Origin of the sequence: Brucella pseudogrignonensis, assembly GCF_031454375.1 — a bacterium.
Classification (GTDB): Bacteria; Pseudomonadota; Alphaproteobacteria; order Rhizobiales; family Rhizobiaceae; genus Brucella; species Brucella pseudogrignonensis_A.
The window spans coordinates 1-57,671 of record NZ_JAVDQT010000010.1; the positions used below are offsets into that span (position 1 = coordinate 1).

A 57,671-nucleotide genomic window follows, 5' to 3' on the forward strand; every position below is an offset into this window, starting at 1 on the left:
GGATGCTAGCCTTCGGTCTCTATGTTCTCGAATATGGCCCAATGCTCTCATGCAAACGAAAAACGTGAATATAAAACTGGATTGAAGAACGACTGTATTATGAAACTGTCGCTTCTGCATCACTATTATGTTCGGTGCATCAATTTGAGAATGATCGAGTTTAGCGATAACTTATCGTCTGCTCGTTTCAAATCACGAACCAGTAAGCAGCTTTGCTGCTTTAGTGTCCTGGCGGCTTTGAGCAATCACATGAAACAATTATGCGTTCTGATCAATTGAGTGGCATGACCATCATTTTTACGCTTTGTGCCGACGGAGGTTAGAAAGAAACTATCTTTGCACATCGGGACTTGCTTATTCATTATCGTCAACTATCAAGATCACCTTGTGCAATATGAATGTGACTGAACCAGCACATTGCTAATTATAAAATAGTACTGCCTCCAAATCAGGTCCGCTTAAGATTTATGAGCAGCTGGGCAGATTTAGATTCCAAGTCAAAAATATTGCACGAAGCTGGATCGGAGAAAATCCTCGACCGTTAAGATTTAAAAGGCAATCGCGCCTTCACTGCGGACCACGCCTGTAACGCCGCCTTGCCAGTCGCTTGCGATTTTGAAGGTTCGGACCCTAGAATTTTCAATATTTCTGTTAATTCCGTCTCAACCGCCAGAGGATGCACCTTTGCAGCATCCATCGCCGAGAGACAGGCACGTGCTTTCTCTGGTTGATCCAAAGTTGGAATGAGCTCTTCCAAATCGCAGATGACTTCTCCAAGCGAAACGATATCGTCAGTAAAACGCGACTGAATCCAATCGTCGATTTCTGATTTACTTTTGGGAACCGATGCCTTCTTGTCTTTAAGCATTCCCACCTTCGCCCGTATTGCCATCAAAACTGCAATTCGAAACCGCTCTGTCGAGGCGTCGAGTTCAGAAAGCCATTCTGAAAACAGTAGTCTGGTCACTTGTCCCTTTGTCCAACTGGCACCTATCAGTGCGCCGATACCACCGACACTACCCAGGACCAGAGCTCCAGCTGGCCCGAACGCAAGAAGACCAAGAGCCTTACCTGAAAGTGCGCCGACGGCGGAGAGACTTCCTTTAACGCTTGCATCCATCACGACAGAAATTGGAAGGTCGGATAACGGTATATCACCGCTCCACACACGGTGAAGATTACGAACAGAAGACACGGCCACCGCAAAATACGGTACATTCAAATCACCAAGCGCTTCGCCGGCTTCCAAAGACGCGTTCATTATCATATTCGCAATGTCGCGATCAAATCCATCTACGTAGAAAACAAGCTGGGACCATGAAGCACCGCTTGCTATGACCGCATCTGCCAACTCAGCATTGGCGTATACGGGCATATCTGGATATTTCAAAAAGTGTTCTCGCAATCCTTCAAGGCTCTGCAGACATTTTACCTGGAATGGGACACCATCCACCAGAAGATCGAATCCCGCATTATTTGATGTCTCGGGAAAACTGACCACGTGACCAATTTCCACCAAGCGCGCTGCGACCAGTTGTTCCGAGACATATCCCCGAAGATTATTCTCTGCTCCTGCGGCTGCAGCCTCGCTCATAGAGCTGATATGGCTCGCGAAAGCGCCGAACTTGAAAATGTCGCTAATGTCCTGTGCGCGAGAAAAATCTGCCGCAGCAAGAACCATTGGATCGATGGATACTGCATTGTAGAGAATGTCGCATGCCGAAAGACCTGCGGTTACTCCCATCTCTACCACATCTCCTCTGCTCTTTGACAATATCTCATCCAACAGGTTGCTCTGGCGATTAGATACAAGCGAAGATGACCTGAGTTTGCCTACCGATTTAGGTAAATCATTTCCCGACAATAGGGACACTCTCTCGATACGTGAGAGCATCGAAGTTCTGATATTTAATGGAAGCGGGATAAGATCAGTTTGGCTCGCATTTCTAAAGTCATTGAGGATGACTGCCAAGCCATCTCTATCGGCTGAGAGCCCACGCAGCGCAAGTTGGACACAAACGCTGGCAGCAAGTTTTGCAGCCTGACCACTGTTCACATAGCGGTTAGCGAAATATCCGGCTCCAAGAACTACTGGAATACTGAAGAGTGGATTAGCAAACACAAACAATGTGGATACGACAGCGGGGCCACTCATAAACGGAATGAAGGCCGAGGCTTGAGCTGCGAGAATATAAGCACTGAAACCGGCTAAATTTACACCTACTCCAATCGAAAACGCTGTTGTACCGGTAGCGATCAGAGCCAATGCGGCCTTGTCTCCGGAAGCCAGGGCATTACGCATTGCGTCGTCGCGCATTTCGGGCGGTATATCTTTAATATAATCGCGGATGCGTTCACTGAACTCTTGTTGGTCATCTTCAGACAACTCCCCAGATTGAGCAGCAGCAGCTACCGTCGTCGCGACAAGCCGCGCCCGATCGGCAACCAAACAAGAAAAATCCTGATGAGGTTTAACGAAAATTGATGTCAGCGCTTGTCTCACTTTTTGAATCCCCGTCTCCGGGACTGGCTCATCCTCGCTTACGGCCGGCATGTCTAAAATTGCTGCTGCCTTCAAGCTTATTCCTGCGCCAACGGAGTTAGCTTGTTTGGAAGATAACGCCAGCGTTGCGTCGATACCAAAGGCTTCAGCAATTCTAGCCCAGAGGCGAATTCGTAATGCAGGCGTATCTACCTTCGACACAAAAAGGGTATCCGCGGCATCCTTCAAGCGATTTGCGAAAGCGGTGACATACGAAGACTGCCCAGCCTTTTGAAGGCGCAAAAGTAGATCGCTGACCCGGTCCATAGACATTGATAAAAGAGTTGTGGTCTCGAAACTCGCAATAAGATTGCAAAGATCGCGGCGATCGATTGCTCCAAGCCCAGAAAAAATCGTCCACGGCGGTACGTACATAACATCACCATATTAGCGCTATGCTGTTCATGCAGAACCCACCCACGATTGTCGACTGTTTTCTACTCTGTTTGCTATGTTCTCGTCGATCAAAGGCACGAGCTTGTAATCCCTCACTACCAGCTGCAACATAGCTATGCTTTAGGTTTAACGCCTTTAAAAACGAACTGATGGTTTTCTAGGGAGCATAAAAGAAAGCATCCTCTTCTGGGAGGATACTTTCATATTGTCATTTCGCCACAAATATATACATCAGCGGGCTTTGTCGCAAACTTTTTACATTTGCTACGTCATGTGCCGAGCATTACGAATAGTAGCGTGAGGTAAAGAAGAATGGCAGTTGATTTCAAAGGGGCTCATTTTCCCGAAAGCGCTATCCTTTATGCTATATTCTTCTACCTTCGTTAACCTGGCTCCTATCCCGACCTTCAGGAAATTATGGCTGAGCGAGGCGTAGATGTTGATCGTGATGGCCAAATCCTTGATTTCATGCTCTTCGAGCGCTGCGATCTTGCGGCTGCGAGGCGTTTCCTCAAGAAGGTCGTTGCAAGTCATGGTGTTCCGCACCAGGTTGTCATTGATAAAAGCGGGGCCACCCTGGCTGGTGCACAGGCTGTAAACTGCATCCTGAAATTGACAGGTGCTGGCAAGATGATTGAAATCCTGCAAGTCACATATCTCAACAACATCCCTGAGCAGGATCATCGATTCATTAAGCGGATAACAAAACACATGTTATGCTTTAAAGCATTCCATTTAGCCAAAGCGACTATTGCTGGAATTGAAGTGGCGCACATGATCCGCAAATACCAATTCGCAAATGATGGCTGCTCTTAACCTGCTAAAACATTTTCGAAAAATCCATAACTCTCGCAGCTTAATTGGAGATTAAATATGATTAATTTAAAAAATTATTTCAAATCTCTAAATTAGATGAAATAATTATATTTCAGCACGAAAGGATAAATTAGAATTATGCCGGGAATTTTTTATTATTATCTTGAGAAACAAAAAGGGCAATCAGGAATGGATCTTCTGGAGCATAATCATTCAGAAAGTGATAAGGTTGTTGTAATATCGCATCCACCAGCATCTGAAAATGGTGCATTTGATATCAAAATGAATGAAAGTGGAATCTATGTAGCAACTGTTATATCAAAAAATACTGAGGATAATAAAGAATAGATCTCACAATAATTATTCACCTTCAGATTTGATGTCATAATAGATGTTAATTGGCCTGAGCCCAGGTTCCTTCCAGTTTTTGGTAGCAAAATAGCACCAGAAGAAGGTGCCCCCGCCATGCCATATGCCTGCGGGGGTATAAGTAGCGATCAGAACCTATAATTTAATCCTACTTTAAACGTATGCATATCAAGCGAATTGGCCGCCTTGCGCCCATTCGTAACACTTGAGGTCCCTTCATGATCAACCGGCTTATATACTGTCTGCGTATACGGATTGCAGAAGAAATCGTCTGGATTCGAGACGCATATCTCATGTTCTGGAGGCAGGGCCGGAGGGATAATCGTTTCACCATCCGGGATATAAGTTACGTAGTCTTTGCTCGTTCCTGCTTTTGCTGTGTCGAATTTAATATTTGTTTTGCCAAAACGACTATAGGAGTAATCTCCACGGATAGACCAATGCTCATTTAGGGCGTATTCCAAACCGCTACCGAGCGTATAACCAATCCTTGTTTTGGAAGCGCTTTCAACGCCAGACGCTTCTGTTTCATAACCAAAAGGCTGATCCGATGAGTAAGCATTGGATTTGTACTGCGTCCGATACTGGGACTCTTTCAAAAGTGCCAGACCACCTGAAGCGTATGCCATAAATCTGTCATTGAACGCATACCCCACCTTCGGCTGCAAAGTCGCCATCCAGTCGATATCGTATTTTATGCTAGCATCTCGATAGTTGTCCTTAGCAAGTGCTGGATCCAGCGAGAACACATCCTCTTTGGTTGGTTTGCCATAAAACTTGCTGGCATTCGCTTCAAGGCCAAGAATAATTCCATTTTTGAACTGCCAGTTATACCCAGCCTGCAATCCAAACATTGCGCCATTCAATGCCACGTCATCAGCGGACTCCCGCAAAGCATTCTCGGCATAGGATCCATCGAAACTCGTGGTTTTACCCCATGTCGTACCAAAGCCACCACCCGCGTGGCCCCCAACATACAGACCTGTCCAGTCAATCTGTTTGGATTCAGAGTTCCTATTGCCACCAAGGTTCGGCAGGAACGAAAGAGCGGGCATAAAGTTTGTCTCACCGCCGAACGATCCGGTTAGGCCCGCATAGAATGTGCGCCCAGGCCCTGGCTGTGTGACAAGACCAAGCGGATCAACATAAAAGCGATCGAACAGGTTCTCGACGCGGAAGTCAGCAGTCAGGCTATCGCTCACCTTATACTGAGCAAAAAGGTCAACGAGTGTGTAAGGCTCCCAGCGGGTCTGTGCAATAAATTCCATTGCTCCCGTTGCGGTTACATCACCATGACCTACGGCGCGCGGCCCAATGTGCGTCACACGTCCACCAAGTGTTAACCGCTCCTCTAGCAACTTCTGCGACAGCGAGAGGTTAACCATGTACTTTGGCTGCACATGATTTGTGGCGTAATCAGCATACGTTGTTTTGTTAACGCAGCTATTCGCGGTCTTACAGTATTCTACGCCGAGAAAATAATTAGCTGATAGGTCAGCCGTAAATCCGTCGTTCTCATATCGGCTCGAAAACTCCAGGCCGGAAAAACGGGCACGGTCGAAGTTTGAAATCTTCAATATGGAAGCACCACCATCGGCCTCACGACCAATATAATCTTTAACATCCCAGTTAAAGTAGCCAAGTTTGACCATTGCACGATCGGAAAAAGTAACGACGTCCTCGCCGGTCAGATTCACGCCTAGCTCCCAGTTATTGGAGCGTTCTGGGCGAACATCCAAGTTTGCTGGCGTGCTGAACGCTGCCACAGTTTCCATAATACTTGGCGCGCGCATTGTGCTCGAATAGGTCGTGTAGAGCTGCACACCTTCCAGTGGATCAAGTGTCACGCCCACGGAAGGACTAAAGCCACCATCGCTAAAACGTGAGCCCAGTCCACCCAGTGCGATCCCGACCTTTTGTTCAGGATCAATTCTATCCTCGGTCCAGAAATGCGAATAGCGCAGGCCACTGTTCACCTTTAGCCAATCGGTGGGTGACCAGACAGACTTTATATATGCGGCTGCTTCATGCCGGATAGCATCTCTGGCGGGTGACAACTTGTCCAGAACATCTGAGTATTTGCTGCCGCGTGTATTTTCTCCACGATAAGAAACGCCGTAAGTCAGATCAATATCGCCGTATGCGCTGTAGAATTTCGACAGGTTATTGATATCAGCGCCCCAGAGGTCGCTATCGGAACCCACGCGGAATGTTGAGGGTAACCCCAGGGCTTCAGGCTTCAGAGCCGTAAATTCCACTCGGATTGGATTGCGTAATGTCAGATGCGTCCAATATGCATTGGCGTTCAGATGAATGAGATCGTTGTCTTCAGGATCCCAGTTATATCGCGCTGTAAAACTGTCAACACTGGTCCCGGCGGTCTGCGATTGCTGTGTCGCCTGGCCCTTTTCTCCCGTCAAACGAGATGCGGTGCGGTCGCCAGCTTCGCTGCGAAAGTTCGTATATCCCAGTTGAAGCTTCTGGCTTTCAGTCAACTGCGTTGAAATCTTTGCAAGCCAAGAACGCGTTTCAAGCTGCGTGTTGAGGACTTCTTCACCGCCGCGATAGTTCACAAGGCCTTTATTAATGTAGTAATTGTCCCACTGATACCAACTAACCTTCTGCGGACCAGTTCCAAATGGCTCTACACTCGGACCATATTTTCCAGCATGATAATTGCCTTGCTTGCGCTGAGCATAACCCACCAGAAGCTCAAGACGGTCATCATCCTTGTAAGCGGCAATCATACTTCCCGATCCACGTGTCGGCGAGAGCGCTGACGGCCTGTCCATTCCGCTTGCAGATAGGATAGGGATCTTACCCAATGGATCATAAGGCGTCGCGGGCCAATAATATCCAGCTTTATCACCAGCATGGGGTGTGGAGCTATTCGTTCCAACTTCACCTTTTACTCTAACACCCCAATTATTGCCCGGTTTGATAATGTCGTCAGCATTGACAGTGCGCATGGCGACTGAACCTGCATTCCCCCAGTTCTGCGTATCCGAACCCTTGGTAATATCAATGCCACCAATAAAATCAGGATCTACATATGTTCTGTTCGATACACCCTGATAACCTTGATAAACACTCAGCGAGTTTTCAGCGCCGTCGACCGTTGTCGTCACGCGCCCCATCCCTTGCATGCCGCGAATGTTAACGTCGATAGCACCGGCACCATTTCGCGCCTCGCCCGACATGACGCTCGGCGTGCCACGAAAAATATCTGCAGGGCTCGAACCGCGATAGCGCTCAATCGTTTCGGAAGAAATGTAATCTGCCGGTGCAGCCGTATAATATGGCTCCTCACTCGGTGTTACGCCCGCTCCACCAGTAACCGTAATCGTGTCGAGGATTGTGCCGCCGCCATCATCAAGCTGTGCATCATTCTTCTGCCCCGTTGTAGATGTAACCAAGGCTGCGGTGGAGGCACCAGAGATGCTTGCACTAACACCCGTGCCTTGAAGCAATCTATGCAAAGCTTGTGCTGGAGCCATTGAACCGTTAACGGCAGCCGATCGTTTTCCCTTCACTGCTTGAGAAGTGAAACCTACCTCCCATCCAGAAATACAAATGAAAGTTGCTATCGCTGAAGACAACGGCTGAGCTGGAATATCGTAATTAACCGGAACGGTCGCGTGCTGCTGCGTATAGCCTGCGGTTGGTACTATCAGACCCAAGCTCGCGAGGCACGAGGACGCGATTAATAGCCCGACAAAACGTTTTCCCGTAGAGTATTTGGCTGAACTATTTGAAACTTTTGTGCTCAGTAGGAACGCCTTATGCCTCATCGCAAGCCCTCATGCATGAATTAATTGACCAATCTGCTTTGCAGAATTTTGGCCTCTAATCCTTTGACAAACGAGCTCAGCAAATCTTGCAAAAAAAGTTGAATATTTAATGCAAGATTATAATTCCACCCGGAATTTGCGTTATATAGGCCCCGGCAGCCTCTGCTAGAGACTGAATCACACGCACCGGATCATCGATGCGATAAGTACCATTGATCTTCAAACTACGAAGGTCTGAGTTAGCGATTATGATCGTGTGCGCGTAGTATCGAGCGATTTCATCGATCACATCGCCAAAGGGTTGATCGTCAAACACAAACCGTCCCTGTTGCCAGGCAAGAGCAGTTGTTAGATCAACTTTCTCCACTGACGAAAGCTGTGTTACCGACGCAGTGATAGTCTCACCAGCTTCCAGATTTGCCGTATCGCTCACTGTTCCACGATGGGTTACACTGACATGCCCATGCTCAAGCACAATAGTATCGTGGTCTGATTGCTTGCGCACCGAAAATGCTGTGCCCTTAACTTCAACGTCAGAGAATGCAGAAGCAACTTTAAAGGGCCTTGATGCATCGGGAACAACGTCAAAATACGCCTCACCTTGGAGCAAACGAACCCCGCGCTTACCTTCTTCAAAGTCAAGAGCGACTGCTGAGCCGGTGTTCAATGTCATGCGCGAACCATCAGGCAATGTCACTTCTTCACGGGTACCGACTGCTGTTAGATAATCAGCCTGCCATCGCAGCATCATCTCTGGATATTTTTGCACGCCAATGGCTATGAGTATGACGGCAGCAGCGGCAATGGATGCTTGAAAAAACCTATTTCGATTGGCTTTTTTGAGACGGGCGGGCGCGATTGAAATAATCGGATTTTGCTTTAGGTAGCCTGAGGCAAGCGCGATATCTTGTGCGATGATCTCCATTTCAGGCAGCTTCCAAGCCTCCGCAACAACTTCGAAAGCTTTTGCGTGTGCAGGATCAGCTTTTTTCCAGTTTTCGAATTCTTCCAATACCACATGATCATCGCTGGAAGCCTGAAGACTAAAAAACCAATGAAGGGCTTCCTCCGTCGCTTGATCGCTATGATCGGAGCCATTTTGGTTAGAACGGTCTTCTTTTTTCTCTTCTGTCACTCAGTCGGTCCGGTCCAAAAACACGCCAGTTGATGCCTATAATTTATAAGACAATTGAGGGTGTTAAATCTTACAAAAATAAATTCTCAGCCGAGTTAATTTAGAAATCCAATAAAGCTTCATCGAACTCGGCGCATTACCGATCAACTTTTGCCAAAGCCTCCAAACAAACTGCATGCGCCTTTTTCAGATCGTTGAACACAGTATGTGCAGAGACTCCGAGATGCTCGGCAATTTTTGTATGGGTCCACTTCTCAATATGGCTCAGCATCCATGCAGTCTGTGTCCGTTGAGGAAGCTTGGCAATGGCATCACTTATACTTTGCAATGTCTGCCGTTGAATTAAATTCGCTTCCTGAGAAGGTACAGCGGAGGGAACTTGAGCGAGCTCCGCATCATCAATATTCTCAAGTTCAAATCTACCCCGCATCTTTTGGCGACGCTTGTGATTAAACGCAAGATTTCGCGCCGTCACATAAAGGAATGCCTCAAGGTGCTGAATGGATCCTCCCTCTAGCGCCTTTTTTACTTGAACATATGATTCTTGAATGATGTCTTCAGCCGTCTGTGGATCGCCAACAATACTCATGACGCGCCACATTAATGGCTTGCGATTTGTCATAAAAATATCAGTTAGACTCTGGCGCACAGCTATAACAAAAGACCTAAAAGCTCGCTTCGTGACGCGAACGGACATCGATGGCTTGGCAAGCCAATAACTGAATTGACAGATTGTCGCAACCAAAAAGTGTCATTGTCCCACGGCGAGCCGCAAGCGCTTCTTTCAAGATTTAGGCCTGTGAAAGAGGGAGGGACGTCTAACAATGTGCACAGCAGTGGACACCATGTCATTGAGTGGCGAGTTTATTATTTAAACGCAGAAAGTATCGACTGCCTTTAAACAGAACGACGCCTTATTGTCATTAAGTGTCGGACGATACGGATCTGGAGCGTGTCGCGCCTATTTATATTCACTACACTCACTCTAACTCTTTATTGTTGGGTATGTCGTTGTCGGTAAGCTGTTTCCTACTTTTCCGTGACTTGCTTTAGATTTCAAGTCAAGAACATGATGTTCGGCACCATGCCGGGAGAACGCCGATGCCTTTTGCACAGATTGCAAGTCAAGAAAATACAACTGCAAAACTGAACTCTCTGTCGTCTTAGATGACACACTCTATAGACCTTTTCCAACTGTACGCTTTAAGCGTGCCCTTGGGGCTAGCCGTCCATTGGTATTGCCATCACGCCCTAATGCGCAGTGGAGCCTGGATTCCGTCAGCGGCGCTTTCTCCGATGGCAACAGTTTCCGCATGCTGACGGTCGTTGATGATTTCACACAAGTGTGCATGGCATTGTTTGCGGAGACATTTCCGTCGCGTCGGAGGTTTACCAGGAATTGGGATGCAATCATCACAAGAAGGGGCTGGCCTCGAACGACTATTTCGGACAAGGGCACGGACATGACAAGCTCGGACAGCTTGAAAGGGTGTAAGGATATTCATGTCCAATGGCACTAAATCGCACCCGACAGGCCGATGCAAAACGAAATTGTGGCAAGCTTCAACGGCAGTTTTTACGATGCATACCTCAATGAGATTCAGTTCTTGATACGGGTATTGAGATCGCCGCATTGAAGGAGGATTACAAACCCAAGACTCTCCCCAAAAACTGGAGAGAGCCTGGGACTGGGGTCAAGGTTTGAGAACACTATTTTCCGAACGACAAGGCTAAAAAAAGCCATAGCATGAAATGTCAAATCCGAGCTTTGCCCGAACCCGGATTAAGTGTTAGAATTTTGCTGTCAAACTGGCCCGCACGGTTCTGCCCGGCGACGGCATTAGACCAAGCGTCAATGCATCCATGTAATAGACATCGGTTGCGTTATCGATCGCAATAGTCCCGGCCATCCTGCCGCCATTCTATGTCAGCAATCCAATGAAGCACATCTATAGATCGAATAATTCAAGTTGGAAAGAACTCGAGAAATAGATGTAAGAGAAATTGAAGTGGCGCTATACGTGATGCGTTAAAATAAAAAATATATCAATAAACTAGCTTTATCGACATCTCCGATCAATAATTACTTCATTTTAGTTTAATTATTCTTGCTATTTTGTTAATTGACCCAAATTCTAGCCGATAATGGGCAGTTCGAGGAATGTTGTCACAGGTCACAATGACCGCGACCAGACTTTTGACTTTCGCTTGGATCGCTTCTCATGTCACTTAACTTGTCACACCAATAACCAGATGGACGGATATGATGTCAGACTATCCAATCGAGCATGTCGGAAAAGGCAATGCCAAGTGTGACAATTAATAAGGGACAATCGACACAGTGCCAATATGACTGGAGTTTTGGACATTGAGCGGACTCGCATGGTCAATGAGAACCAATTGCAAATCATAATCGCTATTAAAAGTGTGTGGGGCTATCAGTATAATTGTAGTGTGCAACAAGGCGGCTATTAGAAGCATAAATTTTTGCGATAGAGCCACGCAAACGCATTAAATAAGCCCCGGATTTCCGGGGCTTTTTTCTTAGAGTTTTGCCACTTTTTTCAAATCGTCCACCGCGCCGGGTGCAGCAACGAAAACCTTGCTACCCTTGGTCAGTTGCTCGCCTTCCGTTGGAAATGGGTGCGTATAGCCGCCTGCTTCGCGGACCAGGCAAAAACCTGCCATGCAATCCCAAGCGTGCATATATGGCTCGTAATAGCCCACTAGACGCCCTGCTGCCACATAGGCAATCATCAGCGCGCCAGAGCCATTGCGAATGAATGTGCCGCCTGCTTCAAGCAAATCTTCAACGATCTTCGCAACCACCTGCGGCGTTACGTAATTATTGGCACCAATGCCCGTCACCGCGTTGCGAATTGTGCGCGTTTCATCAAGCACAAGCTTTTTGCCATTAAGCGTTGCGCCCTGCCCCTTGGCGGATGCGTAAAGTTCATCAAAGCAAGGTGCCTGAATAACACCGATCACTGGCTCGCCATCTTTCAGCACGGCAATGGAAACGCACCAGTTCGGCATTCCGTTCACAAAAGGGCTGGTGCCATCAATGGGATCAACCACCCATGTATAACCTGAGCTACCCGCATTCAGTCCATATTCTTCACCCAGAAAGCCATCGTCGCTGAAAGCTGCTGATACACGTTCATTGATCAGCTGTTCGACATTGCGGTCAGCAATGGACACCACATCTTGCGGATCGCGTTTGGTTTCAATGACAAGCGTCTCGCGGCGATTGAAGTAATCGAGTGCCAGCGCACCAGCTTCGCGCGCAATGTCCTGCGCAAGCTCAAACCGTGCTTCAAGCTCTTTTGAAATGTCTGAGGTCATGCCTGGTTTCCAGTCAGAGGGAATGAAGATGCATGGTTCATGTGCTCAATTGTTGATGATGGCAAGGCCGCGCGGCTTGAAATGTATAGCCACATCCGTTTGTGGCGGAAGCGCTTCTTCCACGGCCGGATCGACAATGAAAAGCTTGCCGTGTTCAGTGTCGATTTCATATTCGATATGATCACCGAGATAAGCGGAATGGGCCACGCGTCCCGGGAAGTCTCCGCCTATCTGGGCTTTCAAGCTCACCGCATTTGGTCGGATCGCAAGCTGTGCGGGTCCCAGCCTTACATGTGACGATGCCAGTCGATGACTGAGTTTTCCAATACGAATGACAGCTTCTCCATTTTCTGCGCTGACGACTTCACAGGGCACGACATTGGCCTCACCCATGAAGTCTGCAATGAAGGCAGATGCGGGACACTCATAAAGGTCACGCGGACTGCCTTGTTGCGCTATATCGCCGTCTTTCATGACAATAATTGTATCAGACACAGCCAAAGCTTCGTCCTGATCGTGTGTGACATAAACTGCAGTAAAACCGAGCCTTTGCTGGAGTTCCCTGATTTCCGTTCTCACACGGCGGCGCAGACGCGCATCAAGATTGGAAAGTGGCTCATCAAGCAGCAGTACCTGTGGTTCCAGCACCAATGCGCGTGCAACTGCAACGCGTTGTTGCTGTCCACCTGAAAGCTCTGCAGGCAGGCGATGCCCCATGCCAGCGAGGCCAACGAGCTTGAGTCCGTCCTCGGCCCGCTCGCGCGCTTCTTTCTTCTTTAACCCGGAAGATTCAAGCCCGTACGCAACATTGTCGAGTGAAGTCATATGTGGAAACAGCGCATAAGATTGAAACACCATGGACACGTCGCGCTCATTGGCAGGAAGCATGGTCACATCCTTTCCACCGATCAGAATACGACCCGATGTCGGATGTTCAAGCCCTGCCAGAAGGCGCAGGGTCGTGGTCTTGCCACAACCCGACGGACCAAGCAGCGTAACAAGCGTTCCGGGTTCGACTGTCAGCGACAAATCCGGCAGAGCGGTGAAATTGCCAAATTTCTTGGTAACATTTTGAAAGGTAACGGAGCCGGGACGTATCTTGGTCATACGGCTTTCTCCTGTTGAACAGTTTTGATCGGCGTGAGCGTGGCAACGCGGTTTTCACGTCGTAACCGCCGTTCGCCGACAAGAAGCTGGAAGCCGGCAATTACGACCACCATCACCAGAATGAGTGCAGAGGAGTAAGCAATCGCCACCCCGAATTCGCCGTTCTCAACGAGGCCAACGATGTAAGAAGTTGCCATATTATACTCCGCCGAAACAAGGAAGATCACGGCGCTGATTGATGTAATGGCACGCACGAAAGAGTAGACGAGCGCGGCTGTAATGGCAGGCCGCAACAGCGGAAGAATGACTTTGCGGATCGTGCGGAAACTGCCTGCACGCAGCGTAAGCGATGCTTCATCAAGGCTTTTATCGAGCTGGCTCATGGCAGCGATACCTCCGCGCACGCCAACCGGCATATTGCGGAACACGAAGCAGGCAATCAGGATCAGCGCCGTGCCGGTCATTTCAAGCGGTGGCAGGTTGAATGCCATGATGTAGCTGACGCCAATCACCGTACCAGGAATGGCAAAGCTCAGCATCAGTGCAAACTCAAACACGTTGCGTCCGAAGAAGCGCTGCCGTACGATCAGATAGGCGGTGAGCAATCCTACTCCAGCAGTGAGAGGTGCCGAGATCAGCGATATCTCCATTGTCGTCCAGAACGAGTTCCAGGCAACACCGGTCCATGCAAAACCACTATCGGTCCATGCCACCGAGAAAGCACGGCGATAATGATCGAACGTCAGCGAATTATCGAGACCCCAAGTGCGCACAAAACCACCGACAAGGATCATGAGATAAACGACCACGGTGAAGATCATCCATGGAATGACAAGGGCATAAACGCCGATCTTCAATTGTTTTGGCAAACCGGCATGCATACCTGAATCGCCTTTACCGGTGACCGTCGCAAAGTTCTTGCCCGATAGCCAGAGCCGCTGAATAAGGAATGCCGACAGTGTGAAACTGAGCAAAACAATCGCGAGAACAGCAGCACGCGATGGATCGTTTTGTGCACCGACCACGGCAAAGAATATCTCTGTTGAGAGCACTCCATGACTGCCACCCAGCACCATCGGATTGCCGAAATCGGCCATGCTTTCAATAAAAGCGATCAGGAATGCATTGGCCAGTCCCGGTGCCATCAACGGCAGTGAAACACGGTTGAAAGTACGCCAGCGGTCAGCACGCAAAGTTTGTGATGCTTCTTCCATGGAAGGCGATACACCTTCTACGACGCCGATTAGAACGAGAAATGTGATGGGCGTGAATGACAACACCTGTGCAATCCAGATGCCTGTGAGACCATAAAGCCAGCGGCCCGGCTCGACGCCAAAAATATTTGAAATCTGCTCTGTCACTACCCCAGCGCGACCAAACAGCAAAATTAGCGCCAGACCGATAACGAATGGCGGCGTGATGATCGGCAGCACCGTAAGAATACGCAGCCCTTTTTTAAAGGGAAAGCCCGTCCGCGTCGCAACAAGTGCAAATGAAAGCCCAAGCACGGTTGAGCCAGCTGCGGTCATCAGAGCGAGCCAAAGTGTGCGCCATGCCACACCACAACGCCCATCCCCGATCACACAAGCAAGGCTCCAGATCGAAGAATCCTGTATATTTCCAATGAAACCATCCGGCTTGAAGGAACCGTCAAAATCCTGAACGGAAGCGCCAAACATGCTGAAAATCGGATAGAACACAAAGACGCTGACAAGTGCTACCAAGAGGGTGATGGAGGAAACGACAAAAGCATCACCTTTCATCACACCACGTTCGGCAAGAGCGAACGAGAATATCAGCAGAAAACAAAGGCCTGTCAGGACAGCGCCTGCGCCAAAAGCCGGTTGTCCGACGGCTAGCTGACCAAATAATATTTCGCTAAAGGCCCAGTTCCAGCCTGTGAAACCAATGGCCAATCCTTGCAATGCGAGAAGTCCAGCGCCGAGAAGACTTGCACCGATCAAAACGGACGTGCGTTTTTCGGCAGACATTGCAAAGCGAGCAAAGCCACAAACGAGCATCAGCACCGCAATAACAGCAAGCCAAGGTCGGCCATAAACGAATATTTGCAGAATACCCGGAGCATCTTCCGACTGACTGAAAATCCCTTGCAGCCAGTCGAAATTGAAGAACCCTTGCTCAATGCGATACCAAGGCAGGATAAAGAACGCAGCAAAAGCAAGCGCCAAAACTACATCAAGCCGTCGATTATGTTGTTTCATATTCTATCCGCTTTTCTGCTCAGTTTTTGCTCTTAGCCTGCAAAGTGGATGCAATTAAATGTCTTCCGCCAAACAACCGGCGGAAGCTCGATAAAAATGAAGGCTTGCTTACCGCGAATGCGGCTATGTTTTAGTTGGCCTTTGCACCGATTTCCTTATCCCAACGCTCAAGGATTTCCTTGCGCTTGGTCGGTTCGCCATAGGTCTTGAAGTCGTAGTCGATCAGCTTGATGTCTTCAAAGCGTGGTGACTCTTTCGGCACTTCAGCGTTCTTGTTGGAAGGAAGCTGAAAGGATTTCGCATCTTTCATCTTTGACTGCACATCTGCTGTCAGAGCCCAGTCATACCATTTCTTGGCGTTATCGAGGTTGCGAGCGCCCTTGATGATTGACATAGAGCCGATTTCATAACCCGTGCCTTCACAAGGTGCGACGGATTTAATGGGGAAGCCTTCGGCAGTCATCGCAACCGCATCATGCATAAACACAATACCGATGCCGTTTTCGCCACGCGCAGCAGACTTTACGGGGGCAGATCCCGACTTGGTGTATTGCGAAACATTGGAGTTGAGCTTCGACATATAATCAAAAGCCTTATCCTCACCCATCAACTGAACCAGAGTGGCCAGCGCAGTGTAGGCCGTACCAGATGAGTTCGGATTGGCCATCTGGATTTCGCCCTTATAGGACGGGTCGAGTAAATCAGCCCAACAGAGTGGTTCTTTCAGGTTTTTTTTCTTTAAAAGATCGGTGTTATAACCCCAGCCAAGCGCGCCGGCATAGACACCCACGGTGCGAAACTCTGAGCTTTCGGCCTGCTTCTTCGCCCAATCCTGCAGCTGGTCAAGCATCGGTGATTTATATTCAAGTGTCAGACCTTCTGAAGCGGCTTGCAGGTGTGGATCACCCGTACCCGCCCACCAAATATCAGTCTTCGGATTGCGTGCTTCAGCGCGAACCTTTGCATAGGTTTCGCCAGACGACAGTCGCACCATATTGACCTTGATATTGGTTTCCTTCTCAAAATTATTCTTCATCTGCTCGCAAATTACGACATCTGCCGAACAGATAAGATTGAGATTACCAGAAGCTTGTGCCGAAACCGCAAATGATGAAACGCCAGCGGCAAAAACCGCGGCCATAAGTGCTGAACGCATCATTATTCCTCCCTTTAGAGCAACTTGGATCTGTTTGAACCCAATCCGCGCTCTAACTCATTTGTTTTACAGCGCCTCCACGCTGCGGCTTCTTGCAAGCCTCTGCACAATCTTTGCCTTTTAAGCTTATGTGTCAACGTCTGATGTAAATTTTATTCTGAAAATTATAAAATTAAACCAATAATTCCATATCTCAGTTTCTTATGAAAATTTGATGCGCTCGGGCATGCCTACAAAGCGAAAAATAAAAGCTGAGAAAAGTTCTCTAGCCACCAAAAATCGCAGCACAGCACTGTTTTCGATAACGATTAAAAAGTAATTGAAAGTAAGAACATCTCACCACAATGGCCCTGTGCCCAGTCATCAAATTGTCGAGGGGGGTGCGGATAAAAACCTGGACTGGTTTTACGTCACAATGCCAGGACTGTTTCGATATTCGATTGGGCTTCGTGCGCCAAGTGACATTTTGATCCGTTTCTCGTTGTACCATCGAATGTAGTCATCAACTTCCTTGATAAACTGCTCAAGTGTGGTGGTCTTCCAATCACGCGGGTAAAAGAGCTCCGTTTTCAGTCTGCCGAAGAAGCCTTCGCATGCTGCGTTATCTGGAGAACACGCCTTGCGGGACATTGAGCGCACCAGCTTCGCATCACTAATCCTCGATAGCCAACGCGGCCAGCGATAGTGTACACCCCGATCAGAATGCACTATTGGCCGCTTATCTGCGTCCGTCACAGTTTCTATGGCGGCATCAAGCATCATATTGACCAATTCCGCATCTGGTCTCGTTCCGATAGACCAGCTGATAACCAAACCATCGAAACAGTCGATGATGGGTGAGAGATACACTTTGCCAGCCGGGATATGGAATTCAGTGATATCGGTCAGCCATTTCTCGTTTGGGGCTGAGGCCTGGAAGTCGCGATTAATAAGGTTCTCGGGTGCCGGACTGATTTCTCCAAGATAAGAGCGATATCGCCGCCGCTTTGGCGTGGCAACGATCAAGTTCTCCTGCTTCATCAAGCGCTGCACAACCTTCTCTGAGATTGTAACGCATTGTTTGGCCAATGACGCCTGTAGCCTGCGGTAGCCATAGCATCGACGGTTGGCTTCGAAGATTTCGATGATGTTCTGACGTATAGTGAGGTACTTGTCGGTCACCCTCATACGGGCTCGATGATAAAAATATGAACTGCGCGCCAGTCGCAACTGAGAAAGCAGATCCGGGAATTGGTAAAGATTTTTTAGGATGTCAACCAACAGCGTTTTCTCCCGATTACTCAGAAGTTGCAGATCGACGCCCAGGTCTGCATACGCCGAGCTTTTCGGCCAGAGCAAAAGAGCGCAAAATTTTAGTTCATTTCGCCAAGTGAGGACGTGCGGTCAAAGGCTGCGTGCTATCAGTCCGCGTGGCATTTCAACGCCACGCGAAAAGGCCGGAGATATCATAATTATGAAAACCTTAATCGACGGTCTTCCCCAAGGTGTCGGCCACGAACGCGCCGCGGTCTCCCATAGGCTGCGGCGCCCCCGTGGTAGAGTCGCAAGCGGTTTGGTGCTCCAGCTCTGCGTTAAGTTCAGCACCGACAATCAATATAATCACTGAGATCCAGATCCACACCATCATGCCTATAAGTGCGCCGAGCGCGCCGTAGGTCGCGTTGTAATTCGCGAAGTTTTCAATGTAAAATGAGAACAGGATTGATGCAGACATCCAGAGCAGTGTGCTAAACACCACGCCCCAGTTTAACCACCTGAATTTTGCCTGTTCGCGGCTGGGACCAAAGCGGTAGATTACGGCAATACCACAGCCGACCAAAACAAGGACGAGAGGCCAGCGCGCGAACCGCGCCAGGAGCTCCTGCCATCGATCCAGCCAAAGATAAGACAAAGCGGCTGGAAGCACTCCGATGGCCACGATAAGAACGATGGCGATAATAAGCCCACCGAATGTAAATGTCAGAGATAGGAAGTTCAGGCGCACAAAGCTCCGTTTCTCCTTTTCTTGATATGCTACGTTCATAGCATCGAATATCGCCTTCATGCCACTGTTGGCACTCCAGATCGCTACAACAAGGCCAGTAAGGAACGCAAAGCTCAGCGTAGATGTTTTTTGATGTGTGAGAGCAGTCAACTGATTGAGTATGACGTCGAACGATCCAGGTGGAAAGACACTTGCCAGGAAGCCAATGTGTCCCATAATTGTTAAGGGGTCGGCGACGAATCCGTAAAGAGCAACAAGTGCAGCCAGCGCCGGAAATAGTGAGAGCAACAGATAGTAGGTCACACCTGCCGCGATAAGCGTTACGCGATCGACCATGACAGCCTCAATGACGCGCCAAAAGACGTCCCTAAGGCCCCTTGGCGGTATATCTCCAGGTGATTTGGCGTCCCGACCACGATCAGAACCCACACTTTCTGGTAAGATACGCTTCTGGCTATATTTCATTCTTAAGGATCCTGTTTTAGCTGAACCCTTAACGTGCAAAACCGCATGATGTTTCCGTCTATCTTCAGTAGAAGGTTTTTATTTGAGCACCGATTGGCGGGGATGTCAGAGGGTGTTGCTGTCGTGGCATAAGCCGACCATGTTGAGTTTTTACTAGTCGTCGTTCACACCCCCACTGGGTCGTTTCTCAGCGGCAATCAACACGCGAGGCCTGTAAAGACCACTTATGCATTCTCGAAGCCACCGAGAAAAAAGATTTCGAATTCGCGTCAGCTTTACTCAGACCGCCATATCAGCCGCTCGGGCGCTGAGGACGTTTAACGTTTATGGTTGGCAGGAATGCCTATTTTAAGCATTTTCTATGAAATTCAATCACCAGGCATCTGGTGTGAGAGGTAAATCGCAAAGTTGAAACACCGCCACTTCGATTTACGCAGATACCAATCGGCTATCACTCAATAGCCCCGCCTCTTCGAGTATTGGATGTGCGACTGAAACAATATGAGCATTAATACGCTTTAGATCGCGTAGCATATCGAGATGGATTGAACTTGTTCGAAGGCTTTCGATCCTTCCGTCACGAAGTCTCGCAAGATGTTGTTCAGAAGATAGTTTTTCCATACGACGAACTTCAATTTTAATCTCCATAAGTCGCTTAGCGAGATGAAAATCTCTCGTCGCAAAAATAGTCTGAGCCGTACGTATATTGTCTACGGTCAAATCGAATAAACGCTCGAGTTCACCAAAGCCATCGTCAGAAAAATGCAAGCCAAGTGCTGCTTTCTTCGCTAACGAAGGCACCAAACCTTTCTCTACTATGTCGCCTATATGTTCAAGATTGACGGCATAGTCGATGATTTCCAATGATCGACGGCCATTTTCTTCAGTCAAGCTTTGGCGACCAAGATTGGACAAATAGACTTTCACTTCCTGCTGGAGAAAGTCGACACGCTTTTCAAGTAAGGAAATATCAGTTGAGGCGGAAGGATCGTTTTTCTGGAAAGCTGATGACATCCGCATCAGCATGCGCTCCACGAGATCACCTATACTCAAAACTTCGCGCGTTGCTCCAGCCAATGCCATAACGGGCGTTGAAAGTTGCTGAACATCAAGAAATTTCGGGCCCATATCTGACTTCTGCGGGTCAGGAAGCAATCGGATCATCATATCGGATAACAAACGCGAGAATGGCCACGCCACGACCGCCAATATTATATTGAACGCAAGATGTGCATCAACGGGCAGTTTACTCGCCGGAAGTGATAATGCCGCCGCCAAATCAGCTCCATATTGGGCGAATGGGAGTGCAATCAAACATCCAATTCCACGAACAACTAGATTGCCCAATGTAACTCTTTTTGCTGCAACGTCTCCTCCCATAGAAGCGATCACCGGTGGAATTGCTCCGCCAAGGTTCGCGCCAAGGACAAGGACGATGAGGAGTGCCGAAGGTAATACACCGGTGGCACCAAGAGAGAGGATCAGGACGACCGCTGCCAAACTTGACGATGAAATAAATGCAATCCCAGCCGAAAAAAGCAATGCCACGGGCCAGGCATTATTCAGCATACTCACGAAGCTTGCTATTGCGGGTGAGTGGCGGATCGGCTCTGTGGCCAAACCAAGAAGGTGCAGCGAAAGCAGCATCAGCCCTATGCCTATAAGCATAGTCCCAATACCACGCCGATTGCTGGTTCCTTTTTTCAGAAAAACTATGCCAGACAATATCAATAGCGGTGACAACCACTCTATTCCGGTAGCAACAATCCAGGCGGTTACTGCGGTGCCAACATTTGCGCCCAAAAGCACAATTTGAGCCATACGTTGTTGAATGAAATCACGTTCAACAAATGATGCTACCATCAAAGCAGTTGCAGTCGAACTTTGGAGACCAATTGTAGCCACAAAGCCAGAAACAAAGGAACGGGCACCATTGCTCGTGCCACGCGCAAGCCCCGATCGAAGGCTGGCGCCAAATGCTCGCTGAACGCCATCCTTGACCTGTGCAAGCCCAAATAACAGCAGAGCCACGGCACCGCACAGATTGATTATGACGATTGTGGATTCCATCATAAGGCTCCGTTGGTCTTATCTGCAAACAATTGGCACTTATTTCATCAGACGGAGCCAAAACCTCCGTGGCGTTGCGCCTCTATTCAAACTTTAAGGCGAAGAAGCTTTCATCGTCTAAAGGCGTCTGGCCGAACCAATTCAACCGGCTGACACAAACATTGCCACGATCCAGCAGATCATTATCATCTCCATCGGAAGCGCTGTGTGCACGGCCACGAGGGATTATGATCTCAGTGCTTTGCCCGTCAGACGACAACACTTCAGCTCGGATGCCAATCTTGTCACGACCGATCCGCGGTTGCGCAATCGCAGCTGGCAGACGCTCAGGTAAATTGACACTGAGCCAGTGCCCGTCCAGAAATATGGTGTCGCGCTTGTTGAGTATCTGTCTGACGAAGTTTGCAAGCCAGTCAATATCACTGTCAGCTTCTGCGACTTGCTTAACGCGCGAAAATCCAATCGCCGGAACACCCCAAAACGTTGCCTCTCTGGCAATTCCGAGTGTGCCAGAGTACGCAAGGTCTTCAGCGACATTACGACCATCATTGATGCCCGACAACACAAGGTCTGGCTTCTTCTGACCATCGAAGAGCCATGTCATCGCAGTGACCACGCAATCCGCAGGCGTACCTGAACAAGAATAGCGACGGCGCCCCTTTTCCACCATCGTAAGCGAGCGGGCGATCGTGATGGATCCACTCGCTGCTGTGCGCTTGCCATCGGGTGCAACAACCCAGACATCATCGCTAAGCCGTTCCGCAACTTGAGTTAGTCGCGCAAGTCCAGGGGCATCAATGCCATCATCGTTTGCCACGAGTATTCTCATTTCATCTCCATTCAGATTGAAAACTGCAAACCAGTTAAAGCTGTCGTATTGAGAGTTGTCAGATAAGGTTTGAGTTCTTCAAGCTTATCGAGTGCGCAAGAATGACCGAGTGCGGCGGGCTTTCCCGCCTCTTGCCAGAGTTCTAAATTCTCCGGCCGGGTGGGATGGGTTGGAAGTCGTATCCAATTCGCCAGACCTTGTTCCAACAGAGAGTGCGCCGGTGTGTTTTCTGGTACGTGTCCCGTCAGCAGCACAGGCACATTTTGCTCTGCCGCTTGTTGCAATGCTTGTATAGAGGGGCCCGCACTCCCCATGCCGTCGAAAGTCAATAAAGGACAATCAGGCAAATCAGAGTCCTCGCTCCAATCAATTGCCCCTTTGAGTTTTGATCGCAATGAACGGGCAACTTGTGAAGAAAATGCATTTGGAACATCAAGCTGAGCTTCCAGTGAACGACGCATCGCGTGATGGATCGCAAAACGGTCTGGGAGAATAGTCATCAATTCAAGTGGTTTCCCGGAAACAGGCACTGGGATCACCAGTTTACCATTATGCGCGTCAATAAAGCTCTCGATCTGGCGAACACGGTCCTTCGCAGAAACCGGATCACCACCATAGGACGCATCGAGGATGACAAGATCACAATGCGGTAGCGGGTCCATCAGAAAAACATCGCTTTTGGGGACTACATCCGCACAATAAACAACGCGTTTCGACTGCGTTGTTACCGAAAACCAAACACCTCCCGCTACATGCCCCGATCGCCCTGACGCAACCTCTGTCTGACCGACACGAATGGTTTCGCCCGGGACGAACACTTTGATTGAAATGTCGGCCAACGAGTTGGTTTGCTTATGCAATGGGTCAGCATATTGACAAAGCATAGATCCTGCATCGTCAAGGGTCTCCTGCGTCATATAAAATGTGCCTTTGAACCCATTGGCATTCAGCCAATACAGCGCACCAATATGGTCTTCATGTGCGTGGGAAATAAAGACTGCATCAAGTGCTGAGACAGCGTGTTCCGCAATGGCCGGATAATAGTCACGCCCTTTCGCACCTACTTTAATGCCAGCATCGAATAAGAGTCTGCTATCAGTGCTTATGCCAACACTGGTTCGGCCTTTTTCTCCAAAGCCACCGTAGAGATCGATCAACATTTCTCTACTGCTCCTTCTGGAATGACCCAACCGGAGTTAATGGCTATGTTAATCGTATCGCCTTCCTGTCCACCGGCCATATCCGGCAAATCAAAAGTGAGTTCGACGGAAGGATGATTTACCGGGTGCGCCTCAATACGAGCCCCACCGCCACGATAGATGCGACGCTTGACTGTGAGTGCTATGCCATCACCATCCCGCAACTCTATGTTCTGAGATCGCATGCATATCTTTGCATCAACATTTGACCTCTGTCCCGGAGCGCAGCGCAACACCGCTTTTTGCCCGAACACTTCAACTTCGCAGTGCCCATTATTTTCAGCGCTCAGTACGCGTGCAGGCAGAACCATTCCATTTGCTATGAATGACGCCACCATCTCGCTCTGAGGCCGTTCATAGAGCTCCCGCGGAGTGGCGAACTGGATCAGCTTTCCTTTATCCATCACCGCTATGCGATCAGCCAGAGCCATCGCTTCGGCCTGATCATGCGTAATATAGACAATCGTGGTGCCCGTACGTTTGTGGAAAGAAGCAAATTCGTCTTCCATCGAAGCGCGCAAGTGCACGTCCAGATTGGCCAGCGGCTCATCAAACAAAACCAGTGATGGCGTAGCGACCAGACATCGCGCAAGCGCCACACGCTGACGCTGACCGCCCGATAAATTAGCAGGTCTTCGGTCTCCAAGTCCCGTCAGGTCAACAAGCGCAAGCGCCTCTTTTACCCGTCGATCAAGTTCAGGTTTCGCAACTTTCGCCACACGAAGACTGTAACCGACGTTCTCAGCAACAGTCATATGGGGCCAAAGCGCATAGTTCTGAAAGACAATACCAACACGGCGCTTCTCAGGTTCAACGTGACTATCGTTAGCTGACATCACCTTGTCACCAACACAAATTGTGCCGTTGGTAATTTTCTCAAAGCCAGCAATTGCGCGGAGCAGAGTTGTTTTTCCGCAGCCGGATGGCCCAAGGACAGCTACAAACTCTCCATTCTTGATATCAAGCGTGACATCAGAAAGGGCGTCGAAATTGCCGAAGTTTTTAGTGACATTTTTAATGTTTAATCCCGCCATGGGAGCACTCCATCAGGCAGACGCCGCGCGAAAAGGTTCGTCGACAGCATGAGAAAAATCGTTACCAGTATCGTTACAATCGACGTGGCAGCGGCATATGTGGAATCCCCTCCCTGCTCGAAGGAGAAAATCACGACACCAATGGTTTCAGATCCTGACGCCCAAAGAAGAGCCGAGACCGTCAGTTCACTAAATGCCGTCAAGAAGATCAGCACTCCGCCAGCAAGTGTAGCTGGCGCGACCAATGGAAAGATTATAGTGCGCAAGCGCATGAACAGGCTGGCACCAGCCACCTGTGCAGCTTCTTCAAGCGAGCGATCAATCTGGTGAAGTCCACTAACGGTCGGCCGTAATGCGAGAACAAAGAACCGAGCCAGATAGGCATACAAGATGATCCAAATCGTATTGTAGATGTGTAAGCCAAATATCGGCATCGGCTTTAGAAATAGCAGCAAAGAGGCGATGGCCATGACGACACCCGGCAGGGCGTAAGGGAGTTCGGCGGTGAGATTGAACAGCCTCGTCCACCAACGTTTACGCCATGTTGTGATATAAGCCAAAGGCACAGCAATCACGACAGCGAAGAAGGAGGCCGCCAGCGACAACCCAAAGCTATTCAGGAAAGCGCGTTCGGTGGCTGCGTGTTCAAAGAGAATGAAACTGTAATTGGCAAGCGTCGCAGTCTCCCATGTCAATGGCGTGCCATAGGCGCTAACCAAAGACGTCAATGCAAGACCTAAAATAGGTAGCCCCAATACCGCAACAACAATCAGCAACATGACGGCTTCTATCCAGATCCGCCAACGCCCAAGTTCAAAAGGACTTGCGGGGAGCGAAGTTGATGCAATTCTGTAATCACGCCAGCGCGAGACATATTCTTGAGCGACAATGCCAACGATTGCGATCACGCCGATCAAAGTGGACAAGGCTGCAACATCCGTGAGGACTGCGGGACCACCACCGCTCAGACGCTGGTAAATCAATGTCGGTAAAACAAGATAGTTTGCCGGGATACCGAGGAACGCTGGGATACCGAAATTACCAACACAAGAGACAAATGTGAGTGCGGTCGCTCCAATGATTGAGGGCGCCATCAGTGGAACGATGATGGTGCGCAAAACCGTCAATTTTTTCGCGCCACTGCTTAGAGCTGCCTCTATGAGTTCGCGTGGCAGTTTGCGCAGTCCCGCACGCACAATGAGAAACACGAGTGGCCCGTATTGCACTCCAAGAAGCAAAATAATCCCCGTGCTGGAATAAAGCGGGTTACGCGACCCCAATGGCGGCGCCATTCCAAGCATTTTCAGGAACGGGCTCGCAGGGCCAAACAACTGTAACCATGCGAGCGCTGTCACCTGCGGCGCAATCAGCAGTGGTGTTACATAGAGAAATATAAAAACAGACCGCCCGCGAATATCCGTGAGGCTAACCAGCAAGGCCACACCTGTTCCCAGAATAACAGCGAAAATTGTCCCGAAAACCCCGACATATAGTGAATGCCACGTCGCGGTCCAAGTCGCTGACGAAGAAAAGACGCGCCCAATGGCCTCGACCGCTGTACCTTTAGCGGGCAGGACGACTTCAAGGAGGAGCCGTCCCATTGGGAGAAGCGACAGCAGAGAAACGATAATAATCGTCCCTGCAATCAGAGCCTTATCCCGGCTCTGATTGTTTGTCTCAGATACTTTTTGCATAGGTTTTCTAAGCCCTAACCGCCAAACATTTCTGTAAATCGCGACTTATCTTGATCGGTCTTTTCCAGAACCTTTTGCGTATCTATCGGCATAATTTTAACGGACAGCCCCTCAGGCATCCAAGCAGGCTTCCCCACAGATGACTTAGCAGGCAAATAGCCCTGCTTTAGAGCAAGGTTTTGGCCTTCATCCGAAATGATGAAGTCAATGAACTTCTTCGCGTCATCAGCGTTTTTGGTCGTTGACATGATAGCGACCGGCTCAGTCACAGCAGGTACGCCTTCTTCAGGAAAGACGAACTCTACAGGTGAGCCTTTTGCTTTAGCGTTTAGCGCCATAAAGTCGACAAGGACACCATAAGGTTTCTCGCCGCTGGCAATAGATTTAAGAACTGCACCATTGCCTCTGACGCTCACGACCTCATTCTCTTTGAGAGCGTCAAAAAACTTCCAGCCGAGACTATCATTAGCCACAAATCCACTCAGGAGATATGCTGCGGCACCCGAATAAAGGGGACTAGGCATAACAATCATGCCTTTATAGTCTGACTTTTCAAGGTCCGACCAGTGCTGTGGTTTTTGTTCGGCCGCAGAATTGTAAGCGATACCAGTCGTAATCAGCTTGCTGCCAAAATAGTATTTGTCCGGATCAATTGTGCCGGCCTCAAAACCTTCAACGTTTGCACCCGAATACTGCATCAGTCGGTTATCGGCTTTTAAGCTCTCCATGCTGACAGCATCAGCAATGAGCAGCACATCAGCCTGTGGTGCGCCAGCTGAGAATTCTGCGGCTAGTTTGCTCATGATATCGCTCGTGCCCGAACGGTATACCTGAACATCTACGTCCGGATTGAGTTTGCGGAACTCTTCAACGGTCCTGGCCGCATCAGCGTCGGGCTGCGACGTGTAAAGCGTAAGTGTTCCAGCCAGAGCTGTTCCGGCAAACATAATGCTCGCGAAGCAGGCCGTGATGACACCTATCCTCCGGGTCAAATTCGTCATTTATTCCTCCCATAGGAACGCCATCGCGGGCTGTTCCCGTTCCTCCCAGTAGTCGGACAGTTTGATGCCCTTAAATGTTATAATAATGTTCATTTGTTCTTTGTCAAATACATTTGAACAGTTGACGCAACGGGCACTTTTTTTGCTATAGCTTATGCAGGTTTAGAAATTCGTGGGGGATCGAGACAAAAATGACAAGCAAAAGCTGGCCGTTGAGATCATCAGACCTCAAGGTGAAGACAGTCTGGCTGTACTATGTAGAGGGCATGACGCAGGAGCAGATTGCCGAACAGCTGGGTGTTAGTCGCGTCAAGATAATGCGTACACTCGCCGCCGCAACTGCCGAAGGAATTGTCGTTACACGTATTAATGCAGCCACGACCGCCCAGATCGAGCTTGAGCGCCGTCTTGAAGAAAAATGGGGGCTGGCATCTGCAATTGTCGTCCCTACTCCCGAAAACAGCGAGAACCTTGAGAAAGCGCTCGGTAATGCCATTGCCGCATATCTGGATCAGGAAATGCAAGATGGAATGACGCTTGCGATCGGAGGAGGTGCAACACTCTATGCCAGCGTGCAGTTCTTGGAGCATCGTAAGCTACAAGATGCATCCGTTGTCGCCCTTGTAGGAAGCCTTCCACACTCACGCTGGATCAACCCTTCTGTTGTTGCCGCGCGAGTAGCGGAGGTCTACGAAGTGGATAGCTATCAGATTACAGCGCCGGTCGTTCTCGATGAACAAGGGTTACGGGAGACTTTATGGCGCCAATCGGAACTGCGTAATCTCCAGCAACGTGCAGCTCAGGCAGATATTGCATTACTGACAGTAGGTGCAGTTTCGGAAGACGCCACGATCTTTCGGCATGGGATCGTTTCGTCTGATCTCATAAAGCCGTTAGATGATTGCGGAGCGGTCGCCAACATACTCTGCTATTTCGTGGACAAGCACGGAAAACTGGTTGATCACGAGATCAATCAACGTGTGATGTCGATCGACCTGCACACGGTAGCAGCAATCAGCCGCGTCGTATTAGCAGCCGGCGGCACCTCTAAAGTTACGGCAATCCGCGCCGCACTTAAAATTGTTCCGGCAAGCGTCCTCATTACCGATAGTCAAACGGCAATAGCCCTCCTTGAGGACTGACGGTCCTCGAGGGGAAATTCTGTAGCTCTTAATTCAAATGTCAGGCTTTACGGCTACGCAAGAAATCTAACAGGCCTACATGTGTAATTGCCTCGAACTCACTGGTGACGTGCTCAAAATGTCGTTTCTGAGCTTGCATCATCAACAAGACGGCACGCATTTCTGCAGAAACGCCGAAGCGCTCCCAGCGTTTGGCGACATGCACAGGAATATCGGCGGCCTCACAAAAATTCGATATATCGCTGTACCCAAGCTCATTCAGCACCACGCCTAGATCGGTCGCAGACATACGCTCTTCTACAGCATGATCATGAAGGCGCTCAGCAACAAGCTGAATATCGCGTGGCGAAGATTCAGCAAGTCGCGTTAAAATCCCTCCAACTTCAGTCAAAAGTTTTGACACTTCAGATTCTCCTCAGCATGCCGGCGAGCCTTATCGGCTCTTATTATCGCGTGCTAAACATTGATTGATTGATAATTTTAATCAAGCGCCTTTCGAAAATCCAAGCCAAAACGTCACCCTTACAAGGTTGCGTCATAAGATTTTCATGTCTGATCCAATGTGTCCCAGTGTTGTTGACCCAGTTTTTGAGCGATAGAATAACAAAGATTGTAGGAGAGGGCGGCTTTCCGCCCTCCATTCGTGACCTGCGAAATAGTTAACGGGAGTTGATCGTCCAGAAATCCTGCCAATCCTGAAGCTTTGAGTAATCGCTTTCGGCTGTTTCGGAATGCGGGACGTAAAGCTGGTCAATGACATTGACGATTCCGGACACTTCACCTTCAGGAATTTTCGCGCCCTTATTCGACGAGATTTTACCATCAGCCAATTGTGGTGCCATGCCTTCTCCGGTCATCATATAATGCACAAAGAGTTTTGAGGCATTCGGGCTTTTTGTGCCGGATGCGATGACGGCGACGCGTGGCGTAAGCTGCCCTGCCCAAGGCTTCATGCTCGCACAGATGCCCATCGTGTAGCCATTCTTCTTGGCATCGCGGAAGATTGACGTGCTGAGGAAGCCCATAAAGGGCTTTTCCTGTCCTTTTGCACCAATGATCGGACCAACTTCGGTATCACTGCGGGTAACGCTTGGACGGTTGTTAGCGAAACGCTTGACCCATTCCGCGGTCGCGCTTGCTTCATCGGTTTTCAATGGCTCACCGAAGAACTCTTCATATGCCTTGCGCATGGCTTCATCATCATGCTCGGCAATCTGATTGAACCAGAACATGGTTTCGTTGCGCAGAAGCGGATCTGGAATAGCAATGCGGCCCTTCCATTCTTCCGTGGTCAATGCCCAAATATTGTCGATTGGGCACTTATCGCCATGGACATCCGAGTTATACGCCCAGACCCATGGGTTAAGACTGGTGATGGCCGGGTTCTGATATTCCGCGGGCACCTGATCTTTGAGATCGACAGGAAGCCAGCTGAGACCTGCGCCCTGAACGATGATTTCCGACGTAACCGATGGCAAATTGCTCATGTTGAAGACGTCCGTGCGAACATTGTTCGCAGTAGCTTCACGCAGAATGACCTGCTCCTGGTTTTGGCCGTTCATCTTCACGCCCGTAGCCTTCACACCGTATTTTGCGGTGAAGGCTTCGGCCATTGTCACGATCTTGCCAGTGGCGTCCACAACGGTAATGCCCGGCTCTTTTTTTGCGGCTTCAATAAGAGCTTCGAGCGAGTAATCCGCATCCTTGATGCCGATTTCAGCCACAGGCTCTGCGAAGGCAGCCGTGCTTGCCAGAAGTGCGCCGCTCAATGAAAGAGCCGCACAGGTGCGCAAATATACAGTCATCGTTTCCTCCTAGTTGATACTTTTTGAGAATATGTTGCTCAGCGATTAGCCACTGATGCGCATGCCTTCTTTGTCGAACACATGGACGTGGCTGCGTTCGACATGGAACCAGATTTCATCACCGGCCTTACGGACTGGAGCATCTGCAGCGATCGCAAGAAACTGCTCTCCATGAACTGACAGTTCTACAATCCAGCTACCGCCAGTGGGCACGATGTCGATTACTTTGGCCACACACCCCTGCTCGACAGGCGTATCGCTGAGACGCACCGATTCCGGCCGGATTCCGACAGAGCCAACACCGTTTGTGGTGAAGTCGTGTGCTTTCAGATAAGCGCGTGCCCATGTGGCCATCGCGCCGTTATTATTGTCATTAAGCTCGGTGATGTTGATTGGCAGATTGCCAATGAACTCCGCCACAAAGCGATTAGCGGGACGCTCATAAATATCGTCAGGCGTGCCAAGCTGCTGCAACTCACCTTCGCTCATCACCGCAATTGTAGTTGCCAATGTCATGGCCTCCCACTGATCATGGGTCACGAATACGACAGTAGAACCCATTTCCCGATGAATCCGCTTAAGTTCCGCGCGCATTTCCAAACGCAGTTTCGCATCGAGATTGGAAAGCGGTTCGTCGAGCAGAATAATATCGGGCTTAAGCGCCAACATACGCGCCAGTGCTACACGCTGCTGCTGTCCACCCGACATTTGTGCGGGTAAGCGATCACGGTAGCGCTCGATTCCAAGCTTTTGCAGCACATCATCAATGATCTGGTCACGTTCGACTTTTGCTACCTTGTGCAACTTCAAACCGAACTCGACATTTTGCTCAACTGTCATATGCGGCCAGAGTGCATAGTTCTGAAAAACCAGACCCATGCCACGCTTTTCTGGCGGCACGTAGATACCGTCATCGACCGAGACGATCTTCTTGCCATCAACGAGTATCTGGCCTTCGGTTGGATATTCAAGGCCAGCAATCATGCGCAGCGTGGTGGTCTTACCGCAACCTGATGGCCCGAGCAGGCAGAGAAATTCCGACTTTGGGATTTCAAGTGAGAGTTTTTCAACGGCAGCACGGGTGGCTTTGCCGTAGCTCTTTCTGACATCGCGAATAGTAATGCTCGACATTATTTGCCTCCCAATCCGTCAGACAATTTGCTGTTGGTGAGTTTCTGAACGATGACCGTGCCGCCGAAGGCGATAACGCAGATCATCAAAACGACTGCATTTGCGGCCTGACTGTAGCTGTAATCAACAAGGCGCAATGCATAGGTGGTGAGAACGTCTGTGCCGGGAACAGCCAGCACGACGACAAGGCTCAGACCTTTGATGCCAGAGATAAATGGCAGCAGAATTCCTGAAACCAGCGAGCCTTTCTGAATGGGGGCGACAATCGAAACGAGCCGACGCCAGAAACCAGCACCCACAACCTGAGCAGCTTCCTCCGGCGCTTTGCCAAGCTGCATCATTGCCGAAATTCCTGCACGTGATGCAAAAGGCATCTGATCAGCAAGGATGGCCAGAACCAACAAGATCGGTGTTCCGTAAAGCGCCGGAAGTGGTCCGCGTTGCACGGCAAACATTGTGAGATAGGCGGCAGCAAAGGCAATGCCCGGAACCAGATATGGCAGGAATGTCACCTGACGTAGGAATGTTCCCACGATTGCCACCGGCGTGCGCGCCACAACATAACCGACCAGCAGACCAAGTATACCGGCACCCAATGCAGCCGATCCGACGATCCAGAGCGTATTCCAGGTTGCTTTCCAAAATTCGCCTGTCAGCAGAATCCCATTGCTCATCGCGGTGGTGTTGAGATTAGTCCCGATCCAGAAATCCAGGGTAAAATTATCCAGCGCGAAAACGCCCGGCACGCGCATAACAGTTGTCAGCAGAAGGGCCATCAGCGGAATAAACGCGCTGACAACAAACATGAGTGCGGCGAAACTGAATGCAGGCACACGGAAGCGTCCGAGATCAGTCTCGCGGTTCATCGAACCCTTGTTGCCAATGGTCACAAAACGGCGCGCTTCCTTGAGCAGATACATATCGAGGAAGATTGAAATGCTACCAAGCACGACAATGGTTGCCGCGAGGACTGCGCTCATGCCAGCCTGACTCGTCGAGATTGCACGAAACAGAGACGTCGCGAGAACATCAAAACCAACCGGCACACCAAGGATATAGGCGACACCGAAGTCACCGAGACATTTGGCGAAAATCAGCGTCGAAGCCGACACAAGCGACGGCAGCATTAGGGGCAAAATGATGCGACGCGCGATTAGCAATTTGCCAGCGCCCATCACACGGGCTGAATCTTCAAGCGTTGAATCAAACTGCCGCAACGCATTGCCGAAAAGTAGGATCACAAACGGCGTATAGTGCATGGCCAGAATGAGCGTGATTGGCAACATGCCATACGCAAGCCAATCAGGTGGCGAGAAACCCAAGGCTTCCATCCAGCTAGGCTGACCACCTGTGGTGCGGTTTTTAAACAGGGTCAGCCAAGCCAGTGCGAAGGTCCACGAAGGCAGCATGTAAGGAACGATCAATGCTGTCGAGAACCACTTTTTGCCCGGTAAATTTGTGCGACTCAAAAGCCATGCCAGTGGAATGCCCGTGACAAGCGCAAAGGCAATCGAACCAACTGCGATAATTGCTGTGTTCCAAAGTGGACGCCAGAACACATCGGTCGAAATCGCCGAGAAGAACGCACGGTTAAGATAATAAAAGGTCAATTCACCAATCTGCTGGCCCGAGCGTGCCCGATCAGCAAATTGGACAATCACGGCATCTGACAAGAGCAGCACGATTGGCGCCGCGATCAGATAGGCGAAAACGATTGCCAGCAAAACCCCGATCAGTGTCGTAGGGTCTGCATTGTAGACCTTATATTTGTAGGTTAGTTGCTTGTAAGAACTCATTATTTTATCCACTTTGAGCCGAAGTGATCCCTACTGAAACCCATATGGATTGCAGTTGACTGTGTTCTGGCTTGCTGCGGGATCTGGCATCCGAAAATACCGTGCGAAATGTCCGCTGATGTGAAGCGAATTATGGAGGCGGCGCGCCAGCCTTCTCGCTTACCTCGCGCACCACGGACCACGCGGCTGCGTAATCTATGGGAATGAAGTGATCGTCACCCTGAAACTCGGCCCTCATTTCAGGTGTGAAAGTGAAATTAAAGAAGCAACGCTTCATCTCCGCCACAAGGGACGGCGCGAGATTATGAGCATAGGCAAACGAGGAGGTTGGAAACAAATCGCTCTGATAGATCAAACGGACACCATCACGCTTCACAAGCCCTCGCTCAATCATGCGTTCAAGCACATCGGAGGCAACAGCCGCCATATCATAATCACCAGCAACAACACCGAGGATCGATTTATCGTGCCCGCCCGACATGATGGGCACATATTCCTGCCCCGGCGTAAGACCTTCTTTTGGAAAGAGCGCGCGTGGTGCGACATTGCCAGAATTTGAGAATAGTGAAGCATGGGCGATGCGACGCCCTTTAAGATCATCCAGCTTTTCATAGGGTGAGTCCGCGCGCACAACAGCGACCAGTCGATAACCGCGCATCTGATCACCAGTGCCTTTGGCGGCAAAAGGAACGGCACCTGCGCGATTGACCGCCTCAATCGTCGGCCCGGTCGAGAAGCCCGCAAAATGCAGGCGTCCTGAACGCATCGCCTCAACTTCATCGGCACTGGACTGGATCGGATAATAGACAATCTGCCGTCCGAGGCAGGCTTCAAGATGCTGGGTGAACGGTTTGAAGAGCCGCGCATAAACCGCCGGATCTTCTATAGGCGTATAAGCCCAGACAAGCGTTTGCGGGTTGCGCAGTTGCGATGGATCAAGGGGAGTGTCAGCGACAAGGTCGCGGTTCTCGTCGCAATAGCGCTCATCCAGCGCACCACGATAAGCGCAAGCAGCTCCAGCGGCATTCGCGCAAGCGATGCTCAACAGTATCCCAAACAAAGCTATGCCTAAGCGGCATACCAACTCGCGCCAAAACATTTTCTCTCCCCTGCGCTCTTGCTATGATACAAGTGCTGCAGCCTCTTCCGTTATTTTGAAGACTATCAATTCTAGCTGTCAGAATCCTGTCATCGCCAAAACGCTAAATCGAAACATTGAAAACAACATGCGCATCCTTCTCGTAGAAGACACTATCGACATTGCGTTCGCTATCGCATCGAAGCTTGAGAAGGAAGGCTATGCAGTCACAACTGCTTATGATGGCGTGCAGGGCGAAGACTTGGCCGTGAATGGTTCTTTCGATGTCGTCGTACTTGATATAAATCTTCCCGGCCGCGATGGGTTTGCAATTTTACGCAGCATGCGCGAGCGGTCCTTGTCTTGTCCTGTGCTGGTCATTACAGCGCGCAACCAGATTGCCGACAAACTCGATTTGCTAGAACTTGGTGCAGACGATTATCTGGTGAAACCTTTTGACCTTCGAGAGCTTGTAGCGCGCATTAGAGCCGTTGCACGGCGTCATATGGGTGTATCGCAGCCACTCCTGCACATCGGTGATTTATCGATCAACCTTACTCAAAGATCGGTGATGAAGGGTGATGAACCGTTGGATTTCGGGCGACGTGAATTCGACGTTCTTGAAATGCTGGCAACCCGTATCAATGTCGCTGTGCCCAAAGATATGCTTGTTCTCAAGCTTTTTGGTCACGATGACACCGGAACCCCAAATGCGATAGAATTGCTGATTTCCCGCGTCAGAAAAAAGCTGGAGAGCAGCAATTTGGAAATCGTAACGCAGCGTGGCGTTGGCTATTTGCTACGCCCGAAATTACAGCATCCGTGATGGTTCGCACATCTGAACACAAAGAATACTCGATCCAACGCCGCATTCTGGTGGGCAGTGGATTAACGCTGCTTGCAGTGACTATCCTATTGTTTTTTCTTGGGCGCTGGTATGCCCATCGGGCTGCCGACGAGGCGTTTGATCGTGTTTTAGGTGCCGCCGCACTCTCGATAGCTGACACAATAACTTTGCAGGATGGAGCACTCAGCGTCGATCTTCCCCACTCTGCATTTTCAATTCTTGGCACCTCACGGCTTAACCGGATTTTCTATCGTGTCGTCGCCCCTGATGGCAGTCTGTTGACCGGCTCGCCTATTCTGGGGCTGGAAATTCCACATGGCAGCAACAATCATGTTCGCCTGAGCGACAGTATTTATCGCGGTGAAAAAGTCCGCGTAGCTGCTGTTGCCCGTTATCACAGCGACGCGAAAGGCGGTGGCTGGGTAGATGTTTTGGTGGGTGAAACCCGCGAGGCGCGACAACAACTTACGTTGCAGCTAAGCCTCAACACAATATTGCCAGCACTTGGAGTTGCTATACTGGCTTTGGTTCTTATCTTGTTGGCGATCCGGTTTGCATTCCGTCCATTGCGTACCGTTGAATCTGATCTTCGCCGGCGATCATCATCCGACCTTAACCCTGTTTCAGGCCCCATTCCTAAGGAAGTCAGCGCACTCGTTGCAGCGCTTAACGATTTCATGGATCGGCTAAATAATGTTCTTGCCGGATTAAAGCTCGTAACGGCGGACGCCGCGCATCAGATGCGCACGCCGCTTACTGCTTTACGTGCATTGACGGAATTGTCGCTCGAAGAAACAGACCGGGGCAGAAAACAGGAAATACTTTCGCGCATTCACGCGAATTCCATCAGTGCAAGCTTGCTCGCAAATCAGCTTTTATCAGAAGCAACAACGCTACACAGCATCCAGTCGCGAAAACTCGAAATTCTTGATTTGCGTCAGGTGACCCAAGACGCCATCAGACGATTGCGTGCTGAGGGAAGCTATCAGGACTTATTGCAAACGCTCAGTTTCGATAATGCCAATGAGCCGGTTTATGTGAATGGCGAAACCATCAGCCTGCGCGAAATGATCCGAAACATTATCGAAAACGCGCTCATTCACGCTCCTAGCCCGATTACCATCACTCTCTCTCAAAAAGATGGCATCATAACGCTTGGTATTCACGACCGAGGCGCGGGACTTACGCCTGAAATGAAAGATATAGCCTTCGAACGCTTTGTACGCGCAGATCAGAGCAGACCAGGTTCGGGGCTTGGTTTATCGATTGCAAAAATGGTTGCGGAAGCACTCGGCGGGCATATTGAATTGAAAGATAGGCAAGGCGGCGGGACGAGTGTTCTGGTAGCTTTGCTGGCGGCAACCCCGGATCAAAATCCATGAAACATCTGTTCTCTCATTTTTTTTCCGTTCTAATTGTCATGATATTGTCGTCATACAATGCGCAAGCGCAGAATAACTCTCCTCCAAAACCTCAGTTCAGAATTGTTGGCGATATTGCAGCTGAAACGTTAGCACCTATCAAAAAGGGTCTAGCCGAACACTTATCCGGAGTTGATATAATATATCAGCAGATCCGGCCAAGTGAATGGACATCCCGACTTCTCGCTGGTGCAGCTGAGGCAAATGCTGCCGATCTGGTTATACTTTCAACACCAGATCTTGCAGTCCTTATCGCGAATGAGGGGAGTGCGCAGCAAAGAAGCCGGATTGCCCGTAATGCTGGACTTGCGCCACAGGCACACTGGCGCAGTGAATTATTCAGCTTCGGTTTTGATCCAGCGGTTAGTGTTGTCAGACGTAGCGCCATTGATAAAAATTTGCCCACAACCCGCATTGAACTTGCGCGACTGCTTGAGCAGAACGCCGTGCGCTTTCAAAAGCGCGTTGGCATTGTTAATATCGGAATCGATAATGTCAGCTATACACTAGCTGCGCAGGACTCTATCCGGTCGCCGTTGTTCTGGCGAATCGTCCGCGCCTTCGGTGCTTCACAAGCACGTATCTTTGATACAAGCGAAGAGCTATTAGGGGCCTTATCGGCTCGCAATATCGATCTTGCCTATAACGTACCTTTGTCTGAAGTCAGTAAATGGAAATATGACGTCGAGGATTTTTCAGTGATCGTACTGCAAGATTACGTCGTCGCTTTACCTTGGACTTCTCTCATCCCAAACAAAAGCAAACACGCAAATATCGCCGAACAAGCGATCACGTTTCTCTTGTCGACTGATGGACAAACCATAGTTCGACAGACGGGGTTGGTTGCAGAAGCCAGCCAATCTGGCGTAAAGCCTCTGCAACCTGTCGAACTTGGGCCGGAGCTTCTAGTTTACCTCGACGCGTTGAAACGCAGCCGCTTTCTAGATACATGGTTTCAGCTCGTCGTTCATGAGTGAATATCGTTAAGTTGACATTTTTGCAGATCAGACATTTGAGCTGAAATGATCGACACTTCGCCATAGTGACTATAGAATAACTTTTGCAAATCGCCCCTTAGCGAACCGACTTGCTGTCCGCCCCACCTCCTCAAATGACCAGCCGATGAGTACCGAGCTTTTCGCACTGCTTTTTTGGGGGGGGTAGCTCGACGTTGGCGTGATGCCGGATCGTTACTATCATTGCGAAGGCGAGCATAATGATCAAGACATGTCTACGCCTCCCAAGCTCGGAACGGGCTGCGGAATGTTCGAGATCGAAGTCATTCTTTGCCGGTTCAAAGCTGCAGTCGATCATAGACCGGTGCTTATCGACCCTTTCCGAGTTTGCAATAGACGTGCCCCTTTCTGCCTAGGAGTTGCATACAGATTTAGGCTAAATGCTGATAACTATGCGCATACAAATATTGGATCGAAGAAGTATCTCTTACGCCACAACCGAAACTTGTTCGAAAGTCTAGCGCGCAACCAAAAATTCAATTGATAAAGATCTTCTTTTTAAACCGGGCCGACATAATACAATAATATATATGTTTCGCGTGCACCCGAGAGGGTCATTGTGCAGGAGTTAGCTGCTGCCAAGTCAGCAGTTTAGAAAGAAGATAATCGGCCAGCGATGCAAAGTTCTAATGTTTACGCTAAAGCAAATGGCTACCGCTCGAATGTTATCGTGAATTCTAATGGTGAGGTATGACGTTTATACCAATTCGAGTGGCACCTATGCATTTCGCTAACAACATTGAGTGCCAGTCAAGCTTCTCCGTTCGGATCCAAAACCGATGAACCCCAGCGCCAAATGGGTAGAAAATTCGCTTCGAAGTGACATTGCCGAAGGCAAGATGCAATTAAGTAGGTCCTCCGACCGCAAAGCTAAATCAAACTTAGGCTGAATTCAACACTCACTTATCGGATCGTGATCGCCGCCATGCCTTAAAAGCTGGTAGCCATCTAAGGCATTAGTTTCTGGTAAAGCGTTAGCATCGAGAATTGGAAAGTATCGTCAAATTTGCACGACTGCATCCAGACATCCTTTTTGCAGCACGGTCCTGAAACAATAAACCCCTCTAAATTCCCAGAAAATAATCTCAGGCACGATATTACGCCTCAGCGGTCCTCGATCTTCTTCACCCAGGTATCACTCCAATCTAAAGTACGCCCATTTTGCGCTCGCAACTCCAATCGGGCAACCGGAGTAGCTGTTTCGATATCCAGTAATGCAGATTTTGGGTCGTCGGGCAGATAGAGATAATCCTCGCTCCATTGGCGCAGTGCAACGATAACCAGGAAAAGACCGCGGCCTTTTTCAGTCAACACATATTCCTTATAGGCCGAGCCATCCGAAGCTGGTGCAAATTCCAAAATGCCACGCTCAGTCAAGTCGCGCAGCCGCACCGACAACGTCCCCTTGGCAATACCGAGTCCGGTCTGAAACTCGCTAAAGCGCCGTACACCATCAAAGGCGTCACGGATGATCAGCAGCGACCACCAATCACCAATGACATCCAAACTCCGTGCCACAGGGCACCCGGCATCCCACTGACTGACCCGCTTAACCATGGCTTTCGCTCTCCATACTTTGGTTCTGGTCTTAATTTAGAACTAGAATTTCATCGCGATAATTGGTCTTAACATGAGACTACATCAGGTCTCATGGACAGAAATAACATGCAACAAGAATCTAAAACGGGCATCGGGCTGTCGAAGCTCACAACCTTAGTTTTCGCTGCTGCCGCTGGCCTTAGCGTCGCAAATATTTACTATGCCCAACCATTGCTCGATGCGATGGCGCGTGATTTCGGAATTTCGCCGTCCTCGATCGGTCTCGTGGTAACGTTGACTCAGCTTGGCTACGCGCTAGGGTTAATTTTCCTTGTTCCGCTTGGAGATATAATTGACCGCCGCCGCCTTATTATCGGCCAAGGCGTTTTGTCAGTGTTTGCACTGATTGGTGTTGCAAGTGCGCAGACCGAAGCGGTGCTGTTCGTCTGCCTTGCGACGATGGGACTGCTTGCAGTCGTAGTTCAAGTGCTGGTCGCTGCCGCCGCAACACTGGCAACGCCCGAAGAACGCGGCAAAACGGTCGGTATAGTCACAAGTGGTGTCGTTATCGGCATCCTCGCCGCACGATTTGTCGCCGGCATGCTCGCTGATTTTGGTGGCTGGCGAGCGGTTTATCTATCATCCGCCATTCTAACGGCAGGAATGGTCGGATTACTCATGCGAGTTCTGCCGCGCCAAGATTCACCGGCAGACACTGATAGTTACGCCGCAACACTGCGCTCCATTCCAGTACTGTTCCTACGTGATAGGATATTACTGGTTCGTGGCATTCTGGCGCTCCTTGTCTTCGCGACGTTCAGCACTTTCTGGACGGCATTAGTCCTGCCGCTTAGCACGGCACCATTCTCTTACTCACATACTCAGATCGGTCTGTTTGGACTGGTCGGTCTGGCAGGAGCAATCGCGGCTACGGGTGCTGGCAAATTCTCAGATAGTGGACACGAGCAACGGGTGACGGGTTTCTCACTCGCGTTATTGCTGACATCATGGGGATTAATCGCTTTTCTGCCAACATCAATATCCGCATTATTGGTCGGAGTGGTTCTGCTTGACCTCGCAGTGCAGGCAGTCCACGTCACAAACCAGAGCATCATTTTTGGACGCCATCCCAATGCGCGCAGCCGTCTAGTTGGTGGCTATATGGTTTTCTATTCCATCGGAAGTGGCATCGGAGCCATCACGTCGACAATGGCCTATGCCCAAGCCGAATGGCTCGGTGTGTCAATACTCGGAGCGGGATTTAGCTTCGTTGCCTTACTGGTATGGGGAACCACGCTTCACTTACCGAGCAAGGCGATAAAGTCAGAATGATATACGCCTGCCACTTTTGGCTCCCCATCCGTGCCGTCCCAGGCGTAATCTTGAACTTCAATCTGAGATCGGATGGGGTCACGTTCGCCAGCGATGACGACCCCGCTCTCGTTACGCTTTTGTTTTTAAAGTCAGATACTTACTGCCTTTATGTATGCGTTAGCCTTCCGTCCTCCTTCACATTACGCAAATCCGTTGTCATCTGGAACCATGATTTTGGCCGGCTTTACAATCTTTCCTGTATCCAAATTCTGTGTTTTCGCATTCCAGTACGCGTTGATCTGAGAGAGTGAAACTAACGACCGCGTAAAAAGCTGACAATTAGATCTGAGCCAGATGTTGCGACCAATCGTTCAACATTGACGAAAGCGAAGGATGCACGAACCGTCAAAAAGGTCCGTGCATCAGCTTGAGTGTATCGATTTTGGTGTGTGGAATTTACTTTTTACGGCATGGCATGTCAGTCCCTTCAGCATTGATAGCTGTGCCTTTAGCGGTTTCTATGCCGTAGAGGAGTTTCGAACGCGCTTCGATTGACGCAAGCAGTGCTTCACCAAGGTCTAATGCTCGTTCTGACTGACGCACGCTGTAATCCGTCAGATACCTGGAAGCCAGCTCCGGCTTTTCGGCCTTGTAAAGGATGTCAGCTGTCGCCTGAACTTCAGGAATGTCATCGATTTGCTTCGCTTCGAAGGCTTCAAGAGCTTGCGTTATTTCCGGCATGAATGTTTCTGGATTTGCGCACGCGTGGTACATAATTCGCTTAAACAAACGTCCCGCAAACTGTGTGGCTTCCTGCGACTGATATTCAGCATTTAGGAAGGTGGAACCAGCATCTCGGAACAGGTATCGGTGAATGCCATACTCAGGGATGACCTTATCGATCCCGATATGATACGGTACAAACGGCGCGGTGACAGAACCTGTTGGTGCAACCCATAGCAGATTCAAACCTGAATGCGCTGTATCACGCAGCTGAGCGACTTCACCATAACCGGAACGCTCAGTTGATACACGCGGATCACGGACCAGTTTCATCATTTTTTTCAGTGTGACCGGCGCCATATCGTGGAGTTCTTTTTCCACGGTTTCAATTGTCCAGTGCTTTTGACCGGTTCGCATCGGACGGTCTTGTTCGCTATAGACGGCATGAACATTAAACGGCTTATCGCCATCCCGTTTCCACCAACCCTGTTCGACAGCAAAATCATAGAAATTTGGTGATGCCATATAGTCTTCGTTGTCAGTTATGTCGGCTGGAATATCGCCAATATAGCCAGGATATGAAACGCGCACATCATCCGGGCCTAAGCGTTCAGCGACCCATAAGCCTTTGCCGCCTGCGAACTGAAGTACCACCCAACCTTCATTCTTATCGGCAATCAGGTGCGAGTTACCGCCGTAGGTCGTATAACCATGCTCATTGATCAGATCGCCGATAATCTCGACGGCTTCACGCGCGGTTTTAGCACGTTCCAAAGCAATACGGGCCACATCGCTGTATTGCGGACCCGTTTGCGGGTTTGGTGTCATTTCAACCAGTTCGTCGCGTGAGTTCGACCAGATATCCCGTACCGCCACGCCGTGCTCATTCAAACCGCCATTGGTCAGCGGTGCGGGAAAACCTTCGAAATCGCTATAGTTCATGTTTATGTATTTGAAAGTCTCAGAAACCTGAGGAATTTCAATGAGTTTGCCTGGCATATAGGCCTTATCAGTTGCTCCCACCGATATTGTCGCACCTTCGGGATGCTTTTTAGCTGGCACAACAGTCAACCAATGCCCCGAAACTTCCTCACCTGTACCACCTATCAATACAGATCCGTCTTCGGTGAGATTCTTTCCAACATAAAAGCCATAGCTCGCAAAAGCATTTGAGTATAATGAAGATAATATCAATACATTCAAAGATATAATTTTACAAAATTTGCTTGTGTTCATCACTTCAGCTTTCATTTATCATTTCATTTTGCACGTTGATTAAAAACGGTCAGACATTTATGTGCTCGTTACGGGATTATCTATATCGAAATAATTGTGATTATTAAATATTTAATCGACCAAGATCATATGTAATTTATTGAAGCGATGTCCGGTCTGACTGATGCGGCTTCGGATTACGGGTGCAATTACGCGATTTTCCAGCTTTGATTTTTTGTCACTTTGTACAGGGCAGATGCGCACCGATACCCTCCCCGTCTTGTCAGTAGACCACTGCGTTTGCGCCGGAGAGTATGCCGGCCGCTGCTCCCGCATACTGCACTAACCGTTTGGGCTTAACGACAATCCAGGTTCACGCGATGCAACTCGCCGTCGATCGACAGCGACGGGCAGGCATCGGCAAAATGCGCACGCTCGATCAGTCCTGTGCCAACCGGTGAATGAGCAAGCCGCTCATGAAGACGCGCCAGCGGCGATAGTTGGTATGCGGGGCAAAGCCGGTGAGAATTTTCTGATATAGAGGTTAGAGTCAAGAACCGCCGTTCTTAAATACGACAGCTTCAAGCGGTTAACGATCGGCAACTTCTTGCACCTATACGCCAGGGCGCAAGCTTTCCGAAACAATCCGGGTTTTTAAATCAGCTGGCCAATGGCGATGGCTATCGCGCTTACTCTGATCCATCGAGAGAAACACCGTTCTATCCATTCGTTAACTCTCAATGACAGAACACAAAATCAAACAGAATGTAGGCTCAGAACACCGGTTACGATGCAGACCATATTTCAGCGTGCGGATCCGGCCTGTCAACAAATCAAGGATGTAGGCGAATGTTGAGCGGCCTCATCTCGCTCGTTCGATTTGCGTCAAGGCTGGTCACTCGAACATTTTGGCTATTACGGCTTGTTCAGCTTCCTCCCATCGACGCACGTCCTTGGTCACCTGCTCAATCTCTTTGTCACTGAGGTGGTGCGCACCGTCCTGGTCGATACGACATAAACTGAATGGCTTACCGACGGTGGGGGAAGAAAGGTCGAGCGCTTCCAAAACACGCAGGACGGCCGCGCAACCGAAGCGTATCGATCGATCGGTCAAATTGAAGTGAGACAGAAGCGAGCCGGCTTGCTGTGCCATGGCCGCACCGCTGCCGATCGCGTGGAATCCGATATCAGCGTAGTGCCCGATCATGCCAGAAGGCGTTATCTCAACAATCCACGGCTCACCTTTGCGCCACCCCGCAGCCATCACGTAGGCCGATGGGGAACCGCCACCTTCTTCGCCCGGAACGTCCGAAATGAACGTGTCGTAGTGATGGCGCAGGATCGGGAGCACCTGCTCTTGCAACGCGCGGCCGATATCCGGGGCCTCCAGAATAGCCGCACTGTTTTCATTGAAACACCGTTCGACGTCGACCAGCACTGATCGCGCGCCACTTCCGCCCCAAGCCGCTAGCTCGCCCAAAGGGTGCAGCTTCTCGGCCGGGTATGTCATGCCTCTCCCCTTGTCCGTAATCTGAGAGTCAGAGCCAAGCACGACTCCATCTTGGCAAACGGTAACAAGGACGACGGTCATAATTTCAAACCTCTCGAGTCGTGTGTTTCGGAAAATCCGGCTGGATTTGCATTAGCCGCAGTTCGCCTTATGACAACAGCGCGATGCAGCCTGCAATTGTGCTTGATAGGAATAACCCATTTTCCCTTCTCGATTTTGAGTCTAGAGAGAACACGCGTGTAGTCGTATCGTTCCCACATTGCGTAGTCTAAAGGTGCTGGCAAGGCTCAAGCTATCGAGTTCTGCCGTCATTTGACCCATTTTTGCGTCTTACTGTGATCCACAGGATTACATTTAGAATCTTGAAATGACAGCCAATTCCTCACGATGGACTGGGGCACCGCGGAACACAAAAGCGGTTCAATCCATCGCGCAAATCAACAGGCTAAGCGATAGCTGCCGTTCTCGCCCCCTAACTGAGCCGGCCTTTGAACTTCTCAATCTGCGAGAATATATCTATGACAAAGTCGCGGCAGTAAAAAGAGAGATTCTCATGGAGCAACTGAAGCGCGCTGAACGGTACCTCGCGAGGATTCGCGCAATTTACAGCGGCACCTTCGCCCAGTCTCATGATCGGGGCTTGTACGAAGACGATTTGCTTTCTTTCTTCATGCATTGCTATCACGTAAGAGACTGGATCATTCGTCTAAACAAAGTTGGTTTAACGGCACGAGACGTCGATAACTTCATAAACGCCAATCGATGCCTTCAACTCTGCGCTGATTTATGTAACGGAACAAAGCATTGCAAACTCGATCGAGCAACCAGAAGCGGAAGTCAACCTCACGTTTCTGGCAAGACATACGAGGCGTCAACCTGGTTTACCGGTTCCGAGGGCGGTGAGGTACTTCGAGCAAAGTATGTGATCGTCACTTCCAATGGTTCCGTAGATGCTCTTCAGCTTGCGGAAGACTGCATGAAATGCTGGTCAAAACTTGTCATTGAATTAGAAACGAAATCCAGTCAGAAATCTGGAGGTGCTCATTCGAGCGGCGCCTGAGTAGTCTGGCCTGCAAAAAAGCCGATCCGACTAAGTGATATCACGCGGTCTGCTAACTCCTCTGAGGGGCACGGAAAGGTTCATGCGGCAGTTTAGCGAGCATTAGTTCGACTCTCGTAAGCTGTTAAAGCGCCGAACTAAAGTAGACGATCGCTTCTAACTACAAAATGTAGCTGTCTTGTAGGATGTTGCGCTGTTCCTGAAGGCTGGGCATAAGACCTAATTTCCTAACCTGCTCTATAGCTACCTCGCGCACCAAGTCATCAAATTCGAATGATAACTTTTGTAATGCAATGAACTTCTCAGCCTTGTCGATGATTTTCCGTGAACCATCAGGTACCGCGAGTGTCATTGCGTAGCTCTGATTATTGGAAAGAAAATTTAGGTGCCGTTGGGCCTCAGCGAGTACAGAAAGCTCGTAAATGCTTCCTCGCGCGAGAGCCTGAAGGTCGGCATGATACATGATAGAGGCGATGTCAAAACTGGGTAGGGCAATCTTGGTGCCTTCCGTTTCAGCGTCGTTTTTTACATTCTTGGCAAGGCGGATCGCTTTCTTCACCCCCCCATCTACTGAGCCATCTCGGTCATGGATTTTCTGGATGTGAAGAAAAGGCCAATTGTCGATGGTTGTAGGAACATTCTTGTCCAAAATGGTCACGGCTCGGTCCGCTTCGCGGCTTGACGTCTGGTATTCCGCCGTATCGTACCAATGGGAAGGCACGACATCCACCGGCCGTGCCAACGATCCTCCAAAAACGGCAATTGCCTTGCCGCCGGATTTATCGACCGTTGCCGCTGGGAAGGCTTCTTTCAGCGCTACCTCCGATTTCAACCTAATTTTCATCAGGCGTTCTTGGGAGGACTCTGTAGTCCCTAGCCCACTGTAGCTACCGCCTTTCGGTCCGAAACGATTGTAGGAGTAAAAATATCTGTCCAACGTCAGCAGATCGACGTCGCTGACGCCGCGGATATGTACATCCAGCGCGACAGACCCCTGGATCCGGAATTCTACAAAAAGCCCCTGATTTTCCAATCTGGTAAGAAGTTGATTGCCTACACGCTCTGCCGTATCCAAGCTGATACGAGTGTAGTCTGGATCAACGGCCTGCATAGCCCCCAAGGCGTAACGTGTATTGTGCTTGTCCGGAGCGCGTTTCTGCCAAGATTCGTCCAGAACGCTCTTATTGAGGACCTCTGCCTGCTCGGCATAATTAAGCTCCCCGAGACGATCAGTCCCTTTGCGGCGCTTCGCGAGCTGTTCGAGCCGTTTAGTAATATCACGAGCCATTCTCAGCCCTTGTCAGTTGGAGGGCTCCAAATGTATCCCTGGAAAAGCCATTAAAGTATTCACCTTCGGCCGATTGACGATCGCCCGCGAATGTAATCTGCGCGAAACCCCTATGGGACTTTAAATCAGCTTCGCCCGCTTTGGGCTCATTCACATAATTGTAGAGCAGGTGATAACCTTCTATCGGGTCACATGTTATCGCCGCGGCGATGCTATGGGAGCCTGACTGAGGTCCTTTTAGGCGGACAAACAGCTTATCCCAAGACTGCAGAATCGTAATGGTCCCTTCCCAGTCGTTTCGGAATGTGCCATCCGCTCGGTTGAATGTGCGTCCTTTACAGTTCCATTTCCCGCTGATATCCGGAACTTTCAATATTCGGCCAAGCATGGGCCAACGCCACAGAAAGCGATCAAAAAACCAATAGATTGCTGCAAATATCACGCTTGCACCGACAAGAGACAGCACCGTAGGTGGCAGATTCACAGGGAGACCGTAGCGGGCAGCGATATCGACTGCCGACAAGAGGAGGAAAACGATACCCGCGGAAATAAAGGCGGCGAGTCTCGCCAAATGCCGGCCAACGTTGGATCGGTTCATTCCGCCTAACAAGGCATATTCATGCTCTTTTAACACGCTAACGTCCCTTTTTTGAGATGAGTATAAATTACATAAAATTGCAGTACGGGATCAATTCGCGTCGGAACAAATTGCGAACTTTCCACAGAATCTATTTCCTGTAAGAGCCTCCGATGGAGATAGCCTGAGCAAAGGGAGAGAAGTTTCTCACTGGCGTTTGAGATCACCGTCGTTTCGACACTCCTTGATAGGAAGTGGATAACGCTCTCAAACAATGGTCCGAGACGCCTTTACCAGCTCGAAGAAAGTTAGTCGGCAGGCCGGCAATATTTTACCTGTCATGTGGACAAGGACAACATGAACCAGCGTCGGGTTTGAGGATATGCAGAAGTGCTGTCGAACAGACTAGCTTGCGCGCTAAGCAGCCGTTGCAAGGTGGATAGCCGGTAGTCTGCTAGCCACACCATAGCCCACAAAAAGCGAAGTTCCAGTGGGCGGCGACTTTACTGATGATCGCGAGCTTCATCCCAGAGATCGCGATGGCGTGAGTGCTGTGCATCATTATGAACTCATCACCCTCCCCAGCATAATCTTGCTAACAGCGTACGACTGGCCGCCGGGAAAGAAAACCGAGTCAACGGCTAGGTTCGCCCGATTTGCGGTAGCCGGAGCATATTTGTTGGCGGTGGTTTTGTTTTTGAGTCAAAGTCAGAAACATTGGTTTCTTTAGAGCGGGCATGAACTGGCGGATTTGAAACCAAAGCAAATTGGTGGCACGGACTGATACGTTAGATGCGCTTTCCGGAAGATTTTGACGTAGAGCCAAGAAAACCTATTCATCGTAAACGACAGCAAAGGGGCCGCAAGCGGAACGGCCAGTTTCATCGAAAACAATTGGAAAGCTGACATAAATGTTCGCTGACCCGTTAAGTGCCAGTAAAGAATCTTAGTTCCGACCCAAAACTGGCGAACCAAGATGCCAATTGGGTAGAATTGAAATGAAGGGAAGTGAATTGACTCATTTGAGTTCCTGATAGTCCTGCTTCAAGAACTTTTTTTGCTTTGGTATAGCGGGCAACCACGCAGCTTTCGAGCGTCTTGAACCACGACTGCCCCTCAGCCGTAGCAAGCCGATCAGCATTAAGGGTCACTATGTACTGATCTGCACTCAACGCAGTGTTCGCAACAACGAAATCCAAGCTGCGAAGCAAAGTATCTTCATCAACCTCGAAGATATTGTCGTGAATGAGAAGACCAAGGTGTCTGCGTTTGGTGTCTTCATTCAATAGTAAACAAATATCGTAGATAAAAACCTTCTCGCGATCCACACTGTGGCTGCCGTCGTCATCAATACGCATGTGGAGATCGACAATCTGCTTTTTTGGAGTGGTACGTACTTCAAATGACGCTTTGCGATTACCTTGAATGAATTCGTGAGCGCTTAAAACGGTGTCTTCAAACGACTTTATCGTTTGACTGCAATCTCGAATGTTTCCATCTAATTCAAGAAGCTTTGTGTCCTTCGCGATCTTGAGTTTCTTTCGTTCAAGTTGGAGCATGTCATACCGGCTTAGGAAGCTCTTTAACTGGCCCAGTTCATCAGCTAATTTTTGAGCAGCGGCGTATGTTTGCTTCAAGTTCTTCAGAGAGCCATCGCGATCTATGACTGAGAGGTATTCACGATAACGCTGATCAAGCCCATCGATTGTCTTGGTGATTTCGACAACTTCACTCTGGAGGGTGCTTGAGCGCTCGTTCAGGAGGTGGTTCTGAAACTCCTCTATTTTTTTCTTGAAACCGATCACCTCGTTCAACTCTCGAACGATCATGTCACCCAGACCTGCCTTCATCTGGTCGTAGAATGCGCCCACCTCATCGTTGTCCAAATAATATTCGGAAGAGATCGGGCGGAGCTTGATCAGTTTCCGATTCAAAATATTACGACGACGACGGAGTTCTTCGACTTCCTTTTCGATCTCAAGCATTTGGTCTCGAACCACATCGTACCCGGCAGTATTTTCCAATTTCTCGATGCTTCGGTTGATTTTAGCAACTTCATCCGACAGCGCGTTTAGGTCTGATCGAGCGTCTTCGATATCTTTCTTCGTCAATAGTTTGACGCTTTCTCGGACGCGCTTGCTTTCCTCAACCACTCCATCAATCCCGGCCAATATATTGCGGACGTCGCGATAGAGGTCGAGTTCGACACCAAACAGGTAGAGGTGCGGGGTATAATCGTCCGGCACCCGGAGACGCGTATCAAAACAGGAGACGAGTGATTTGAACTCGGAGCCTTCGTCGCGGATCAACGGACCGAGCAGCTGCCGGAAAGACGGATGTTTGCCTTCTAGGTGCCCGAATAGCTTTGTTGCAAGGAATTTCAGGGCGTCATCGGTTTTAGAAAAAGTCGTGGTTGATCCTTCGCTTGTAATCGTCGGATGCTCGGAATCCTTGATGGAGCGACGGATTGTATAATCGACGTTGTCTATCATAAAATCCAGGCAAACCACCGTGGTTTCTGGAAAGATCGACTTCGGTATTTTGTTGACCCGGCTCCCTGATTTGCCTTTGAGCAGCGCGAAATTAATAAACTCAATTGATAGCGACTTGCCAACGCCGTTGTTCTTGTCACTCTTAAGGCTTCTCTCGCCAAGAATAACATTCAGCCCGGCAGAGAATTCTACGGGGTCGAAAGCTGCGGGCTCCGAGTAAAGTTTCTTAAGCTGCAACATTTTTCACCAAATATGGCTGCTGAAAATCGATCAGTCCGACGGCGTAAAGGAACATTACGCCGTGGTAAAAACTGTCAATTGTGAACCATTTCTCGTCTTTGACGCGATCAACGACGTCATAGATGCTTACTTTCTTCGCCTCATTTTTCGATAAGTACTTCATCAACTCGTAGCCGACAATCGGCGGAGACTGAGACAGATTTTCGTCTTTGAGAAACAGGTTAGACACGAGCTACATCTCTGTTCGGGAAAACATTGCACTTGATTACCTGATCAAGGAGAAAGAAACGAACGGCGGACTCGTCGTAGCTCACACCCTTGTCAGAAAGAAGAACGCCGTAACGTGAAGTCAGCCGATTCAGCGCCTTCTCCGGGTTGCCTTTTTCATCAGTCAGTGTCCGATCACTCGTGCGTTTCATAAAAATCTGCATCTTGCGAATTTGTGATCTGGTAGGGGTAGCCTGTTTCAGCGTGTCATCCAGCAGGCTACCGTACACCTCGCGAAGGTCCTTGTATTCAGTCTTGAGGAAATCCGAGTGTTCGGCAAACCGTTTTTCGATCTTACGTTCTGGGTCTGCTTCATCGGGAAATTCCAGGCAACCGTCAGCTTTGCTTTCCTCACCGAGTGCCTCGATCAATGCGAGGATGGTTATCTCCTCATTTGGAAGCACACTTCCCGCTGCTGGTCGGACATTATCTTTAAGGTAGTCTAGCAATTCCTCGACTGCCTCGATCTCACAGTCTTCGAGCCGCTTCACAACTGTATTCATGTCCCACAAGTCGCGGTCGAATTGGAACGTGAAGCCGGATGCATCGTCGAGTGATACCTTCCGATGATCACCGGCCTTGATTATGTTGAGGACGATTAGCTGATCGTATGATGCGTTCAGCCCCTTTTCGATGAACTTGTCGAACGTAGATTTTATCTTCGAGATGTCCTTTGTGGACGTCACCTGAATTGCAATTCGCGCCTTCTTATCGCCGAGATCAATCGCCGCTGCATTCGGCTCCTCGATGTTTATGTTGATGAGGTCCAGCCCCACAACGATGTTAAGCACCTCTCGGTAGAAATCTTCCGCGCGCTTGTTGATGTCCGTGAGATAGACCGTTCTGTTCGTTTCGATCAGGGCTTTTATGACGCTCAGGTAATAGTGCGCCTGGTTGACTAACTGCATTTTTCTGATCATCGCTTGCCCAACTACTTACTCGACAACGGCGTCTTGGTAATCTGCCGCACGCTCCTGGCAGTGGGCTCGCACGCGCTGGAGCCAACTCTCGTACCAGACCCACATCCCTTTATATTCACCATCACGCCCGAAGTTATTGGCCGGATTTTTTGCATCCAGTGTATGCCATAACGCCGTGTGGCTTCTCTGTTTGAACTTGGGATAGCCCTCTGCTTGCATGATCGCAATAATTTGCTTGCCAAGATACCGTTTCTTTTCCACTTCTTTGAGCAATACGCGATTGATCTCGGCGGCTTCCTCTGACCCTGGCTTTACGAACTCAACGGCGAGGTCTGCGGCAGACTTACGGTTGGCGAGCTTGGGTACGAAAACAACGCGGTATGCAAATTCTGGGTCAGCCATCTGTTCAACCGAGAGCCCCTTGTGAAACTCATCCATCAGAGTCTCGATGTGCGTTGGAAGGAAACTGGCCTTCTTCAGAATCGAGCGTTGGTCAGAACTGAACGTGACAAATTGCAGTGCAATGGGTAGGCGACGTTCGAGACCGTACTGGCCACCGAACAGCTTTTTGATCGCTTCATTGAAGTTGATGCAACAAGCTTGCATCTTCGCACTGACCGCGTCATCAATCCGATTGGTCATACGATGTTCAATCTCGTGCCGGATCATAATCAGAAACTCCAGATTCTTCACCGCACCAGCTGGTATCGGGCATCTTCCATGCCTGAGGCACATGCCCAATTCCCAATAGCAATCCTCGCCAGAGGCCGTCTTTTTGACAGTGCTGTCCGCGTTTTTATAACGATAGTCGATGCCTTCACGCCGGTAAAATGCATGCATCAGGTAAGTCCAGGCAATGACGCTGGTAACGATGAACAGTTCCGCTCGGAACGTAAGACTTGCACCATTGAAGGTGTGAACTGATGCGATCATTGCTTCACGAGCTTTGATCAGTAGTTCATCGCCTCGCACGCTTAAACCAGTCGCTGGATCGATATCCGGCCAGGTCGCGAGGTAATCGCTCAGGTCGTCATCGGTTGCGGACTTAACAGCCTTATGCTTGGCCTCCGTCCTGATTTCAGAAATCACGCGATGGTTCACGGATCGTGTCGGCCGTGTGAAGTACGCAAGGATTTCCTGATCGCTATAGCCGCCCCGGGCAAGCATGGCCTTGACCAAAGCGATTTCCCATCGCTCAAGCGGAAGTCTCAACTTCTTCGACAATTCCCAAACCCCTAAGTACCCAGGGGAGATATCACTAGAATTCTTAAGGAGTTGCAACCTCTAATTTCAGTGGGACCTACGAGTTGTTCACTCGAGGAGCTTGCGCCATTACTAAGCTATCTCGCTTCCCATCTGAGCGGAAGAACTTCAATTAACCCGGAATCAAAATCCGAAGTTTTAGCGGTTGTCCTACAAGGCACGCCCCAGCGTTTTCCGTTCACTTTACGCCCAACCATGTTTTAAGAAGAAATCCTTGGAGTGCCAATTATTTCGATCAATTCGATGCGATCCAACTCGCCGATACGACTTGGGTTGAGATGGAAGCCTAACTCCCTTAATAATCGCAAACACATAGAGTTTGAAAACTCATGAGCTGTTCGCCGTCAAGCCTAGGCGGCATGCCTCATGCCCATCTAAAGCCTTGCCTTTGAGAGACAAATGCAGCATTTTTTCGAGAAATTCCAGCTGCGGCGGGTATCTGTATATGCAATTAAGCCGGAAACTGAGCGTGAGGCAATGTCCGATTCAGAGATGCTGGCAAAGGACGCTAAATGACAGAGATAAAGCGCTTGTTCGACGTTGCTTTAGCTTAGTCAGAGTGCGAGATTAGTTGCATCAGTGTCAGCTCCAAAAAAACCGTTCGAATTTTCAAGAGCAGCTCCGTGAGAGCTCGCTCGTTCGTTCCGCCAGCAACTCCTTGTTCGGATGAAGTCTTCGGTCAAGCGGCAGTTTAATCTTCATATTATGGTGGTCCACACTCACCGCTTTGTCACCGTTTGTGTACTCGCCAGTTTCCATTGTGGGGTCAGCAAACCTGATCCTAAAGCTCGTCTCGATGAACAGCCAACCGGTATCGAACAAGCGATGATGGTTTGCGCATAGGCAGATGCCGTTCCGGGGGTCAGCTCGCAAATGCTGACGCCCTGATGCCCAGGGAATAATATGCGCAGCTTCTAAAATCTCACCAAAAGATACCTCGCAAACGGCACACTGGTAGTTATACGCCTTCAAGACTGCGCTACGAAACACGCGCTGCAGGTTGCCCCTAGAAAGCACCTTAGTCCACCTATCGGGTGCTGCTTCTGGATCGTCCAAAAGTTCGTCAGCTATACGATCTAGCTCTTCCCTCGCTTTGTCTGAAAAGGGGTTATTTACCTGCGACCAGTCGAAGTCATAGACTTCTTGTAGGTCAGCCTCGTCTCCAGGCACCCCTGCAAATCCAGCGCCAGGAACCCCTGTCGCTTTCGAGTAAACGAGTGCTGTTAGGCGCGGAAGCCCCTCTGCGAGACAATAATTTTGGATTGGGCCCAAAGCGTATCTCATTGGGCGCCAATGGATGCCAAGCTGACGGGCGGCATCACTATATGTCAGGGGCTGACGATTGTTGGCCGCAGAGACGAGGATAGGCCAGAGAAGGCCGGACCGCTGTTCATGATCAACCATATGACTACCTTCACCTCGACGTCTTTCCTCGTCACTTTTACTTTCGTTTTTATCTCTCAGTCTCCGCACGAACAAGCTTAGCGCGCGTATTGTTTTCAGAGCTCCGGCCTATTTGCCCATCTAGACAGAAAACCAAGCAGTTAGATCGCTGCGCATGCTGTCCAGTCTAAAACCGCGCACCAGCAGGAACGGCAGCTTTTAGGAAGTCTCACGATCACTTTGGATGTCCGGAACTGCGCGCAATGCAGTCATTCCTAAGCCTATGGGTTGAGCGATAAGAACCACTTATATTAATCATACTATCTGATATAATGAGCTATAGAAAAGGACGCTATCGCTCATGACCTGGAACTGGACGCAACCGGACTGGCCCAATTTTCGCTATGAAGCTGCGGCGCTGAACAGTCTGGAGCAACAATTCCTGCTATCCTCAGGTGAGGTGATCGGCTCCGTGCGCCATATCGATCCGGAACAGCGCGACCAGTTGCGCATCGAACTGCTCAGTGATGAAGCGATCAAGACAAGCGCCATCGAGGGCGAGACTTTGGACCGGCTCAGTGTGCAGTCGTCGCTGCGACGTCAACTGGGCTTGACGACCGACCGGCGTTCGGTGCAACCGCGTGAACACGGCATCGCCGAATTGATGATCGATGTGTATGGCAGTTACGCGTTGCCACTTGACGACGCGACCCTGTTTCGCTGGCATGTCATGCTAATGACAGGCAACCGGCATCTGGAAACCATCGGTGCTTATCGAACGCATACTGACGCCATGCAGATCGTCTCCGGAAATCTGGATCATCCGACGATTCATTTCGAAGCGCCGCCCTCAACACAGGTGACCGCCGAAATGGATCGTTTCATTGCATGGTTCAATGAGACGGCACCCAATGGCTCGTTTCCCCTCCCCGGACTGACCCGGGCTGCACTCAGCCATGTCTGGTTTGAAAGCATTCACCCCTTTGAAGACGGCAATGGACGCCTTGGTCGCGCACTGGCCGAAAAAGCCCTCGCCCAATCGCTGGGCCAGCCCAGTCTGATCCTGTTGAGTTTTGCCATCGAACAGAACCGCAAAGCCTATTACGCACAACTGGAACAGCATCAGCGCACGCTTGATGTGACAGAATGGCTGGTGTGGTTTGGGCGAGCCGTGCTGGCGGCGCAACAACTGACGCTCAAGCGCGTAAACTTTTATATTGCCAAAGCGCATTTCTACGACCGGTTCCGGGGTGCACTCAATCCACGGCAGGAAAAGGTTGTCGCACGATTGTTTGAAGCCGGGCCCGAAGGTTTTGTTGGAGGCTTAAGTGCAGATAATTATCTGGCCATTACGAAAGCCTCACGCGCCACTGCCACTCGTGATCTGCAGGATCTGGTCGATAAGGGCGCTCTGACGCGGCAAGGCCAGTTGCGATTTACGCGCTACGCGCTGAATTGGGAGCCCTTTAGTCATTGATTCAACATATTTATTATTATCATATTTAATCGAAACAGTTACTAAGTAGCGTTACTCTGACGTTAACCATGTTTGTTTATAACCTCCGATAAGTAAAGGTTATCGGAGGTTAGATGACCAACTAGAATAAATCCGCTATAACGACCGGGAAAACACCGACAATAACGCCACCTTATTAATAGCGCGAGGATATGGCCATGACTGTAACCGTCAAAGTCGCCGAGGCCAAAACCCACCTTTCAGACTTGCTCGCACGTGTCGAAGCTGGTGAAGAGGTGATTATTTCTCGTGGCAACACACCCATCGCACGCCTCGTAGCACTTGATGAACGGCGCCAACGCATGGCGGCAATTGAAGCGGTAAGAGCTTTCCGCGCCCATGCGCAACCCGTCACCCAGCAAGAAATCCGCTCGTGGATTGAAGAAGGGCGCCGTTGATATGGCCTTTATTGTAGACGCCTCAGTTGCTGGCGTCTGGCTGCTGCCTGATGAGGATCATCCATTCGCCATCGAGATGATGAGTCAGCTTGCAGATAAAGACGCCATTGCCCCGGAACTGTTGCAAGATGAAATCCGCAGCATTCTGCTGAGCGCTGAAAAGCGAGGTCGTATCGCTGAGGATATGGTGTACACGGCCCTGACACGTTTTCGCGCCCTGCCCTTGCGTCTCGTAACACGCAGTGAGGACTCAGAAGTCATTCGGGTCGCCCGTCGTTATCAGCTCAGCGCTTATGATGCCGCTTATCTGGCACTTACTCTCACCGAGGGCCTGCCTTTAGCCACACTTGATCGCAAACTCGCAGGCGCGGCCCGTGCGGAGGGGGCAGTTGTTCTGGCCCACTCGCCCATGGTCACTAACCGCCTTCAAAGACAAACACTATCGCGCGCTGCGACATTCGACACTATAGCTGCTGTGCTACCGATGAACCGCCGTGATATGCTGGCTCATATTCTGACAGACGAAGATGTCGAAACGCTCCGGCATTTGTTCAACAAAGGCATGAGCGAAAACACCCTGCGCGCGCTGACCTCGGATCTCGCCTATCTTGAAGCCTGGTCACTCGCTGCAACCGGCAGCCTCCTCGCTTGGCCGGCGTCTGAAGCTCTGCTTCTGAAATTCGTTGCCCATCATCTCTGGCGGCCGCAGCAGCGCGAGATCGAACCCGATCACGGCATGCCGGCCGACGTGGAGGAGGAATTGCGTCAACGCGGGTTCTTGCGCGTATCCGGGCCGCACGCGCCGGCAACCGTCCGTCGTCGTCTCGCTAATTGGTCAACACTCACCCGCTGGCGCGGTCTTGAGGGTTCGTTCTCATCTCCGCCCGTCAAATCGGCGATCCGGTTTGCGGCGCGCGCCATCAACCGGCCCAGAGCTCGCAAGAGGGCCATCACCGCCGACATTCTGGGCAAGCTGCTGGCAACCTGTTCCAGTGAGGATCTCACCGCGCTCCGCGACCGGGCCATCCTTATGGTGGCCTTCGCCTCGGGCGGACGTCGTCGCAGCGAAATTGCTGGTCTGCGAACAGAACAGCTTATCAAACAAACGCCCGTCACCGCGGAAGACGGTGCTCCCCTCTCCTCACTCGTCATTCATCTTGGCCGCACCAAAACCAGTGGCATCGAACAGAACGACGTTGTTTATCTAACGGGCCGGCCCGTAGACGCCCTCACCCGTGGGCTGGAAGCGGCAAAAATCGACAAGGGCAGCGTGTTCCGCAAGATTGACCGCTGGGGCAATGTTTCGGCGCATCCGCTTGAACCAGGAGCAATCAACGCGCTCGTCAAGCAGCGCGCAAAAATGGCCGGGTTGGCGCCGGAGGAGTTTTCTGCGCACGGACTGCGCTCCGGTTATCTCACCGAAGCCGCCAATCGCGGTATACCGCTCCGCGAAGCCATGGAACAATCCCGCCATCGATCCGTACAACAGGCGTCCGATTATTACAAAAATGCCAAACGGCGTAGCGGACGCGCATCGCGGTTGCTGTGAGACCGCGATGAACTATGCAAGGCGGAAGACGATAGCGGTCCAGCTGCTTTTCGAATAACTAACCGCAATGTCATAGGAAATATTTCATAAATTGTTCAATTAATCTCAGTGAGGCGGTTCCGGGCTTTGTTGTGGCAACTGCGCAAGTTTTCACGTTCTTCAGAACATGTCATTCACTATGATCTGACCTGCTGGGCACGCTATATCAGCTCCATTGCCTCTTAAGTTAGCTGTTCCATTCTTGTGAACGGACATCGAACTTTTTAAATGATGTGAAAGCAGCAATGGGTTTCCGCCACAGGGACAATCCACTTTCTCCGGTAGTAGTTCAAAGCTTTAGCATCATCAATGCTCCAATATCTGAAAAAGGTCACAACAAGGCTCTGTTGCTTTTCCACTTCGATACAACCAGGGCGTGACCGAGAGCGTTTATTTAGAGCGCAGGTCTGATTCAGTCAGATTGAAACGCGCTCTAAACCAAAGATGTGAAGAGGACTAAAACTTCGCAGTCGCACTCATACGGAAAGTACGTCCGGGTGCTGGTGTCAAAGCCTCAGTAAGCGCATCAAGATAATAAAGATCAAAGACATTATCGATGCTTGCGTTGAGGGTCAGGCTCTCACTCACTTTGTAAGAAGCAAAAGCATCATACACCTGATAAGAGCGCCAGTCGCTTTCAATGCCTGTACCTTGCCGTTTAATGGCGCGCTCTCCGGCGAATGATATACGCCCACCAGTGGTCAACTTCTCATCAAGAAAACGAGCGCCAAGCGTGATCGATCCGCTATAGGAAGGCGGCACATAAACGCTCAGATAGTCATCGGGCGGCGTTGCTTCGACGCACGAAGCGCTTTCCCCAACCTTCGCTGCGAAGCAATACTGGATATCAGTATAGCGATTGAGATTTGCGTCTGCGAAAAACCGTCCAGCATCATAAGAAAGGGACAGCTCGAAGCCCTTATACTTCGCACCATCAATATTCGCGAACGTTCGGTAGGCGAATGGCAGGCCAGCACGATTACCGTA

General features: G+C 50.0%; 42 protein-coding genes and 3 pseudogenes (1 of these 45 running past the window's edge). 13 read left to right on the forward strand and 32 right to left on the reverse strand.

Annotated features, from left to right (window positions below):
- Window positions 1–541: 541 nt before the first annotated feature.
- The gene (locus J2782_RS19880) at window positions 542–2,917 is read right to left on the reverse strand and encodes a hypothetical protein (protein WP_310015675.1); all 2,376 of its coding nucleotides are present in this window, start codon (window positions 2,915–2,917) and stop codon (window positions 542–544) included.
- A 333-nt stretch (window positions 2,918–3,250) separates the two neighbouring features.
- Here J2782_RS19880 and J2782_RS19885 point away from each other — a divergent pair.
- A pseudogene (locus tag J2782_RS19885) lies at window positions 3,251–3,754 on the forward strand (IS6 family transposase).
- Between the two features lie 138 nt (window positions 3,755–3,892).
- Window positions 3,893–4,102, forward strand: coding sequence for a hypothetical protein (locus J2782_RS19890; RefSeq protein WP_310015677.1), 210 nt, complete (start codon window positions 3,893–3,895; stop codon window positions 4,100–4,102).
- Window positions 4,103–4,251: 149 nt separating this feature from the next.
- On the opposite strand, the gene J2782_RS19895 is transcribed toward J2782_RS19890, so the two are convergent.
- The 3 genes from J2782_RS19895 to J2782_RS19905 all read right to left on the reverse strand — a co-directional run bounded on the left by J2782_RS19895 (window position 4,252) and on the right by J2782_RS19905 (window position 9,746).
- Window positions 4,252–7,914: a TonB-dependent receptor domain-containing protein gene (locus J2782_RS19895; RefSeq protein ID WP_404989684.1), complete on the reverse strand. Its 3,663-nt coding sequence runs from the start codon at window positions 7,912–7,914 to the stop codon at window positions 4,252–4,254.
- 106 nt (window positions 7,915–8,020) lie between these two features.
- Complete coding sequence (locus tag J2782_RS19900; RefSeq protein ID WP_310015679.1) at window positions 8,021–9,049, reverse strand: FecR family protein; 1,029 nt, start codon at window positions 9,047–9,049, stop codon at window positions 8,021–8,023.
- Window positions 9,050–9,185: 136 nt separating this feature from the next.
- Window positions 9,186–9,746: an RNA polymerase sigma factor gene (locus J2782_RS19905; protein ID WP_310015680.1), complete on the reverse strand. Its 561-nt coding sequence runs from the start codon at window positions 9,744–9,746 to the stop codon at window positions 9,186–9,188.
- Window positions 9,747–10,287: 541 nt separating this feature from the next.
- On the opposite strand from J2782_RS19905, the gene J2782_RS22915 reads away from it, so the two are divergent.
- Window positions 10,288–10,569, forward strand: a complete 282-nt coding sequence (locus tag J2782_RS22915; RefSeq protein ID WP_404989690.1) for an integrase catalytic domain-containing protein — start codon at window positions 10,288–10,290, stop codon at window positions 10,567–10,569.
- Window positions 10,570–11,593: 1,024 nt separating this feature from the next.
- Here J2782_RS22915 and J2782_RS19910 read toward each other — a convergent pair.
- The 12 genes and pseudogenes from J2782_RS19910 to J2782_RS19965 all read right to left on the reverse strand — a co-directional run bounded on the left by J2782_RS19910 (window position 11,594) and on the right by J2782_RS19965 (window position 27,155).
- On the reverse strand, window positions 11,594–12,394 hold the full coding sequence (locus J2782_RS19910; protein ID WP_310015682.1) for an inositol monophosphatase family protein: 801 nt from the start codon (window positions 12,392–12,394) through the stop codon (window positions 11,594–11,596).
- A 45-nt stretch (window positions 12,395–12,439) separates the two neighbouring features.
- A complete protein-coding gene (locus J2782_RS19915) occupies window positions 12,440–13,501 on the reverse strand; it encodes an ABC transporter ATP-binding protein (protein WP_310015685.1) in 1,062 nt (353 codons plus the stop codon).
- Window positions 13,498–15,723, reverse strand: coding sequence for an ABC transporter permease (locus J2782_RS19920; RefSeq protein ID WP_310015687.1), 2,226 nt, complete (start codon window positions 15,721–15,723; stop codon window positions 13,498–13,500). The genes J2782_RS19915 and J2782_RS19920 overlap by 4 nt, the downstream gene beginning before the upstream one ends.
- A 130-nt stretch (window positions 15,724–15,853) precedes the next feature.
- On the reverse strand, window positions 15,854–16,879 hold the full coding sequence (locus tag J2782_RS19925; RefSeq protein ID WP_310015864.1) for an ABC transporter substrate-binding protein: 1,026 nt from the start codon (window positions 16,877–16,879) through the stop codon (window positions 15,854–15,856).
- A 405-nt stretch (window positions 16,880–17,284) separates the two neighbouring features.
- Window positions 17,285–18,187: pseudogene (locus J2782_RS19930) on the reverse strand (IS3 family transposase); the annotation flags it as partial.
- Window positions 18,188–18,341: 154 nt separating this feature from the next.
- Entirely contained in the window at window positions 18,342–19,328 is a 987-nt protein-coding gene (locus J2782_RS19935) for a YihY/virulence factor BrkB family protein (RefSeq protein ID WP_310015689.1), read from the reverse strand.
- A gap of 429 nt (window positions 19,329–19,757) precedes the next feature.
- Complete coding sequence (locus tag J2782_RS19940; protein WP_310015865.1) at window positions 19,758–21,398, reverse strand: Na/Pi cotransporter family protein; 1,641 nt, start codon at window positions 21,396–21,398, stop codon at window positions 19,758–19,760.
- An 82-nt stretch (window positions 21,399–21,480) separates the two neighbouring features.
- Window positions 21,481–22,227, reverse strand: a complete 747-nt coding sequence (gene surE / locus J2782_RS19945) for a 5'/3'-nucleotidase SurE (RefSeq protein WP_310015691.1) — start codon at window positions 22,225–22,227, stop codon at window positions 21,481–21,483.
- Window positions 22,228–22,238: 11 nt separating this feature from the next.
- Window positions 22,239–23,387: an MBL fold metallo-hydrolase gene (locus tag J2782_RS19950; protein ID WP_310015693.1), complete on the reverse strand. Its 1,149-nt coding sequence runs from the start codon at window positions 23,385–23,387 to the stop codon at window positions 22,239–22,241.
- Window positions 23,381–24,460 carry an ABC transporter ATP-binding protein gene (locus J2782_RS19955; protein ID WP_310015695.1) on the reverse strand — a complete coding sequence of 360 codons (1,080 nt, stop codon included), beginning with the start codon at window positions 24,458–24,460 and terminating at the stop codon, window positions 23,381–23,383. Before J2782_RS19955 ends, J2782_RS19950 begins: the two co-directional genes overlap by 7 nt.
- Entirely contained in the window at window positions 24,448–26,154 is a 1,707-nt protein-coding gene (locus J2782_RS19960; protein WP_310015697.1) for an ABC transporter permease, read from the reverse strand. The genes J2782_RS19955 and J2782_RS19960 overlap by 13 nt, the downstream gene beginning before the upstream one ends.
- A 14-nt stretch (window positions 26,155–26,168) precedes the next feature.
- Window positions 26,169–27,155 carry an ABC transporter substrate-binding protein gene (locus J2782_RS19965; protein ID WP_404989686.1) on the reverse strand — a complete coding sequence of 329 codons (987 nt, stop codon included), beginning with the start codon at window positions 27,153–27,155 and terminating at the stop codon, window positions 26,169–26,171.
- A gap of 191 nt (window positions 27,156–27,346) precedes the next feature.
- On the opposite strand from J2782_RS19965, the gene J2782_RS19970 reads away from it, so the two are divergent.
- Window positions 27,347–28,297: a sugar-binding transcriptional regulator gene (locus J2782_RS19970; protein ID WP_310015699.1), complete on the forward strand. Its 951-nt coding sequence runs from the start codon at window positions 27,347–27,349 to the stop codon at window positions 28,295–28,297.
- Window positions 28,298–28,337: 40 nt separating this feature from the next.
- Here J2782_RS19970 and J2782_RS19975 read toward each other — a convergent pair whose 3' ends face one another.
- The 5 genes from J2782_RS19975 to phnD all read right to left on the reverse strand — a co-directional run bounded on the left by J2782_RS19975 (window position 28,338) and on the right by phnD (window position 34,128).
- The gene (locus tag J2782_RS19975; RefSeq protein ID WP_310015701.1) at window positions 28,338–28,700 is read right to left on the reverse strand and encodes a hypothetical protein; all 363 of its coding nucleotides are present in this window, start codon (window positions 28,698–28,700) and stop codon (window positions 28,338–28,340) included.
- Window positions 28,701–28,956: 256 nt separating this feature from the next.
- Window positions 28,957–30,102, reverse strand: coding sequence for an ABC transporter substrate-binding protein (locus J2782_RS19980; protein ID WP_310015703.1), 1,146 nt, complete (start codon window positions 30,100–30,102; stop codon window positions 28,957–28,959).
- A gap of 45 nt (window positions 30,103–30,147) precedes the next feature.
- Window positions 30,148–31,233 carry an ABC transporter ATP-binding protein gene (locus J2782_RS19985; RefSeq protein ID WP_310015705.1) on the reverse strand — a complete coding sequence of 362 codons (1,086 nt, stop codon included), beginning with the start codon at window positions 31,231–31,233 and terminating at the stop codon, window positions 30,148–30,150.
- Window positions 31,233–33,029 carry an ABC transporter permease gene (locus J2782_RS19990; protein WP_310015707.1) on the reverse strand — a complete coding sequence of 599 codons (1,797 nt, stop codon included), beginning with the start codon at window positions 33,027–33,029 and terminating at the stop codon, window positions 31,233–31,235. The genes J2782_RS19985 and J2782_RS19990 overlap by 1 nt, the downstream gene beginning before the upstream one ends.
- Before the next feature lie 130 nt (window positions 33,030–33,159).
- Window positions 33,160–34,128, reverse strand: coding sequence for a phosphate/phosphite/phosphonate ABC transporter substrate-binding protein (gene phnD, locus J2782_RS19995; RefSeq protein ID WP_404989687.1), 969 nt, complete (start codon window positions 34,126–34,128; stop codon window positions 33,160–33,162).
- A gap of 127 nt (window positions 34,129–34,255) precedes the next feature.
- Here phnD and J2782_RS20000 point away from each other — a divergent pair, with 127 nt between their 5' ends.
- The 3 genes from J2782_RS20000 to J2782_RS20010 are packed head-to-tail and all read left to right on the forward strand — an operon-like array spanning window position 34,256 to window position 37,352.
- On the forward strand, window positions 34,256–34,933 hold the full coding sequence (locus tag J2782_RS20000) for a response regulator transcription factor (protein WP_310015711.1): 678 nt from the start codon (window positions 34,256–34,258) through the stop codon (window positions 34,931–34,933).
- Window positions 34,933–36,336: a sensor histidine kinase gene (locus J2782_RS20005; RefSeq protein WP_310015713.1), complete on the forward strand. Its 1,404-nt coding sequence runs from the start codon at window positions 34,933–34,935 to the stop codon at window positions 36,334–36,336. The genes J2782_RS20000 and J2782_RS20005 overlap by 1 nt, the downstream gene beginning before the upstream one ends.
- Entirely contained in the window at window positions 36,333–37,352 is a 1,020-nt protein-coding gene (locus J2782_RS20010; protein WP_310015715.1) for a substrate-binding domain-containing protein, read from the forward strand. The genes J2782_RS20005 and J2782_RS20010 overlap by 4 nt, the downstream gene beginning before the upstream one ends.
- Window positions 37,353–38,495: 1,143 nt before the next feature.
- Here the strand turns inward: J2782_RS20010 and J2782_RS20015 are convergent.
- Window positions 38,496–38,948: a winged helix-turn-helix transcriptional regulator gene (locus tag J2782_RS20015; RefSeq protein ID WP_310015717.1), complete on the reverse strand. Its 453-nt coding sequence runs from the start codon at window positions 38,946–38,948 to the stop codon at window positions 38,496–38,498.
- 108 nt (window positions 38,949–39,056) lie between these two features.
- Here J2782_RS20015 and J2782_RS20020 point away from each other — a divergent pair, with 108 nt between their 5' ends.
- Window positions 39,057–40,262: an MFS transporter gene (locus J2782_RS20020; RefSeq protein ID WP_310015719.1), complete on the forward strand. Its 1,206-nt coding sequence runs from the start codon at window positions 39,057–39,059 to the stop codon at window positions 40,260–40,262.
- A gap of 438 nt (window positions 40,263–40,700) precedes the next feature.
- Here the strand turns inward: J2782_RS20020 and J2782_RS20025 are convergent, their stop codons facing one another.
- Together J2782_RS20025 and J2782_RS20030 are read right to left on the reverse strand one after the other, a co-directional pair.
- Window positions 40,701–42,218 carry a C69 family dipeptidase gene (locus J2782_RS20025; RefSeq protein ID WP_310015721.1) on the reverse strand — a complete coding sequence of 506 codons (1,518 nt, stop codon included), beginning with the start codon at window positions 42,216–42,218 and terminating at the stop codon, window positions 40,701–40,703.
- 859 nt (window positions 42,219–43,077) lie between these two features.
- A complete protein-coding gene (locus tag J2782_RS20030) occupies window positions 43,078–43,692 on the reverse strand; it encodes a proteasome protein (protein ID WP_310015723.1) in 615 nt (204 codons plus the stop codon).
- Window positions 43,693–44,059: 367 nt separating this feature from the next.
- Here J2782_RS20030 and J2782_RS20035 point away from each other — a divergent pair, with 367 nt between their 5' ends.
- Window positions 44,060–44,752 carry a hypothetical protein gene (locus J2782_RS20035; protein WP_310015725.1) on the forward strand — a complete coding sequence of 231 codons (693 nt, stop codon included), beginning with the start codon at window positions 44,060–44,062 and terminating at the stop codon, window positions 44,750–44,752.
- A 160-nt stretch (window positions 44,753–44,912) separates the two neighbouring features.
- Here J2782_RS20035 and J2782_RS20040 read toward each other — a convergent pair whose 3' ends face one another.
- From J2782_RS20040 to J2782_RS20070, 7 genes are all read right to left on the reverse strand, one after another.
- The gene (locus J2782_RS20040; RefSeq protein ID WP_310015727.1) at window positions 44,913–46,040 is read right to left on the reverse strand and encodes a nucleotidyltransferase-like protein; all 1,128 of its coding nucleotides are present in this window, start codon (window positions 46,038–46,040) and stop codon (window positions 44,913–44,915) included.
- Window positions 46,030–46,674 (reverse strand): Cap15 family cyclic dinucleotide receptor domain-containing protein, encoded by a 645-nt coding sequence (locus tag J2782_RS20045; RefSeq protein WP_310015729.1) that lies wholly within the window; start codon window positions 46,672–46,674, stop codon window positions 46,030–46,032. The genes J2782_RS20040 and J2782_RS20045 overlap by 11 nt, the downstream gene beginning before the upstream one ends.
- Before the next feature lie 869 nt (window positions 46,675–47,543).
- Window positions 47,544–49,349 carry a DUF2326 domain-containing protein gene (locus J2782_RS20050; protein ID WP_310015731.1) on the reverse strand — a complete coding sequence of 602 codons (1,806 nt, stop codon included), beginning with the start codon at window positions 49,347–49,349 and terminating at the stop codon, window positions 47,544–47,546.
- Window positions 49,336–49,578 carry a hypothetical protein gene (locus J2782_RS20055; protein ID WP_310015733.1) on the reverse strand — a complete coding sequence of 81 codons (243 nt, stop codon included), beginning with the start codon at window positions 49,576–49,578 and terminating at the stop codon, window positions 49,336–49,338. Before J2782_RS20055 ends, J2782_RS20050 begins: the two co-directional genes overlap by 14 nt.
- A complete protein-coding gene (locus tag J2782_RS20060) occupies window positions 49,571–50,524 on the reverse strand; it encodes an SMEK domain-containing protein (protein ID WP_310015735.1) in 954 nt (317 codons plus the stop codon). The genes J2782_RS20055 and J2782_RS20060 overlap by 8 nt, the downstream gene beginning before the upstream one ends.
- 27 nt (window positions 50,525–50,551) lie before the next feature.
- Window positions 50,552–51,715, reverse strand: coding sequence for a DUF3644 domain-containing protein (locus J2782_RS20065; protein WP_310015737.1), 1,164 nt, complete (start codon window positions 51,713–51,715; stop codon window positions 50,552–50,554).
- A 693-nt stretch (window positions 51,716–52,408) separates the two neighbouring features.
- Complete coding sequence (locus tag J2782_RS20070; protein ID WP_310015739.1) at window positions 52,409–53,203, reverse strand: HNH endonuclease; 795 nt, start codon at window positions 53,201–53,203, stop codon at window positions 52,409–52,411.
- Window positions 53,204–53,543: 340 nt separating this feature from the next.
- Here J2782_RS20070 and J2782_RS20075 point away from each other — a divergent pair, with 340 nt between their 5' ends.
- From J2782_RS20075 to J2782_RS20090, 4 genes and pseudogenes are all read left to right on the forward strand, one after another.
- On the forward strand, window positions 53,544–54,659 hold the full coding sequence (locus tag J2782_RS20075; RefSeq protein ID WP_310015741.1) for a Fic family protein: 1,116 nt from the start codon (window positions 53,544–53,546) through the stop codon (window positions 54,657–54,659).
- Between the two features lie 197 nt (window positions 54,660–54,856).
- Complete coding sequence (locus J2782_RS20080; RefSeq protein ID WP_310015743.1) at window positions 54,857–55,096, forward strand: type II toxin-antitoxin system Phd/YefM family antitoxin; 240 nt, start codon at window positions 54,857–54,859, stop codon at window positions 55,094–55,096.
- A gap of 1 nt (window position 55,097) precedes the next feature.
- Window positions 55,098–55,457 (forward strand): annotated as a pseudogene (locus J2782_RS20085) (type II toxin-antitoxin system VapC family toxin); the annotation flags it as partial.
- A 48-nt stretch (window positions 55,458–55,505) separates the two neighbouring features.
- Window positions 55,506–56,645, forward strand: a complete 1,140-nt coding sequence (locus J2782_RS20090; protein WP_310015868.1) for a tyrosine-type recombinase/integrase — start codon at window positions 55,506–55,508, stop codon at window positions 56,643–56,645.
- 495 nt (window positions 56,646–57,140) lie between these two features.
- On the opposite strand, the gene J2782_RS20095 is transcribed toward J2782_RS20090, so the two are convergent.
- A protein-coding gene (locus tag J2782_RS20095) for a TonB-dependent receptor (protein ID WP_310015745.1) crosses the window boundary here: on the reverse strand, window positions 57,141–57,671 show its 3' portion. The gene runs 1,980 nt beyond the window's last position; the window shows 531 of its 2,511 coding nt (coding positions 1,981–2,511); the start codon falls outside the window, past its right edge — the gene reads right to left on this strand; its stop codon occupies window positions 57,141–57,143.

What these genes read in the sequence shown, in the direction of transcription:
- J2782_RS20000 (WP_310015711.1), top strand. Translation starts at nt 34,256, where the DNA reads ATGCGCATCCTTCTCGTAGAAGACACTATCGACATTGCGTTCGCTATC.
- J2782_RS20090 (WP_310015868.1), top strand. Translation starts at nt 55,506, where the DNA reads ATGGTCACTAACCGCCTTCAAAGACAAACACTATCGCGCGCTGCGACA.
- J2782_RS20070 (WP_310015739.1), bottom strand. Translation starts at nt 53,203, where the DNA reads ATGGTTGATCATGAACAGCGGTCCGGCCTTCTCTGGCCTATCCTCGTC.
- J2782_RS20020 (WP_310015719.1), top strand. Translation starts at nt 39,057, where the DNA reads ATGCAACAAGAATCTAAAACGGGCATCGGGCTGTCGAAGCTCACAACC.
- J2782_RS19905 (WP_310015680.1), bottom strand. Translation starts at nt 9,746, where the DNA reads ATGTCCGTTCGCGTCACGAAGCGAGCTTTTAGGTCTTTTGTTATAGCT.
- J2782_RS19950 (WP_310015693.1), bottom strand. Translation starts at nt 23,387, where the DNA reads ATGTTGATCGATCTCTACGGTGGCTTTGGAGAAAAAGGCCGAACCAGT.
- J2782_RS20035 (WP_310015725.1), top strand. Translation starts at nt 44,060, where the DNA reads ATGACAGCCAATTCCTCACGATGGACTGGGGCACCGCGGAACACAAAA.
- J2782_RS19925 (WP_310015864.1), bottom strand. Translation starts at nt 16,879, where the DNA reads ATGCGTTCAGCACTTATGGCCGCGGTTTTTGCCGCTGGCGTTTCATCA.
- J2782_RS19895 (WP_404989684.1), bottom strand. Translation starts at nt 7,914, where the DNA reads ATGAGGCATAAGGCGTTCCTACTGAGCACAAAAGTTTCAAATAGTTCA.
- J2782_RS19985 (WP_310015705.1), bottom strand. Translation starts at nt 31,233, where the DNA reads ATGTCGAGCATTACTATTCGCGATGTCAGAAAGAGCTACGGCAAAGCC.
- J2782_RS20040 (WP_310015727.1), bottom strand. Translation starts at nt 46,040, where the DNA reads ATGGCTCGTGATATTACTAAACGGCTCGAACAGCTCGCGAAGCGCCGC.
- J2782_RS20080 (WP_310015743.1), top strand. Translation starts at nt 54,857, where the DNA reads ATGACTGTAACCGTCAAAGTCGCCGAGGCCAAAACCCACCTTTCAGAC.
- J2782_RS19880 (WP_310015675.1), bottom strand. Translation starts at nt 2,917, where the DNA reads ATGTACGTACCGCCGTGGACGATTTTTTCTGGGCTTGGAGCAATCGAT.
- J2782_RS20015 (WP_310015717.1), bottom strand. Translation starts at nt 38,948, where the DNA reads ATGGTTAAGCGGGTCAGTCAGTGGGATGCCGGGTGCCCTGTGGCACGG.
- J2782_RS20060 (WP_310015735.1), bottom strand. Translation starts at nt 50,524, where the DNA reads ATGCAGTTAGTCAACCAGGCGCACTATTACCTGAGCGTCATAAAAGCC.
- J2782_RS20005 (WP_310015713.1), top strand. Translation starts at nt 34,933, where the DNA reads ATGGTTCGCACATCTGAACACAAAGAATACTCGATCCAACGCCGCATT.
- J2782_RS19955 (WP_310015695.1), bottom strand. Translation starts at nt 24,460, where the DNA reads ATGGCGGGATTAAACATTAAAAATGTCACTAAAAACTTCGGCAATTTC.
- surE (WP_310015691.1), bottom strand. Translation starts at nt 22,227, where the DNA reads ATGAGAATACTCGTGGCAAACGATGATGGCATTGATGCCCCTGGACTT.
- J2782_RS20030 (WP_310015723.1), bottom strand. Translation starts at nt 43,692, where the DNA reads ATGACATACCCGGCCGAGAAGCTGCACCCTTTGGGCGAGCTAGCGGCT.
- J2782_RS19990 (WP_310015707.1), bottom strand. Translation starts at nt 33,029, where the DNA reads ATGAGTTCTTACAAGCAACTAACCTACAAATATAAGGTCTACAATGCA.
- J2782_RS19940 (WP_310015865.1), bottom strand. Translation starts at nt 21,398, where the DNA reads ATGGAATCCACAATCGTCATAATCAATCTGTGCGGTGCCGTGGCTCTG.
- J2782_RS19920 (WP_310015687.1), bottom strand. Translation starts at nt 15,723, where the DNA reads ATGAAACAACATAATCGACGGCTTGATGTAGTTTTGGCGCTTGCTTTT.
- J2782_RS20010 (WP_310015715.1), top strand. Translation starts at nt 36,333, where the DNA reads ATGAAACATCTGTTCTCTCATTTTTTTTCCGTTCTAATTGTCATGATA.
- J2782_RS19980 (WP_310015703.1), bottom strand. Translation starts at nt 30,102, where the DNA reads ATGACTGTATATTTGCGCACCTGTGCGGCTCTTTCATTGAGCGGCGCA.
- J2782_RS20075 (WP_310015741.1), top strand. Translation starts at nt 53,544, where the DNA reads ATGACCTGGAACTGGACGCAACCGGACTGGCCCAATTTTCGCTATGAA.
- J2782_RS19960 (WP_310015697.1), bottom strand. Translation starts at nt 26,154, where the DNA reads ATGCAAAAAGTATCTGAGACAAACAATCAGAGCCGGGATAAGGCTCTG.
- J2782_RS20025 (WP_310015721.1), bottom strand. Translation starts at nt 42,218, where the DNA reads ATGAAAGCTGAAGTGATGAACACAAGCAAATTTTGTAAAATTATATCT.
- J2782_RS19910 (WP_310015682.1), bottom strand. Translation starts at nt 12,394, where the DNA reads ATGACCTCAGACATTTCAAAAGAGCTTGAAGCACGGTTTGAGCTTGCG.
- J2782_RS19965 (WP_404989686.1), bottom strand. Translation starts at nt 27,155, where the DNA reads ATGACGAATTTGACCCGGAGGATAGGTGTCATCACGGCCTGCTTCGCG.
- J2782_RS20050 (WP_310015731.1), bottom strand. Translation starts at nt 49,349, where the DNA reads ATGTTGCAGCTTAAGAAACTTTACTCGGAGCCCGCAGCTTTCGACCCC.
- J2782_RS19890 (WP_310015677.1), top strand. Translation starts at nt 3,893, where the DNA reads ATGCCGGGAATTTTTTATTATTATCTTGAGAAACAAAAAGGGCAATCA.
- J2782_RS19970 (WP_310015699.1), top strand. Translation starts at nt 27,347, where the DNA reads ATGACAAGCAAAAGCTGGCCGTTGAGATCATCAGACCTCAAGGTGAAG.
- phnD (WP_404989687.1), bottom strand. Translation starts at nt 34,128, where the DNA reads ATGTTTTGGCGCGAGTTGGTATGCCGCTTAGGCATAGCTTTGTTTGGG.
- J2782_RS19915 (WP_310015685.1), bottom strand. Translation starts at nt 13,501, where the DNA reads ATGACCAAGATACGTCCCGGCTCCGTTACCTTTCAAAATGTTACCAAG.
- J2782_RS19935 (WP_310015689.1), bottom strand. Translation starts at nt 19,328, where the DNA reads ATGAAATATAGCCAGAAGCGTATCTTACCAGAAAGTGTGGGTTCTGAT.